We start from the raw sequence: 56,460 nt of genomic DNA, 5'->3' as shown, positions 1-56,460 counted from the left end.
CGACAGCGGGAATCGCGCGGGTGAACGGCCTCAGGGTGGGCCCGAGTCGGCGGCCCGCGAGGGTCTGGCCCACCCCAGGGACCGTTCGACCGCCCGCTGCCAGTTCTCGTACTCCGACTCCCGCAGCGCGGGATCCATGGCGGGCATCCATTGCGCCGCCCGGTGCCAGTTGCGGCGCAGCACTTCGAGGTCCGGCCAGTAGCCGGCAGCGAGGCCGGCCGCGTAGGCGGCACCCAGGGAGACCGTCTCGGCGACCAGGGGCCGTACGACGGGCACGTCGAGGACGTCGGCCACGAACTGCATGAGCAGGTTGTCCGCGGTCATGCCCCCGTCCACCTTGAGCTGCTGGAGGGAGACCGAGGAATCGGCGTTCATGGCGTCGACGACCTCGCGCGTCTGCCACCCGGTGGCCTCCAGGACGGCACGCGCCAGATGCCCCTTGGTGATGTACGAGGTGAGGCCGACGATGACCCCGCGTGCGTCGCTGCGCCAGCGGGGCGCGAAGAGCCCGGAGAAGGCGGGGACGATGTAGCAGCCGCCGTTGTCCTCGACCGTCCGTGCGAGGGTCTCGATCTCCGGGGCGCTGCTGATCAGGCCCAGCCGGTCACGGAACCACTGGACGAGCGCGCCGGTGACGGCTATGGACCCCTCCAGGGCGTAGGCCGGCCGCTGGTCCCCGATCTTGTAGGCGACGGTGGTGAGGAGCCCGTGCCGGGACCGCACGACGTCGCCGCCGGTGTTCAGCAGCAGGAAGCTCCCCGTCCCGTAGGTGCACTTCGCTTCACCGGGGGAGAAGCAGGTCTGGCCGAACAGAGCGGCCTGCTGGTCGCCGAGCGCGGCCGTGATGGCGACGCCGGGGAGCAGCGCGCGGGCGTCGCCGTACCTCTCGGCCGAGGGCCTGATCTCGGGCAGCATCGAGCGGGGGACCCCGAAGAAGGACAGCAGGTCCTCGTCCCAGGTGAGTGTGCGGATGTTCATCAGCATCGTGCGGCTGGCGTTGGTGGCGTCGGTGATGTGCAGGCCGCCGTCGGCGCCCCCGGTGAGGTTCCAGATCAGCCAGGTCTCCATCGTCCCGAAGAGCACCTCGCCGTCGACGGCGCGTTGCCGCAGATCCTTGACGTGGTCGAACAGCCAGCGGATCCGCAGCGCCGAGAAGTACGTCGAGGGCGGCAGCGAACACCGCTGCAGGAAGAACTCCTCGCCCGGGTTGCTTCTGAGGTCCTCGACCAGCGGCGCCGTGCGGGTGTCCTGCCACACGATCGCCCGGCCCAGCGGGGCGCCGGTCCGCCGGTCCCAGAGAACCGTCGTCTCGCGCTGGTTGGCCAGGCCGATGGCGGCGACCTGTCCGATGCCGACCCCGGCGTCGGACAGGGCCTCGGGCACGACCCGTCGGAGGTTCTGCCAGATCTCGACCGCGTCGTGCTCGACCCAACCGGGCCGGGGGAAGTGCTGCTGGTGCTCCTTCTGCGCGACCGAGACCAGCCGCCCGCGGTGGTCGAACAGAATGCATCGGGTCGAGTTGGTGCCCTGATCGATGGACATTACATACCGTTCAGCCATGATCGGGTCTGCCTTCCGACGGGTCGAGGGGCGGCTTCCGGGCCTACCAGCGGGCAGCTCCCAGGTCTCTGGAGATCGCGCGCGCGGCTTCCCGGATCAGAGTGATCAGACTCGGGCGGGGATCGCCGTGGCTGTCGCAGATCCGCTCCACCGGCCCGGACAGCCCGATGGCACCGACGACGAGGCCGCCGTGGCCCCGGATCGGCGCGGCGAGCCCGGCCTCGCCCATGCTCATCTCCTGGATCTCGGCGGCCCAGCCGAGTTCCCGCACCTCGCCGAGCGCCCGGGCGAGCTGCTCGCGGTCGACCAGCGTGTGGCGGGTGTACGCCTCCAGCCCCGGCTGGTCGCTGGGCTCGGGCGTCGCGGTCCCGAAGGCCAGCAGGACCTTGCCGAGCGAGGAGGCGTGCAGGGGCAGCAGCGCACCCACGTCCAGCGTCTGGAAGGTGTCGTCCGGCCGGAACACATGGTGGACGATGAGCACGCTGCCCTCCAGGGGGGTGCCCAGGCGTACGGCCTCCCCGCTGCGGGCGGCGAGGGCGTCGGCCCAGTTCAGGGAGCGCGAGCGGAGCTCGTTGACGTCCAGGTAGCTGGTGCCGAGGTGCAGCAGGGCGGCTCCGAGCTGGTACTTCCCGGTCGCCGCGTCCTGCTCCACGAAGTCCACGTGCTGGAGTGTGCGCAGAATGCCGTGGGCGGTGCCCTTCGCCAGCCCGAGCGAGGCCGCCACCTCGCCGAGGCCGAGTCGGCGGGGCCCGCCGGCGAGCAGACGCAGGATCGCCGCCGCCCGTTCGATCGACTGGACTGGGCCGGCCATGAGGCGAGCCTATTACCGCTGCGGACGCTTCGCCGCGCGGGCTGGACGCTAGGTGGTCGCAGGGGAAGATCGGCGTTCGGTAATGCCGACCGCTGTTCATTGACGCGCCCGGTTTGTCTTCATAGCGTGCTGCAAGGTCGGAACTGCGAGACGCGGCGCCGGACCGGCAGCACACACCATCGGGAGAGACCATGACGGCTCAGCTCAACACGCTCATCCGGGCGGCCTACGAACATGTGTGTCCGGTGCCCCCCGTCGCCGGTGCGGTCTCGGCCGTACGTCGCCGTGTCGCGGCGGTCCTGGCGCAGTGGAGGGTGTCCGCGGACCTGGTCGAGGACTCTCTGCTCGTGGTGTCGGAGCTGGTCACCAACGCGATCATCCATGCCTGTCCGCCGGCCGTACTCCGGTTGTCGTGGCTGCCCGGCGACGGCGCTCGGACGCTGTGCGTCGAGATCACCGACGCGGGACCCGCGCTCCCGATGGGCCGCTCCGTCGCCGGGATCGACCCGGACGAGCACGGCCGGGGCGAGACGATCGTCCACGCCCTGGCGACCCGGCACGGCATACGCGTCCACACCGGCGGGGTCACCCGCTGGGCCGAGCTCGTCGCGCTCTAGAGCGCGGCCTCGGCCCGGGGCGGCAGGGGGGCCTGCTCGTTGTCCGCACCGTGCTTGCGGAGCAGGAGCAGCGCCGCGTCGTCGTGCAGCCGGCCGCCCACATGCGCCAGCAGCTCGTTGTGGAGCGCGGTGAGCGTGCGGGCGGGCTCGTCGGAGACATGCCGGGCCACCCCCTCGGCCAGCGGATAGAACGCGCGCGCGTGGTCGCGGGCCTCGGTGACCCCGTCGGTGTACAGCAGCAGCTGTTCTCCCACCGCGAAGGGCAGACGCTGCAGGTGAGGGGCCTGGCCCGAGAGCGCGCGCAGCCCCAGCGGGGGCGTGGGGTGGGCGGGTTCCACCGCCCTGACGTCTCCGGACGCGGAGATCAGCAGCGGAGGGGCGTGTCCGCAGTTGACGACCTCCAGATGTCCGGATGGGGGGCATCCGGCGACCACGGCGGTGACGAAGTCGTCGGGGCCGAGGTTACGGGCGAGGCTCCGCTCGATCCGGCCGACGACGGCCAGCAGGTCGGGCTCGTCATGGGCGGCCTCGCGGAACACACCGAGCACCAGTGCCGCGGTGCCCACGGCCGGCAGCCCCTTGCCGCGTACGTCGCCGACGATCAGCCGCACCCCGTGCGGGGTGGGCACCAGGGCGTAGAGATCCCCGCCGATCCGGGCCTCGGCCGCCGCGGCGCTGTAACGGACGGCCACCCGGAACGGGCCGACGGTCTCGGGGACGGGCTGAAGCACCGCGTGCTGGGCCGCCTCGGCCACCGAGCGGACGGCCGCGAGGACCCGCTCACGCCGGCCACCCAGCGCGCTGGCCAGCACGCTGGCGGCCGTGACGGCCAGCAGGGCGCACAGTACGGCCGTCAGCTCGCTCGGCGGGACACCGTGCCCGATGCCCAGCGCCGCGCCCAGCGCCGTGGCGAGCAGGCCGGCGCACAGCACGCCGCGCGGCCCGTTGGTCGCGGGGGCCAGTGCGGGCCCGGCCGCCAGCAGCGGCAGCCAGATCAGGCCCGCCCCTCCGGCGAGGTCCACGAGCACGACGACGGCGAGTACCAGTACCGGCAGCACCGGCGTCCTGGGGGCCAGCTGCCGGGCGGCATGCCGGCGCACCGACGCCGCAGCGTAGGCCGCGCGGTTCCTGAACGGCCTCCTCGGCTCCTGCTCGTCGCCATGGTGTCCGGCCTGGCTCATGTCTCGTCCGCAGTCCTTGCCTGTAGGGGGCGCACCCGGAATGTCCCTTTCGTTCAAGGAAACGGGCTGGGCGCGGCTGTCACAAGGAGCGGGTTTTCAGATAGTGAGCGAGAGACTTCTGGTCACACGGCCCGCGATGGGGAGCAGACGTGCCCCGATCTGCTGGAGCTGCGTCCGCCGTTCCACGGGCAGGGAGACGCCGAGCGAGCCCAGCGTGCCGCCGCGGTAGACCGGCACGGCGACGCACACCGTGCCGAGTGTGTACTCCTCCAGGTCCGTGACGACCGGTGCCATCGGGGGTGATGCGATCCTGCGCAGCAGCTCCGGAAGGCTGGTGATCGTCCGTGGCGTGAGGTCGGGGAGGTGATGCCTGGCCAGATAGTCCCGGCGGGCGTCCTCGTCCAGCTCGCGCAGCACGGATTTGCCCAGGGCGGTGGCGTGCCCGGCGTCCTCGAACCCCACCCACAGGTCCACCCGGGGCGTACGGGGCCCGTCGACGATGTCGGCGACCCTGATCTCGCCGTCCTCGTAGAACGTGAGGTAGCAGGCGCTGGACAGCTCGTCGCGCAGGGCGGCGAGCGTCGGGCGGACGCGGCTGAGCAGCGTCTGGGTGTGGCCGGCCGCGTGCAGGGAGTTCAGCCGGTCGCCCAGCACGAAGCCGCCGTCGTCCAGTTTCCGCACGTATCCGTCGTGCACCAGGGTGCGCAGCAGGTGGTAGGCGGTGGCCAGGGGCAGTTCGGTCTCGCGTGCCAGCTGTTTCGCCGGCGCCCCGTTCTCGTGCGCGCTCACCGCCTCCAGCAACCGGAAGGCCCGCTGCACGGAGGTGATGAGCGTGGGGCCGTCCTGAGCGCTCATAGGACCAGCCTGCGCCGGGCGCCCGGCAGCGGCAAGGCAGGCGCTTTGAGGGAGCGGCGCCCGGGGACCGTACGGATTCCGACCGGGTGCCCCGGGTGTACGAGGCGGGCGTCACCTGGGGACCGGCCGCGCGTTGACACGGCGACCCTCGCCTCGGATCGGTGGGGTGTCGTGCCAGGAGAACGGAACGCCTCGAAGGATGGAAATGACCAAGTCTCTGCGTATCGCGGCTGTCACGCTTCTTGCCGTCGGCGGCCTCGGCGTGTGCGCGGCCGACGTGTCGGCGGCCGCCGCTCGTGCCGGCTCCGCGCCGGCCGGTGGCCCGGCTGCCGCGCCTGCGCGCATCCCGGCACCGCTCACCGGCGACAACCCTGACAGGTCGTCCGCGGGCGGGGTCCTGGGCAGCCCCGCCGACCCCATCGGCTTCGGGCCCCTCAACGTCGCCGTCCCCGCGCTGGGCCTGCTGTAGCGGATCGCCGGGCCGGTCCCCCGGCGCTCTTCGGGCGGGGGAGCGATGCTGCGGGTGCTGGGTCATGTCAGCTGCCCCCGGTGCCGAGGGCGGTGAGCAGGACCAGGACCAGCGTGACCACGGCGAACAGGCCGTGTGCCAGCACCACCGCGAAGGGGAAGTGCCGTCCGCGGGGACGGCGCCCCGGTCCCCCGGAACCTCCGCGGTGGCCGGGGCCGTGCGCGGTCGCGGTAGACGGGGATCCGGGGGCCACCGACCTGGTGTGCGGTAGGAACCAGGCCTTCCTCGGCGGCTACCTCCACGGCCTTGAGGTCAACGGAGTCGACGCCGTCCTCGCCCCGGAGCCCGGGGAGTGCTGCGTGCGGCTGGGCCCGAGCGACCCCGATCGTGACGACCGGGCGGCCCAGGACCACTGACACGACACCGGCCGCACGCCCCCGTGGCCCTCGCCGCCCGGCCGCACGCCCCCGCGGGCCCTCGCGCCCGGATGCACGACACCGCCCCCGGCGCAAGGATCGTGGGGAGAGCACGCTCCGCGCCGCTGCGCGGGGACCGCTCGTCACCGGTTGCTCGGCATCCGTCCGAGCTGGGGGAAACGCCCGTCCCGGCGTTCCGACCGGAGCATCGCCATGTTCACCAAGCGCATCCTGAACCGATCCGCTCGTTCCACGGAACCGGTAGCGCATCCCACCACCGCCCCCCTGGCCACGGCCGCCGACGCGGGCCTGCTGCTCATCAGGCTGACCTTCGGTCTGCTGATGGCCGCCCATGGGGCTCAGAAGGTCTTCGGGTTCTTCGGGGGCCCGGGCCTGACCGCGACGGGCAAGGGGTTCGCGGCCCTCGGGTACCACCCGGGAAAGCTCTTCGCCACCATCGGAGGGCTGTCCGAGCTGCTCGGCGGTCTCGGCCTGGCCCTCGGACTGCTGACGCCGCTGGCGGCCGCCGCCCTGATCGGCGTCATGATCAATGCGATGGCCACGGTCACCGGCGCCCACGGCCTGTGGGATGCGGACGGCGGCGTGGAATACAGCGTGTGTATCACCGTCGTCGCCCTGGCCGTCGCCGCCATCGGCCCCGGCCGACTGGCCGCCGACCACTTCTTCCGCTGGGGCGGGGGCGGCTGGAAGGAGGCAGCCGTCGCCCTCGGCCTCGGCGGCGCCGCCGCCGCGGTGACGCTCGCGCTCTGAAGGCCCTGGGCCGTCGAGAGGCACCGGGTCCGCTCGGCGCCCGCGGGGGGAGTGGACCGCCGGCCGTCGGCCACCTCGTCACCGGGCAGCCGCGCGATCGCGGTCTGGGAGGCACGCCGCTTTGACCGCGGTGACTATGAAGGAGGAAGGCGGTAAGGCGCCGACGCGGCGCGCGCTCCCACCACGTGGGAGAGGAGAACGGCCTATGGGCAGGGCGGGCCCCTCACGATCCGGCGCCCCGGGTCGGCCCGTGCCCGGTCCCGGCACGTCGCCCACCGGCCTTCTCGACCTGCTGAGCGTCGCCGCGGTGGTCCTGGACACGCACGGGCGCGTGGTGTTCTGGAGCCCCCAGGCGGAGGAACTGTTCGGCTACAGCGCGCAGGAGGCGCTGGGCCGGTTCGCGGCGCGCCTGCTGGTCCACGAGGAGAACTGGGACCAGGTGATCGCGCTGTTCGCCCAGACCATGGAGTCCGGGGCCGACTGGGCCGGAGCCTTTCCGGTCCGGCACAAGGACGGCAGCACACGGCTGGTGGAGTTCCGCAACATGCGCCTGCTCGACGACGTCGGGGACACCTACGCCCTGGGCCTGGCCGTGGACCAGGCGACGGTGGCACGGGTCGAGCGGGGCGTCGCCCTCTCCGCGCGCCTGGTCTCCCAGTCCCCGATCGGCCTGGCCATCCTCGATCCCGACCTGCGCTACGTGACCGTGAACCCGGCCCTGGAACGCATCCACGGGCGTTCCGCCGCCGAACATCTGGGCCGGCGCGTCCGCGAGGTCCTCACCTTCCTGGACGCCGAGGCCGTCGAAGCCCGGATGCGGGAGGTCCTGAAGACCGGGCAGTCGGTGTCCGACCGGTACGTCGTCGTCCGTACCGATGCCGATCCGGACCACGAGCGCGCCTGGTCCGTGTCGTACCACCGGCTGGACGACGCCACCGGCCGGGTGATCGGCCTGGCCACCTCCGTCATCGACATCACCGAACGCCACGAGGCCACCCAGGCCGTGACCCGCGCCCGCAACCGCCTGGCCCTGATAGCCCACGCCTCCGCCTCCGTCGGCACGACCCTCGACGTGGAGCGGACGGCGCACGAGCTGGCCGGCGTCGTCGTACCGGAGCTGGCCGACGTGACCGCGGTCCACGTGCTCGACAGCGTTCTGCGTGGACGCACCCCCTCGCACACCGGCCCGGCCCGGTTCCTTGTCGCCGCCGTCGCCGCGACACCCGCCAGCGCAGCGGCACGGGCGGCCGCCGACGTGCCCGGAGGACTCGCCACCTACGGCAGCGACCGTCTGATCACCCGGTGCGTGCGGACCCGCCGGCCGGTGCTGGTGGCCGAGACCACCCGCGGGGACCTGCGGCACATCGCCCGCACCAGCGAGGCCGCGTCCCTGCTGGAGGCGACCGGTGTGCACTCCTACCTGGCGGTGCCGCTCCTGGCCCGCGGAGAGGTCCTGGGCGCGCTCAGCCTCGAACGCGTCCACACACCCGCGCCCTTCGACGAGGACGACACGCTCCTCGCCTGCGAGCTGGCCAGCCGCGCCGCCACCTGCATCGACAACGCCCGCTGGTACCAGAGCGTGCGCGACACCGCCCTCACCCTCCAGCGCCGTCTGCTCCCCGAGCTGCCGTCCCGCCTGGCCGGACTGGAGATCGCCTGCCGCTACCAGCCGGCCGGAACGGCCACCGAGATCGGCGGCGACTGGTTCGACGCCATGCGCCTGCCGGGCGGCAAGGCGGCGCTGGTCGTCGGGGACGTGATGGGCAGCGGCATCAACGCCGCCGCCAGCATGGGCCAACTGCGCAGTGCCACCCGTGCCTTCGCCGAGCTGGACCTCGACCCGGCGGAGGTCCTGCGCCACCTCGACCGGCTGACCGAGGACGTCGAGCACACCATCGCCACCTGCGTCTACTGCCGGTACGACCCCGAGCGGGGCGAGTGCCGTATCAGCGTGGCCGGTCATCTGCCGCCCGCCCTGGTACGGTCCGGCCGGCCGGCCGGACTGCTCGACGTCCCCTCCGGCGTGCCCCTGGGCGTCGGCGGATGGGCCTTCGAGACGACCTCCTTCGCCTTCCGCCCCGGTGACCAGCTCGCGCTGTACACCGACGGCCTCGTCGAGACGCGCGGCGACCCGATCGACGCCCGCCTCGGCATCCTCCGCGACGCCCTGACCGCGACGGCCGGCCAGGACCTGACGGAGACGTGCGCCCAGGTGCTGGAGACGCTCCGGCCCCCCGCCGGCGACGACGTCGCCCTGCTCCTGGCCCGCGCCCGGCCTTGAGGGGGACGTGCGAGGCGGCGAGCGCCGCACCATGGCTGCGGCGCGCGGGGCCACGCGGGCTCATGCCCCGGGGTCGTCGAACTGGTCGAGAAGGAAGTCCACCGGTGCGTGGCCCATGGCGGCGGACGCGCCGTCGCCGAGCAGCTGTTCCGCCCAGATGACCTTGCCGCGGGTCGTGTACCGCGTTCCCCATCGCTGGGCGAACTGTGCCACGAGGAACAGCCCCCGCCCGCCCTCGTCCGTGGTCGCCGCCCTCCGCAGCCGCGGCGAGGTGCCGCTGCCGTCCGACACCTCGCAGATCAGACAGCGTCCGTACAGCAGCCGCACCCGGACCGGCGGCAGGCCGTACCGGATGGCGTTCGTGACCAACTCGCTGAGGATCAGTTCCGTGGCGAATGCGGTCTCCTCCAGCCCCCACTCCCGCAGCGTCTCCCTGCAGCGCGCCCGTACCGAGGGAACCAGCGCCGGATCCGACAGCACATCCCACTCGGCCACGTGCGAGGACGGGAACCTCCGGGTGCGTGCCGTGAGCAGGGCGATGTCGTCGCGGGAGGACGACGGCTTCAGCGCGTCGATCACCGCCTGGCACGTCTCCTCCGGAGTGCGGCCGCCGGATCCGCGCAACGCCCGGCGCAGTCCCTCCATCCCGACGTCGATGTCGTGGCTTCCGTTCTCCACGAGGCCGTCGGTGTACAGCACCAGCTGGGAGCCCTCCAGCAGGGACAGCTCGGTGATCTCGAACGGGTAGCCGCCCAGGCCGAGCGGTGCCGAGGCCGGCACGCCGGGACAGGTGACCGTCCCGTCCGGATCCACCACCACCGGTTCCGGGTGTCCCGCCCGGGCCATCGTGCAGGTCCCCGACACCGGGTCGTAGACCGCGTACAGACAGGTCGCTCCCGTCACGCCCTCCCCCTCGTGGCCTTTCGCGACATCACCCGCGTCGTCCTCGTTGTCCATGCGGACGACCAGGTCGTCCAGGTTCCCGAGCACCTCGTCCACGGGCAGGTCCAGGGTGGCGAAGTTGTGCACCGCGGTGCGCAGCCGGCCCATGGTCGCCGCCGCGTGCAGCCCGCGACCGACGACGTCACCCATCACCAGGGCCACCCGAGCGCCCGGAAGCGGGATGATGTCGAACCAGTCCCCGCCCACCCCCGCCTCCGCGGGCAGATACCGCCAGGCCACCTCCAGGGCGTCCTGGTCGGGCTGCCCCCGAGGCAGCAGGCTGCGCTGCAGCGTCACCGCCATCGCGTGCTCGCGGGTGAACCTCCTGGCGTTGTCGATGGCCACCGCCGCCCGCGCGGCCAGTTCCTCCGCGAAGGCGAGATCCTCCGACTCGAACGCCGGGGAGTCCACCGTCCGGTAGAAGTTCACCACGCCAAGCGGTACGTTCCGCGCCCGCAGCGGCACGGTCACCAGCGACTTCAACCCGCACTCCAGGGCCTTCCTGGCGCGCTCCGGGTCCTGTCCCCGCCAGCCGTGCGCCTGCCGCAGGTCCGCCACCAGCATGCCCCGTCGTTCCTGCAGCGTCCGCATCTGCGGGGTGCGCTCCGAGAACGTGATCACTTCGCCCAGCGGATACACCGGCATCATCCGCTGTTCGCCGCCGATCGCCGCCCGGCGCAGCTGCCGCCAGCCCTCCGCCGTGGGCTCCCACCCCCGCAGGACCGCGTCGAGCAGGTCCACCGTCACGAGATCGGCGAACTGGGGCGCCGCCACGTCGGCCAGCTCCTGGGCCGTACGCTCCACGTCCAGCGTGGTGCCGATCGCCACCCCGGCCTGGTACAGCAGCTCCAGCCGCTCCCGTGCGAACGCGGCCCGCCCCGAGACCGCCGCCAGCTCGGTGGTGTCCCGCAGGGTCACCACGCTGCCGCCGCGTTCGGAGTCGGGGTACGTCGGCCGCTTGTTCACCGCCAGCAACCGGTCCCCGGCCAGATGCAGCTCATCGGTGACCGTCTCCGGCGACGACAGCAGCTCCGCCATCGGCTCCGGCAGCCCCAGCTCGCCCACCGGGCGCCCCCGCGCGTCCGCCGGCAGGTCGAGCAGCCGGATCGCCTCGTCGTTGGCCAGCAGCAGTCGTCCGTCGGCCGCGGTGATCAGCACTCCTTCCCGCACCGAGTGCAGCACCGCGTCGTGGTGCTCGTACAGCTGCGCCAGCTCCGCCGGAGCCAGACCGTGCGTCTGCCGGCGCAGCCGCCGGGAGACCAGCGTCGTTCCCGCCACGGCCAGGGCCAGCGCGGCCGCGCCACTGCCGAGGATGATCGGCAGCTGCGGGATCCACAGCGACGCCACGTTCTTGACCGTGATCCCGGCCGAGACCAGGCCTACCACCTTGCCGTGCGCGTCGGTCACCGGGACCACCGCCTGCACGTCGGTCCCCCTGCCCGCGGGCAGGGGCGGCCCACCGGCCTGTTCGATGACGGTACGGCCCTTCAGCGCCGGTTCGATGGTGCCGACGAACTTCTTCCCGATCTCCTGCGGGTAGGGATACGTGTAACGGGTCCCCTTCGTGTCCATGGCGATGACGAAGTCCACGCCCGTACGCTTGCGCGCCGTCTCGGCCTTGGGCTGGAGCACCGCCGTCGGGTCCGCGCTCTGCAGCGCCTCGGCCGTGCCCGGCGCATTCGCGAACGACTGGGCCGCGACGACCGAGTCGCGACGGCCCCGCTCCAGTGCGTCACGCGCCGTCTGGAGCACCGTGGCCGTCACCGAGGCCACGACCAGCAGGACGACGATGACGACCTGGAGAAGGAACACCTGACCGGCCGCACTGCGCAGGTCCAGAAGGGAAGCCTGGCGTCGGCGGGCGCGTCCGTCGGGCGGATGACGTTCCGGGCTCCGAGGTCGCCCGGAAAATACCTCCATACACCCTTGATAACACCGCTGCGGGGAGGTCGTCGCCGCACACGGGAAGAGGAGGGGGCTGGGACCCCGTGCCGTCGGAGGCGGGGTGGCCCACGCCGGCCGCGCGCCGCTGCGATCAGCGGGCGCGGCCGAGTGTCGGGGGCGTCATCGGGGGTCCACCCACAGAGCCGAGGCGACCGCGCACAAGTCGCCCCGCGCGGTGGCCAGTGCCACACCGACCCGGTGCTTGCGCCCTTCCGACGAGCGGACCCACGCGTACGACACCAGTCGCGAGGAGACAGGCACCGGCTGGAGCAGCCGAGCCGTGAGCGAGGCCGTCACCGCCCCCTCCCGCATGGTCCCCCGCAGCCGCCCCGCCGCGCTTCCGGGGCAGTCGAGCGCTCCCCACACGAGCTCCGCCGGCAGCATCCCGTCGGCGTCGGCGAGCGCGGGCCCGGCCGTCCACGCGGCGGCCACCAGATCCCGTCCGGGCACGGCCCCGCAGTGCAGGCGCAGCCCGGTGTCGGGGGCGCGGTCCAGTCCGCACCCGAAGCAGTCCACGGCTCCCGTCGGCGGAGCCGCGCGGTACGCCTCGGCCGCCGCCGACGCCTCGGCCCACGAGGGCGGTTCGAGGGCTTCGAGGTCCAGCTCGTCGGGCACGGCCACCGCGAGCACCCCGTCCGCACCGGTCAGTACGGCCCCGCCGTCGGCGGTCTCCGCGAGCGCCACCGGTACCTCCACCGGGGTCGGCCGGCGGAAGTCCACCCGTACGGTCTTGGCCGCCGCCCGTCCGGCCAGCACGCCCGCCACGTATCCGCCGAACGCCACCCCGGGGTACCCCCGCAGTCGGCTCGGCACCGTGATCGTCTCGATGTCGGTCATGGCGCCCACTCCACCACACCCCCGGTTTCCCGGCGGCCGGAGGGGCGGGGTACGTTCGACGCCCCAGCCCGTCCCGAGAGGAACTCACCATGACTGTCGAACGCATTGGCCCGCCCCTCTTCGGCACGGAGCGCGAGACGCTGCGGGGGTTCCTGGAGTTCCACCGGGCGACACTGGCGATGAAGTGCGAGGGCCTGACGGAGGAACAGCTCAAGGAGCGGTCGAGCCCGCCGTCGACCCTCTCCCTGCTCGCGCTGGTCCGCCATATGGCCGAGGTCGAACGCGCCTGGTTCCGCCGGGTGTTCGACGACAACGCCGCTCCGATGGTCTGGTCGGAGAAGGAGTTCGACTTCCAGGCCGCGTACGACACCACGGACGCGAGCGCCGAGGAGGCGTTCGCGGTGTGGGAGGCCGAGGTCGAGCACTCGCGCCGCATCGAGCGCGAGGCGGAGTCCCTGGACCTCGCCGGGTACCAGCCGCGCTGGGAAGAGGACGTCTCCCTGCGGATGGTGATGCTCCACATGATCCTGGAGTACGGCCGCCACAACGGCCACGCGGACTTCCTCCGCGAGGGCGTGGACGGCACGGTCGGCGCCTGAGCGTACGGCGGCGGTCGGAGGGTGTCTGATGCGGGGATGGAGACCCCCGACCGCGCAGCGTCCCCGGCCGTCGACCCGTGGCCCGGGTACTTCGCGGACCGCGGACATCCCGGAGCCCGCCGCATCGGCGCGGGCGTCGAGGGCGTCGTCTACGCACTGGGCGACGGCCGGGTGGCCAAGGTGTGGGCGGGACGTGGGCCGGCCGAACCCACCCGCCAGGTGTACGCGGACCTCGCACAGCACCGACTGCCCTTCGCCACACCGGAGATCTTCGAGGTCCAGGAACACGAGGGCGTCGTCGTCACCTACGAGCGCGAACTGCCCGGCGTGCCGCTGCGGGGCGACTCCGCCCACGAGGACTTCCCGCGCGAACTGCCCGTCCACCACAAGGACGCGTTGCTCGCCGTCCTGCGCGGTCTCGCCTCGGTCCCGGGCACCGACGCGATGCGCCGGCTCACCGTCCAGGGCGACGACCGTCCACTGTGGCAGGGCCACGACCGCTTCCAGGACGCCCTCGCCGCACTGGTCGCCCGGGCCGTGGCCCGGCACGGCGCCGCTCTGGCCGTGCACGTGCCGGACCTCGACGCGGGCACCGCACGCACGCTGAACGCGCTGACGAAGCTTGCCGACGCTCCGGTCACGGCGATCCACGGTGACCTCGTCCCGCCCAACATCCACACCGACGCGGCCGGCCGGCCCGTCGCCGTACTCGACTTCGGCTTCTGCACGACCGCCGGCGACCCGGCCTTCGAGGCAGCCGTCACCGCGGCCGTCTGGGACATGTACGGCCCGCACGCCGAGGAGCACACGGCGGAACTCACCCGGCTCTTCGCCCGGGAACTCGGCCACCCGCCCGCCGCCCTCGCGGTCTACCAGGCCGTGTACGCCCTCACCACCTACGATCTGTTCGGCCTGGACGACGGCGACGGACACTTCCGGTGGTGCGCCGGACAGCTGCGCCGCAACGCCGTGTTCAACGCCCGGCTCCCCTGACCCGCTCCGGCACGGACAAGGCCGCCGCCGTGTGGTCGGCGAGGCTACGGCCACCCGTCCACCCCTGGGACTCCGCCTTGGACACGTCCAGGACAACGGAGTTGGCCAGCTGGTCGACGGCGTAACGGGTGAGGAAGGGTTCCGTGCCCGGACGCAGTCGGGCCAGCAGCCGAGCGGTGTCCGCCGCGGTCCGGGCGACCTTCGGGGGGATGTGGTGGATCCGCGCCCGTACGCCGTGGGCGCGGAGGACTGCCCCTACGGCCTGGTCCCGGTCGTACGGAACGGGGTCGGCGATGTTGTAGGCGCCCGGCGGCCAGTCGCCGGCGGCCAGGCACGCCTCGGTGAGGTTCTCCACGGCCGTCAGACTGAGACGGACACTCGGACCGGGCAGCAGGAGCAGCCCACCTCGGACACGGGACACCAGCCGTGGCACCAGATGGGGATCGCCGGGGCCGTACACCGCCCGGGGGCGCAGCACCACGGCACCGGCGGCGAGCGCCAGCGCCTCACCGGCGGCCTTGGTGCGCCCGTACGCGTTCAGCTGGCCGCGCACCGGGTGGTCCTCGGTGATCCGGCTCCGGCCGGGGCCGGGCGCGTAGACACTCGCGCTGCTCACCCAGACCACCGGTCGGCCGGCGGCCGCTCCCAGGAGGCGCGCGGTGCCGTCGACGTTGACGGCGGCCATCGCGGCCTCGGCGTGGGAGCCCGGTACCGGGTCGCCGACCGCCGCCGCGCAGTGCACCACGAGGTCCGCGTCGGCGAGGTCCGGCACCTCGCGGGCGGCGTCCCACGGGAGGTGCCGGCCGACCGGGCCGGGTCGGCGCCCCACACACAGCACCTCGGCACCCCGTGCGGCGGCCGTGGCGGCGACATGGGAGCCGCAGAAGCCGCTCGCCCCGGTGACGGCGATCGTGGTCATCGGGCCTCCGCAGGGCTGGTCGTGGAGCGGACGGTGAGGGAACGCCAGCCGGGCAGGGCCGCGGTCCGGTCGACCCGGGCCCGCACGACGCCGGGGCGGTAGGGGGCGAGTGCGGCGAGGGCGTCGTCGAGCTGTGCGCGGGCCAGGCGCGCGCCGGGACAGGCGTGGGCTCCGGCGCCGAAGACGAGCTGGGCCACGTCGGGTGGCGCGGGGGTGCGGGCGTTCGGGGGATCGGTGTGGGCCCGGGCCGCGTGCCGTGCCACCAGGATCAGGCGGTCCCCGGCCCGTACCGGGCACCCGTCGAGAACGGCGTCGGCCGCGGCCGCGCGCGGCAGCAGCGGCGACGGTGCGATCACCCGCAACAGCTCGCCCACCAGGGCCGGCCGCAGCCGGTCGTCGGCCGCCTGGTCCCACCACCCCGCGTCGGCGCACCAGGCGGCGGCACGCGGGAGGGCGGCCACGGTGGTGTTGACGGCGGCCACCGCGAGCATGGCGTGCAAGGCCGGTGTCCCGGCCCCGCCGGATGCGGTGTCCGGCGTGAGCAGGGCCTCCAGCCGCGCCGTCGCCGCGGCCGCCGCCCGGGCCGTGCCGGGCGGCCGGGGACCGGGCAGGTGGTCGCGTACGGCGGCGGCGGCCGCGCGAGCGGCCGCCTCGGCGACGCCCTCCGGGTCCCCGCCGGTGCCGAGCAGCGCACCGACGGTGGCCCCGGCCAGTTCGCGTGCCAGCGGCACGAGGTCCACTCTCCCGCCGGTGGCGAGCGGGGCGAGCCGCCGGGTCAGGACCTCCCGCCACACCGGGCGCAGCCGTTCCACCCCGGCCGCGCCCAGGTCGTCGGCCACCGCGCGGCGGGTGGCGCGGTGACCGGTGCCCTCCTGGTCGAACAGCGTCCCGCCGGCGGACAACTCCCGTGCGGCACCGCCGGTGGTGCCGGCCGCGGTGCGATCCAGCGGCACCCGGGTGAGGGCATGCCGGCAGGCATCGCTGCCGTGCACCAGCACCGCTCCCGCGAGCCGGGTCACGGTCCGGCGGCGGGTGGCGGCGAGCAGGGCGAACAGCACGGGGTGGGAGCGGACGTAGACGCGCCGGTCGCGACGGCGTGCCGCCCGGACACCGGACGGGAGGGACGAGACGGTCATCGGACGTGTACCTCTCTCGGGTCGGCGGGGCGGTAACGCCGGTCCCAGCACCACAGCAGGGTCCGGCGCGCACCCCAGGCCCGCAGGCGGCGCAGGCTGGTGTGGACCACCATCCGCTCGGCCCGCACGATCCGGTCGCTGGACAGGCGCGCCCGGTTGAGCAGGACCACGTCCTCGGGCGGTCCCTCCAGCGGGGTGCGCGGCGCGCCCCCGCAGCGCAGGTACAGAGCGGCCGTGACGGCGAGGTTGTGGCCATGGCACAGCACGTAGGGCGCACGGTAGCGCGGGTGGCGGTGCTCCTTGCGGAACCTGCCGTACAGGGCGGTCGCGCGTATCACCGCCGGCAGCAGGTACCGCTCGGCGGGCGAGGGGTGCTCGTCCCGGCGTGGCACGCTCCGGCCGCAGGCCAGCTCCGCGCCCCGCCCGAACTCCGTACGCACCGCCGCGATCCAGTCCACGGCGGGCAGGCAGTCGGCATCGGTCCGGGCCAGCAGTGCCGCGCCCCGCCCGATGGCGTACCGGAATCCGGTGTCGGCTGCGGCCCCGGTGCCCGGCTCCTCCTCACGGACGAGGTGGACGGGAAAGGGCGCCGTGGCGGCGAAGCGGCGCACGACCTCGGCGGTCCCGTCCGTGGAGGCGTTGTCGACGACGACCAGGCAGAAGCCGGTGTCGGACTGCGCGGCGAGCGCGGCGAGGGTGGCCCCGATCCCCGCCTCCTCGTCGTAGGCCGGGACGACCACCCACAGCGGTGCGCTCATGCCGGGGTCCGTTCCGCGAGGCGGGACGCGGCCAGGCGCGCGGTGGCGGCGCGGTCCGGCTTGCGGGAGCGGCCGGACAGCGGGATGTCGGCCAGCAGTACCGCATCCGGCCTCGCGGAGCCCATGCGTTCCAGCGGACCGGCCAGCGCGGCCCGCAGCGCCTCGCGGTCGGCACCCCGGCCCGGCTGTACGACGGCGACCAGACGCTCGTCGCCGTCACCGGCCGGTACCCCGACCAGCAGGGCCAGTTCGACGCCGGGTACGTGGAGCGCGGGCTCGTACAGGCCGGGGTAGATGTTCTCCGCGTGCCTGAGCACCATGTCCTTCAGGCGGCCCCGCAGCACGATCCGGCCGCTGTCATCGAGGTGGGCGCGGTCACCGGTGGCCACCCATGGATCGGGTTCCTCGCCCAGGTAGCGGTCCCTGGCCGCCGGGCCGGACAGCAGCAGTTCACCGGAGGCGTCCGTTTTGGCCGTCACCCCCGGCAGCGGGACACCCACCAGATCCCCCTCGCCCGTGAAAGCGGCCTTGTCGGCCTCTTCCACCGCGGCGGCGGGAAACAGTTCGGTCAGCGCGTACACGCCCCACGCTTGCTCCGCGCCCGCCTGCTTGACGCGGGTGAGCAGGTCGGCGCTGGCCGGAGCCGACCCCGTCCACACCCGCCCGCCGAAGCGGGCCCCGGCCCCGAGCAGCATCCGGAGCTGCGGTGGCGTCAGATAGGTGGCCTGCGGGTCCAGTCGGCGCAGCTGCCGGGCCAGGACGCGCGGCGAGCGGGCGGGCAGCGCGACGGGCGCGCCGCTCGCCAGGGACGGCACGAGGACGAAGAACGTCCCGCCCAGGACCGGCCGGTCGGCCTCCGCCCGCACCAGGCCGGTCACCGTGGCCATGCCGGCGGCGAGTGAGGAACGGGTGTGCACCACCGCACGGGGCCGTGACGTGGTGCCCGAGGTGAAGACGATGACGGCGTCGCCGTCCTCGTCCACCGGACGAGGAACGGCCGGCGACCGGATGCCGGCGTCCAACGCGGGGGCACAGCCGGGCAGTTGAGGCCCGATCGTGGTGACCGGCCCCAGCGTCGCGAGGTCCGGCAACGCCAGCTGCGCCCGTCGGGCGAGCGGGCGGGCCCACCCGGCGACCGCCTGGGCGGTGGCGTCGGCGAGGACGACGGTGGGCCGGGCGAGCGCCAGCCGGGCGCGCAGCACCTCCGGTCCCGCTCCGGGGTCGAGCACCGCGGCCCGCGCGCCGAGCCGGTGTACGGCGAGCAGCACGGCCAGGGCCCGCGGCCCGGGCCGTACCGCGACGCCGACGGTGCTGCCGCGCGCGATGCCCCGGGCGTGCAGGGCGGCGGCGTAACGGTCGGTGAGGTCGGCCAGCTGTCCGCAGGTGGCCCTGACCCGTACGGCTCCGGTCCGGGTGGTGCCGAGGACGGCGGGCCGATCGGGGCGCTTGCGCAGGGCGTGGGCGAGTGTGTCGAGCATCAGCGTGGGTCCTCCGTGTGGCGGCCCGGGCCCCGGTCGAGGTACCAGCGGGCCGTGCCGACCAGGCCGTAGGCGCGCAGCCGCCGCGTGGAGTTCTCCACGACCATGGCGCGGGCGTGGACGATGGCGGTGGTGCGGCGCCGCACCCGGTTGAGGAAGAGGCGGTCGGTGGGGGAGGGGCGGCGCGGCATGCCCCCGACGGCTTCGTAGAGGGCGGCCGTGACGGCCATGTTGTTGCCGGCGTGCATCCGGTACGGCGTGCGGTAGCCGTGCCGGCGCCAGTGGGCGGGGCGGATCCGGCCGAAGAACGCGGCGACGCGCACCAGGGTGCGGAAGGCGGCACGCCCCAGCGGCCCGTGCTCGTCGTGACGGGCGTCGATACGGCCGCACACCAGGCCCGCACCCTGCCGCAGAGCGGCGCGGGCGGCAGCCGTCCAGCCGGGGCGCGGCAGGCAGTCGGCGTCGGTGCGGGCCAGCATCGTCGCGCCGTTTGCGATGGCGTACCGGAACCCGGTGTCCACCGCACAGCCGACGCCCTTCTCCGGCTCGCTGAGGACGTGGACCGGGAAGGGCGCCCAGCGGGCGAAGTCGTGGGCGACCGACGCCGTGGCGTCGGTCGAGGCGTTGTCCACGACGACGAGTGTGAAGTCACGGTCCTGCTGGACGGCCAGCGCGTCCAGCGTGGCGCCGATCCGCGCGGCCTCCTGGTGCGCGGGCACCACCACCCACAGGGCGCTCACGGCTTCTCCCACACCATCGTCATGATGCTCACGCCCCCGCCCAGGCCCACGAACAGCACCCGGTCGCCGGGAAGCAGCCGCTCGTGGACGAGGTCGAGCTGCACGCCCAGTGTGGCGCTGGCCATGTTGCCGAACTCGGGAACCGTGACGACGAGCCGGTCCCGGGGTATGCCGGTGAGCTCCACGAACCGCTCCAGGTACGGCACCGTGACCTGGTGCACCAGCACGTACCGGAAGTCCGTCCAGGCCAGGCCGGTGCGCAGCCTCATGCGGTCCAGCACCGACGTGCCGATCTTCTCGAAGACCTCGCGCAGTTCGGCCCCGTCACCGCGGAAGTAGGTGTGCTCGTCGCCGCGCGGGTGGCGCGAACCGCCACCGAAGATCCCGCCGACCTGCCAGTGCTCGGAGTGCGTCTCGGTGTCGACGTCGAGGATGCCGCCCCGGTCCACGGCCTCCAGCACGACCGCGGCTCCCGCGTCACCGAAGGTGTAGCCGGCGAAGCCGTCCCGGAGCTGGTCGGGCCCGGACGGGGCGTGCCGCACCGCCCGGCTCGGGGTTTCCCCGGTGACCACCAGGGCCCGGCGGGCCCGGCCGGCCAGGATCATCGCCCGCGCCGCGTCGATCCCGTTGACGAAGCTGTTGCACGCGTTCGTCACGTCCAGCGCGTGCGCCCGGGAGCCGAGCTCGGCCTGGACGACGTGGGCGGTCGCCGGTTCGACCATGTCCCGGGTGGCGGAGGCGAACACCAGCAGATCCACGTCGTACGGGGCCAGCCCGGCCCGGTCCAGTGCGGTGCGCGCCGCCCGCACCGCGAGCGTCGAGGCGTACTCACCCTCCGCCACGGCCCGGCGCGAGACGATCCCGGTGACCCGTTCGAGCATCCGCGCCGGCCACCGCAGCCCGGATGCCGTGGAGATCTGCTCCTGCAAGTGCTGCGACGTCACCTGGAGCTCCGGCAGGCAGGACGCCACTGACGTGATGCCCGCCCGGAGCACTGGACCTGGAGCAGCGTGGTCTGTGTGCATGGGGTGGACGCTATGAGCGGGCACGGCGGGCCTGCCTGAGCACGCGTACTCAATCCGCATGGGTAGCCGGCCCCGACAGCCTCAGGCGCCGACGGGAACGCGCGGGAGGGCGCGCCCGCGGGCGCGCCCTCGATCGCCTGCGACGCCCCCTAGCCGATCACGACCACGACCACGCCGTTGTCGAACCGATTGTCGAATCGGTGACCGAATCGGTGATCGAAGTCGCCGAAACAGGCCCGGGGGTGGTTGAAGCAGAAGTCCCGGTGGTCGAAACGGAACCCGCCGTGGTCGAAACGGAACCCGCCGTGGCCGAAACAGCGCCAGTCGTCATGGCCGAAGCACTGGTCGGTGGCCACCCGGGTGTGTACGGCAGGGGCTGCCGCCGCGGCGGTGCCTGCTGCGCCGATCGCAGCGCCGCCGGCCAGCAGAAGGCCGGCCGCGGACGCCGCGGCGACACGCCTCGCGCCTTGTACTCGCATGATGGATGCACCCTCTTCTTCCCATCGTCTCGCGCGGCTCTCAGGGGCACGAGAGAGATGGCCGCAGCTGGGGTGACGAGACGGCGGGGCGTACCCCGGACCGCGGCCCTACCCTCCATACGTCGGTGGCGCCCTTTTGGATTGCACCTCGGCGGGAACGGATGCGCCGGACCGAGGGCCCGCGGACGGGCGTGCGCGCCCGCGGACGCGGCGATCAACGCGCTGGTTGAGACGGGCGATACGGCCGCTCAGCTCGTCGCGCTGGACGGCGGCTGAGCGGGTCAGCGGGTGGTGTAGCCGCCGTTGACGAAGAGGGTCTGACCGTTGGCCCACCAGCCGTCGGTGAGCAGGTGGCGCACCCACGCGATGATGTCCTCGATCTTGGTCAGGTCGCCGTTCATGGCCGACGACTTGTGGTAGGCGATGGAGTCGTCGTCCTCAGCCGGGTAGAAGAACGAGGTGTCCATCGGTCCGGGAGCGATGTTGTTCACCGAGATGTTCCGGCCGAACAGCTCCTTGGACAGGGCGCGGGTGAAGTGCTCGACCGGAGCCTTGCTGCCGGCGTAACAGGAGTACAGGCCGGTGTAGGCGGCCAGCAACGAGGTGACGATCGTGATGATCTTGCCGCCGTCCGCCATCCTGCGGGCGGCCTCACGCATCACGAAGAACGCGGCCTTGGAGTTGACCGCGAACATCCGGTCGTACTCCTCCTCGGTGATCTGCGTGAGGGGCTTCTTCAGGACCATACCGGCGGTGTTGATGCTGTGGTCGAGCCTTCCGAACCGCTCGACCACCTGGTCGAAGACCCGCTCCACCTCGGCCGGTTTCGTGAGGTCGGCCTGGAGGGCGAACGCCTCGCCGGGGCCGGCGTTGATCTGCGCGACCACGTCCTCGGCCTTGGCCCGGGAGGACTCGCTGTTGTAATGGACGGCCACCTTCGCGCCCTCGGCACCCAGGGTGGTGCTGATCAGTCCACCGAGGTTGCGGGACGCACCGCCGACGAAGGCGACCTTGTCCCTGAGTGTCTTGTCCGGAGCGTCGACCACGAGGCCCTCCTTGATCCGGCGTCAGAAGGAGCGCGTACAGCCGACCGCCGACCAGGGATGACCGACGGCCCGGAGGCGCCCGTACCAACGAATCACCGTCCGGGCGTTCCGGCATCCCGGGCGGTCCGATCGGCTCTGCCGCCGGTGGCGCCTGCGCGGATCTCCGCCCCCTGCGCCCTCACGGCAGATCGGCGCGCCCCAGCCACGCCGGCTTGACCGGCACCCCGTCCGCGTCCCGCGCGACCTGCTCCTCCGGCTCGCCCGGTGCGGCGACGGGCCCGCTCGACACCGGCACGCGTTCCGGGGCGGCCGGCGCGTCGGAGTCCTCCAGCAGCTCCGCCACCGTGAACCGCGTGGCGAACGACTGCCATGCTCCGTCGACGACGAGGAGGAAACCGTCAGCTTCCCGGAGGAGCCTACGGCGCCGGGGGCTTCTGGGGTGTTCGGGTGAGTGGCTCCGGGCCCGCCGCTCCAGCTCCGCGAGTGCCTCGGCACGGGATCCGGAGATGTGCGCGACCACATGGGCCTCCATGTGCTTGCGCTCACTCGCACCCACGGTCGTCTCCACGACCAGTGCCCACGTCGTCGTCATGTCCTGCGCCCCCTGCATGCTCGTATCGCCGTCCAGAGGAGAAGGCGCGGCGGGCTGAGTATCCGGACCGTGCTGTTGAGTACGTGTGCTCTGTGGCGGGGGAAGGCCGGTCGCCACGCTGGAGGCATGCGTGAAGGACGAACCACACCCGTGGCCCACCTGTTGTCGTCGACCCTCGTCCTGGCGGCGGTGTCGATGGCAGCCTGGGCCGCCTGGCTGGGCTGGGACCAGCACCGTGACGTGCATGCCGACGGCTCGACGACCGGCCCGTACCAGGCCTGGCAGGTGATCGGGCTGGTACTGACCCTGCTGGTACCGGTGTGCTGGGCGGCGTACCGGCGCTACGCCGTGGCCGCGGTGTCGGGCACGACGGCCGGTCTGACCGTTGCCGCCTCCTACGACTGGTCGGACGACACCACCGGCCTGTTCGTCGTCGGCGTGGGGCTGGTCATGATCGGCACGCTTGTCTCGACCCTCGCCGTTTCCGCCGTGCTCGCCTCCAGAACACGACGGGCGTGACGCTTGAAACCTTGATGACCTGGTGGAGGCCGGGAAGAAGTCCTACACACCGTTGCGGCGGAACCAGCCGCGCCGGGGTGCGGGCGCGGCGGCCGGACCCGGATAAGGCGGGGGAGCGGGGGCGGGGTGCGTGGGCGGGGTCGGGCCGGCGGAGGGGGACGCAGGTGCGCCGGGCTGGGTCCGCGCCGGCGCCGGACCGGGGAACGGCGGCAGCGCCTTGAACTGGTCGTGGAGGGTGACCGTCGGCGTGATGCGGCGCAGGGCGGCGCGGACCAGGGTGAGCGGGTGGTCGGGGAACCGTGGGTCCCACTGTTCCAGGTCGGCCACGTGGTACGGCAGCCCGCCGAACTGCCCGCCCCCGGCGTACGGGTGGGGCTGGAAGTAGTGGGCCGGCTCGACCTGGGCCATCACCGTGGCCTCCCGCAGGCCGGTCGTCGCGCCCTCCGCGGCCTGCACCTTCACCACGGTGCTGCAGCGGTCCTTGGGCAGCGTCCAGCTGGCTATGAACGCCTGCCCCGTCCTGCTCTGCAGCGGCATCTTGATCAGCTGGTGCAGTGCCGGGACCCCGTCCACGGTTCCCACCCCGGCCTCGATGAGGCCGCCCCCATGGCTCGCCGCGCCCTGCGCGGACCCGAACCGGAGCCGGTCCAGCTCGTGCAGCGGGGCCGGCAGGTCGGGGACGAGGGGAAAGAAGTGGACCGACAGGACGAGTCCCGCCGCGTCGGTCCACAGGCCAGGCTCACGCTCGGTGAACCCCGTGAGGTCCAGGCCGGTGATCGGGGTCTGGGCGATCGAAGTCATGCTGATCATCATGCCGGTTCGGCGCGGTGGCACCGTGACCGGGATCGGATCTGCGGAGGCCCGGCGGTCACCAGGAACCTCTTCGCGCGCCCGTCCGTTCGGCACGGGAGCGGTCCGCTCCTCGCCGGCGGTCGCGCACGAGCGCACTCGGCTCGCTTTTGGCCCCATGGGACGGAGCCGGTACGCCGGTGACACCGCTGCACATGTGTGAAAGTTGGCCCCCGCTGGTCCGCCGCCCCGGGCTTGGCGGACCAGCGCCTTGGAGGACGCCGTCGCGGGGTAAGTGGAACCTACGCCTCCAGTGGCGGCGGCGGAAGACCTGCAGATGTGTGGTCCAGGTCATATCGACCCGGCCGGGTCGTGGACCCGTGCGGCCCCGGCCCGGGTCAGCCGATGAGTGAGCGGAACTGCTCGATCGTGCGGCGTCGCATGGTCAGGAAGGCGAGCCAGGAGCCGTCGGCGTAGTGCACCCGGAAGCGTGCCATCAGCTGGGTCCGCGGTCGGCGTTCGACCCGGATCACCCAGGCCCGCGGCACCTCCCACACCGGCGTGCCGTCCAGGGGCCGGACGAGTCCGACGCGCTGGTCGGTCACACGCAGCAGCAGCGCGCCGGAGGTCCCCGGCATCTGCGCGGCGATGCTGCCGGCGCCGCCGGACTGGGCGCCGACGCTGTTGACCAGGTCGTTCGCGAGGGACTGGGTGATGTTCGGGCCGATGCCTTTGGCGCTCTTGGCGGGGACGACGGTGCCGTAGCCCAAGAGCCGCTCGCCGGGAGCCAGTTGAGTGAGGGCGGAACGCTCGTGGAGGGCGGACATACTCGTGATCATATGCCGTACGAGCGGAAGCCACGGCACCGGTTGCCGCGTCCCGGTCCGCTCGCGGCGGTTCCGGCACGTGTCGACGTGTCAGGTCGTCGAGTCAGCCGCCCTTGCCGGCTGCGGCCGGCAGGTTCAGTTGCCAGGAGACGCCGAACCGGTCGTTGACCCAGCCGAACCTGGCGCTGAACCCGTAGTCTCCCAGCTGCATGAGCGCCGCGCCCCCCTCGCCCAGGGCCGCGTAGAGGCGGTCGATCTCGGGCTCGCTCGCGCACTGCACGAAGAGCGAGACCGCCGGCGTGAAGGTGAAGTCGTGCTTCGCGGGGCTGTCGATGCACATGAACTGCTGGCCGGCGAGTGAGAACGTCGCGTGCTGCACGCTCCCTTCGCGGCCCGGGCCCTCGGCACCGTACCGGGTGACGCTGATGACCTCGGCGTCGTCGAAGAGCGAGACGTAGAAGGTCATCGCCTCCTCGGCCTCCCCCTCGAACATCAGGAACGGGGTGATCTTCTGCGATGTCGTGATCTCCATACCGCTCACTCCTCCAGCGCCCCAGGCAGCCGACACACGGCCACGGTATCCGCACCCGAGAGCGCCGGGCGGGAGCCGCTCGCTCGGATCACCCCGCCTTTCCCGCCGACCCGGCGATGCTGCTCGGCGGGACGGTGATGGTGCACAGTCGCTTCGTGGCCCGCGTGAGGGCGACGTACAGATCGCGTTCGCCCCCGGGGCGGGCGGCGGTGATCCCGTCCGGGTCGAGCACGACGACGGCGTCGAACTCCAGGCCGCGCGCCTGTGAGGCCGGCACCAGCCGGGCATGCTGCTCGATCCCCGCAGCCGCGAGCTGCTCCGCCCTGCCATCGGCACAGACCACCCCGACCAACTCGCCCGGGTACGCGGCGCCTTGCTCCCGCAGCTCCCGCACGAGGGCGGTGACGAGCGACTCCGGGGCCGCGGCGAGGGTTCGAGGCAGCTCGCCGCGCCGGATCGACCGGATCGGTGGCCGGCCCGGGGCGATCCGGGCGAGCAAGTCCTCCGTGGTGGCGAGGATCTCCTGCGTGGTCCGGTAGCTGACGGTCAGGGTGCGCAGGTCGAAGCGCCGTCCGAGATGCGGGCCGAGCGCCTCGTTCCAGTCCCGGGCCACCGTCGCCGGGCCTGCCTGGGCGAAATCCCCGACCAGTGTCATCGACCTGCCCGGGCAACGGCGCACGACCATCCGCCACTGCATGACGGTCAGTTCCTGTGCCTCGTCGACGACGACGTGTCCGAAGACGCGCTCAGGCGGGCCGTCGACCAGGCTCGCCGCCTCGTCGAGGAGCGGCACGTCGGCGTCCGTCCAGGGCGCGCCGGGCGTTCGCCGCAGCAGGGCCCGCTGGTCGTCGGTGAACTGCCGCAGGTACACGGCCGGCGCGTCGGTATCCGTCAGCAGGGTGTCGACCACGTCGCCGGGCGTGAGCCGCGGCCACAGGTCCTCGACGGCCTGATCGAGCGAGGCGTCGTCCAGGAGGTCGGCGCGCACGGCGTCGGCGTCGAATTCGTCGGTACCCGTGGCGGGGGCGTCGTCGAAGCCGAGGCGGCGCAGGTCCGCTGCCGCGGCCTTGTCCAGGTCGAGGCCGGTCAGGTGCGCGACCTGGGCGTCGATACGCTCAAGCGCCTCGCTGCCCGTGCGGACGAGCTCACGGATGAGGGCGTCGACCAGCAGCTCCTTGAACAGCCGACGCGCCCGGTTGTGCGCGAGACCACTGGTCTGCGCCGACTCCCGCGCCTGTGCGACCTCACCGTCCTGCAGACGGATCCACTCCTGCCCGACCCGGACCTCGAAGTCGTCGCCCGGAGCCTGCCGTGAGCGGACCACAGCGGCCAGCGCGTCGGCCAGTGCGGCACTCCCCTTCAGCCGCGCCACCTCGAAGGGGTCCGCGGCGCCCGGCACGACGCCGGCCAGTTCCTCGCACGTCGCGAGGACGACGTCGTTCTCCCCGAGCGAGGGCAGGACCTGGCAGATGTAGTCGAGGAACCGCGCGTTCGGCCCCAGCACGAGCACGCCGCGCTCGGCTGCCTTCGGGAACGCGTACAGCACATAGGCGGCGCGGTGCAGCGCCACCACCGTCTTTCCGGTACCCGGGCCACCCTGCACCACCGTCACCCCGCGGTGCGGCGACCGCACGATCGCGTCCTGCTCGGCCTGGAGCGTGGCGACCGCCGCGCCCATCCGCCCCGTGCGCCTTTCCTGGAGCGTCGCCATCAACGGGCCGTCGCCGACCACGTCCTGTCCGCTGGGTGCGGAGCCGTCGAGCAGTTCATCGCTCACCCCCACCACCGTGCGGCCCGTCAGGCGCAGATGGCGGCGCCGCCGCAGCCCCATGGGGTGAACCGGCGTCGCCTCGTAGAAAGGCCGCGCGGCCTCGGCCCGCCAGTCCACCAGCAGGGGCAGCTCGTCCGAATCCCTGTGCAGCCCCAGCCGTCCGATCCGCAGGACGGTCCCGTCCGCCAGGTCGATCCGGCCGAAGACCAAGCCCTCCTCGGCCCCCCGGAGCCGACGAACCTCCCCTGCCAGCCGACCGGCCACCACCTCCCGCTCGTACGCCTCGCCCGCGCCGTCGGGCGGCGACGCGAGCACGCGCGCCAGCTGCTCCTGCGCCCCGGCCAGCCGCTCGTCGAACAGCTCGCCTATGAAGGAAACCTGAACCCGCTCAAGTTCCACCTCGCGCGCGGCAACCTCGTTGATCTGAGACAAGAAAGGGCCCTCTCGGCTCAACCCGCCAGTATTTCGAGGCGCCACTATGCAGAGGGATTCCGGGAAAGTAAATATTGACCAAACCGCATGGAACGTGTCCTCGGCTCCGGTTGCCGATCGGAGTCCCGGACGCGACGGCTTCCGGGACCCGCCGGAGTTTCCGAGGTGTCAGAGCATCAGCAGGATCCGCGTGTTCGGGACGAGCTTCCGGTTCACGCTGGTGCTCTGCACGAAGATCGTGAAGCCGTCGTTGTGGTCCGGCTTGACGCGGACTTCGACGTCCGGCAGGCCGAGCAGGGCTCGGGCCTCGGGCCCCGTGTACACCCGGTCCGTCTTCTTCTCCAGCACCGCGATCTGCTTCCGGGCCTGGATCTTCTCCGACTTGCTCAGCTGGTAGAACGCGCCGCCGGTGCGGTAGGTGTGCCCGGATTCGACGACCCACTCCCGGATCGCCGCGTCACGGGTCACCGGGATCAGCTGGTACTGCGACGGGTTCACCGGGGTGAGGCCGGCCGCCTTGATGGTGTCCTTGTTGACCGCCTCGGCACCCATGGAGAACACCGCCCGCGAGCCCCGGATGCCCTTGGTGCGGCCCACCATGAACTTCTCGGTCGCCTGCTGGATGACCTGCCCGGCCTCCTCCAGACCCTGGGTGCTCGTCGCGTCCCAGATGGCGATGTTGTCCTTCGGGAAACCGCACTGCATGGCCTCGCGCTTGCCCATCTGGTCCGGCACGAGGACCGCCAGCGTCCAGTTGTCCCCCTGTGTCTCGAACATCTCGGTCACAGCCTCGACCAGTTCACGCGGATTCCTGGCAGGGGAATCCGGGCAGCGATGACTCGCGTTCTCCTGCCCGTCGGTGAGTACGAACGTCAGAAAGCTGTGGTCGCCGTACAGTTGAGCGGTCTGCGCCAGCTCCCGCTGTGACTTCAGCGCGGCCGCCAGCAGGGCCGTCATTCCACCGACCTGGTACAGCTGCTTCAGCGACGGCATCCGCAGCACGTCCTTGTCGTAGATGACGCACTCCACCGTGTCCGCGAAGACGTACAGCGTGACGCGGGTTTCCTGGTCCAGCTCCCTCGATCGGCGGGCCAGATAGGAAATCTGCTGGTCGGCGACTTCGACGACCTTGCGACTCAGATGCGACATGGACGAACTGGCATCCAGCACAAGGGCGACGTGGTTGATGTAGTTCTGGCTTTTGGACATGACAGCTCCCCCTCATCCCGACTTGATGCTCCTACCGTCTCACGCACCACTGACAATCGATCTCGGCTCCCGAGGCGGGAGCGTCACTCCCCGGCCCGGGCCAGTTGCGCGGCGGTGTGTTCCAGCAGCATCTCCAGGGCGGCCGGGTAGGCACTGTGCGGCATGCGCCGGGCGAGGAGCTGTGCCGTGGCGGCGATGTTGGGATGTGAATCGGCCGGCAGGTGGGCGTAGGTGGAGCGCCACATCTCCTCGTCCACGGCCCGGGTCTCGTCCGCCAGCGCGAGGGATCCCGCATCGAGCGCGGCGAAGGCGAGACTCTGGTCGATGAACGCGTGGTACACGCGTACGGCCACCGGGTCGGGCAGCCCGGCACCCCGCAGAATGCCGAGAATCGTCTCGTCCACCGCGATCTCACGAGGCCGGCCCGTGACCCGGCTGGCCGTGAGCACGGCCGCCTGCGGGTGAGCAAGGTAGGCGGCATGGATGGCCCGGCCGAGCGCGCGGAGATCGGCGCGCCACTCCCCGGACGCCGTCCAGCCGGCCAGAGCCCGCCCCATCAGCTCGTCGCCGATGGCCCGGGTCAGCTCGTCCATCCCGGCGAAGTAGCGGTAAAGGGTGCTGGGGTCGGCGCCCAGCGCGGCGCCCAGGCGGCGCGCCGTCAGCCCGGCGCTGCCGTGCTCGCGCAGGACACGCAGGGCGGTGTGGACGATCATCTCCTCGCTCAGCACCGTACCGGCGCGCGTGGGCCGCCGGCGCTGACGTGCCCCCTCCGGCACGACCTGCTTCGCCATGTGTGTCGCCTCTTCCGTCGCCGGCCGTCAGCCGTTCTCCCGGCGCCGAGCCTTATGCCAACAGGGTTGACCTTACACCTCGGCATCCCGTTGCATCGAGCCCTGCCGGAGGCGTCCGCCTCCCGGAGGGAAGGTGTGTGACATGCGGGTACTTCTGGTGGGCGCGGGCGGTGTCGGCACGGCCGTCACCCGAATCGCGGCTCGTCGTGACTTCCTCGACCGCATGGTCGTGGCCGACTACCACCTCGACCGCGCCGAAGCCGCGGTCGCGGCGCTCAAGGAGCACGAGGGCCGGTTCGGCGCGCGGCAGCTGGATGCCTCGGACCAGGAAGCGGTCCGCCGGATCCTCATCGAGGAGCGGTGCGACGTGCTGCTCAACGCCACCGACCCGAGGTTTGTGATGCCGCTCTTCCAGGCGTCCCTGGAGGCCGGTGTGGACTACATCGACATGGCGATGTCACTGTCCGCGCCGCACGCCTCGCGCCCGTACGAGGAATGTGGTGTCAAGCTCGGGGACGAGCAGTTCGCCCTGGCCCGGCGCTGGGCGGACGCTGGACGGCTGGCGCTGGTCGGCATGGGTGTCGAGCCCGGCCTGTCCGACGTCTTCGCCCGGTACGCGGCCGACGAACTCTTCGACGACATCGAGGAGATCGGCATCCGCGACGGTGCCAACCTGACGGTCGAGGGCTATGACTTCGCGCCCTCCTTCAGCATCTGGACGACCATCGAGGAGTGCCTCAACCCGCCGGTCGTGTACGAGGCGGAGCGCGGCTGGTTCACCACCGCGCCGTTCAGCGAGCCCGAGGTCTTCGACTTCCCGGAGGGCATCGGCCCCGTCGAGTGCGTCAACGTCGAACACGAGGAGGTGCTGCTCATCCCGCGCTGGGTGGATGCTCGTCGTGTCACGTTCAAGTACGGGCTCGGCGACGACTTCATCGCCAAGCTGAGGACCCTGCACGCCATGGGGCTGGACTCGACGGCCAAGACGACCGTGCCCGGCAGCGACGGACCCGTGGAGGTCTCCCCGCGGGACGTCGTCGCCGCCTGCCTGCCCGACCCGGCCACCCTGGGGGACCGCATGACGGGCAAGACCTGTGCCGGTACGTGGGTCAAGGGCACCAGGAACGGGGCGCCGCGCGAGGTGTACCTGTACCACGTGGTCGACAACCAGTGGTCGATGCGCGAGTACGGCTCGCAGGCCGTCGTCTGGCAGACAGCGGTCAACCCCGTCGTCGCGCTGGAACTCCTGTCTTCCGGCGTCTGGTCCGGCAGGGGTGTTCTCGGGCCGGAGGCCCTGCCGCCCCGTCCCTTCCTGGACCTGCTCACCGAATACGGCTCTCCCTGGGGTCTGCGCGAGGAGTGCTGAGCCGGGGCCGTCGTAGCGTTCAGTCTCACCACATCGCAACGCCCTCAAGAGCGACGGCCCCGCCGAACTCGACATCCGCGCCACCTCCCACGGCGACATCACCGCCCGCAGCCTCTGACCGTGACGGGCTGTCCCGCACGAGCGCACGGAACGGCAACGCGGCCGCCCGAAGAGGCCGTCGCCACGACTACGCGCCGGGGAAGCCGACTTGGTCGAGGTAGAGCGGCATCTCCTGGTCCGCGTCGGCCCGGTTGTCCGCCGCCGGGCTGATCCTGGCCGGTTTCCCGCCGAACAGGTCGTCCACGGAGCTGTCGAGGGTGCCCTGGAGCGTCATGGAGGAGAAGACGAACGGCAGCCCGTTCGAGGCGAGCGGATCCGGTCCGTTCATCACCTGGAAGTGCAGGTGGGGGGCGTCGCTGTTGCCCGAGTCCCCCAGCTGCCCGAGCTGCGCACCGGCCGGGACCCGCTGACCCGGGTGAACCCTGCCCTTGGTCGAACCCGGCTTCAGATGGGCGTAGAGGACGTACTTTCCGCCGGGCAGCTTCTCGACGACGTGGTTGCCGGCGTAGTCCTTCAGCGGAAGGCGCGCCGGACTCCTGCCCGGCGTCGAGTCGGGCAGGCCGTCGACGACCGAGACGATCTCGCCGGCGGCGGCCGCCCTGACCGGGACGCCGTAGTACGCATAGCTGGTCACCTTGTCCACCGCGCCCGTGTAGAGCCGGTCGGCGGAGTCCAGCCGTACGAAGTCGATGGCGAAACGCTCGGGGAAGTGGTCGGTTCCGTTCAGGGGTGCCCCGGCGGCCCGGTGCGCGGTCACCTGGGCGCAGCAGCCGTTGCCGTCGAGCCAGCCCGAGCCGGCGAGCGGCGAGCGCAGTACCACCGGACGCCGGTCGGGGACCGTCATGGCCGCGACCGGCTCCGTCAGGCTCTTGGGGACGACGCTGACGGGCTTCGGATAGGTCACCGAGACCAGGTGCCGGAGGTTCAGCGGGAAGGACGTGCCGGCCGGGACGATCGCGTCGATCCAGACGTGGCCCTGCCGCCCGGGTGCCAGCTGGTCGCTCGGTGCGGCGCCGGGAGCGGAGCCCGACGGCCGGAAGTGCGCCTTGAGCGAACCCCCGGTCAGCTTCAGCAGGGTGCGGTCGCCGTGGGCGTCCCGCACGCTCACCCCCCTCAGCGTGGCCGGCAGTGTGCTCTCGTTGACGAGAGTGAGCTCGTACGCAAGGTGCGTCCTGCCGTCGGTGCCCCGGACGGGAACGGGGACCGTCGTCGGGGACACGACGACGGGTGTGATCGCCTCGCTGGCGGCATTCTTCGCGGGGGACGGCGAGCCGGGCAGGAGCGGGGCCGCGGCAGCCGGGGTGGTGCCGGCTCCGGCGCTCAGCAGAGCGGTCGCGGCGGCGGCACACAGACGGGCTGTCCTCTGGGTCCTGCGCATGGTCGATTCCCGGTCGGAATGCACCGATCCTATCGAGCGGGTGGCGTCACCGCAGGTCGGAACGGGCCGTGGCCGCACCTCGCCGGGCTGATGCGGCCGGCACGCGGCCGTGCCCTCGTCGGGACGGCCACGCTGGTGGCGGGGCGGTTTCGCACCATGCAGAACTGCTTCGGCCAGGCCGAGCAGGGCGACCGGATCGTGGGACGCGAGGACCCGCTGGGGCCGCTGGTTCCGTGGGGGCCGTACGGGGCCGGGGGCCGGAACACCGGTGAGATCACGGCTGCCACGACCATCGGGCCGACCCTGGTGGTCGGGGGGCGACCGTCTTCTGCGGCGGCCAGCGGCGGCGCGACGGTCAGCGACGATCGGGCCCGGCCCCGGCCGGGGCACGGCCGGCCGGGGCGGCGGACGCGTGGGGGCGGCGCCGTTGTCAGGGGCCGCCCCACCTGCCCGGTTCGGTCAGTGCGTCAGCGACAGCAGCGGGAAGGCGTCCAGACCGGGACGGTGCCCTGCCAGCAGGTCGCGGACCTGTTCGCTCAGCCGCCAGTCGTAACCGAGTGACTCGACGGCGCAGCGCAGGCTCACGTACCGGGCGCCGGGGTGGCCGGCCCGCTGGACGTGGAGCCAGGCGTCCAGCTCGCTCAGGAAGGCGCTGTCGTCGGTGAGGTCGTGCGCGGTGTGCCGTCGGGCGGCCCGCCGGCGCTCGCGTTCGACCTCGTTGAATCCATACAGCTTCAGGCTGACGTCCTCCGCGCCCGCCAGCGTGTCGGGGCGGGTGTCCAGCAGGCCCTGGGCGAGGCGGTTGTGGTCCAGGGCCCGTGCGAGTGGCAGGCCCCAGACGCGGCCGCTGCGGCCGGTGAGCGGGACCGGGCCCGCGCCTTCCCTCGTGAGGCAGGGGCCGCGCAGCCCGGCGGCGGCCGCGGCGAGCAGGGTGCTGGCCTCGGACGGATGCCAGCGGAAGACGTTCGCCGCCCAGTCGGGGATGGTGGGGTCGAGGGCTGTGCCGTCACCGGTGACGCGGGTCAGAAGGGTCGCTTCGGGGACCTCGCCGTCGAGGCCGGGGCCGGCGATGTGCACGGTGGTGCGGACGCCCGCCACCTGGCAGGCCGCGAGCACGAGCGCGTCGGGCAGGGGGCTGGCGAGGGTGGGTTCGTCGCCGTGGGCGAGGATGTCGCCGCCCATGTCCACGACGTCGATGTGGTCGACGCCGAGTGCCCGGGCGGTCCGCCCGATCTGGTCGGCGAGTGCTTCGACGCCCTTGAGGGGGTCGAGGAGCGCGAGCCTCGTCGGCAGGTCGCCGGCCAGCCGCGGCAGGGTGGAGCCGCGCGGAGCGACCGGGTGCGATGCGGCGGTGACGAGTGGCACCGGCAGGGTGTGGTGGTCGAGGCCGGTGAAGTCGTGCGGAGCGACAGGACCGGGGAGCGGATCCACGGTGAGGCGCTCCCAGCCGTAGGTGAGGACGACGGCATCGGGCCCGCCGCCCAGGCTCGCGTGGACGAGGGCGGCACCGATCGGGTCACCGCCGCCTCCCGCCGCGATGAACAGCTCGGTCACGAAGCCGCTCGCGCGGTGCGGATGCCCGAGATGCCGACCGGCGTGCCCATGTGCTTCCGCGCCCGCCTGTTCTGCTCGTGCAGGCGCTCGTAGTACTCGCGGTCCAGCTGGACGACCGTGTCGGAGAAGAACATCCAGGACAGGATGTCGCGGTACTTGAACCCCTCGGGGGTGAGCTGGACACGGCGGCCGAGGCGGCGCAGCAGTCCCGTCTCCTCGGCGGCGTCCAGGATCGGCTCGAACAGGTGGGCCTTGTCCTGGTAGCCGAAGCGGTCCAGCTCGGCGAGGTCCAGGTCGAAGGTGTCCAGGACGAGCCGCTTGCGGATGATCTCCTCGTCGTCGAGGACGAAGCCGGTGACGGGCCGCAGCGTGTGGGCGGTGGCCTTGGTGATGTAGTCGGTGACTTCGGACATGGACGGTTTGACGGAGCCCGCCATGTAGTCGAGGACGCCGGTGTAGGAGCGGGCGCCGACGCCGAGCCCGAGCAGCGGCACACCGTGGAAGGTGAGCACCTTCTGCCTGTAGCCGCCGCGGCCGAGCTTCTTGTAGCGGACGGAGCCCTCCTGGACGTAGCCGTGGTCGGTGAAGACCTGACGGGCGTAGTCGTAGCGCTCGTACAGGTTCGGGGACTGCGCGTACTGGTAGGCGCCGGTCTTGGAGAACCAGGCATCCGGGCGCACGGTGAGGAAGTACGTGCTGATCGTGGCCGGGTTGAGCTTCGCGAGCTCGTCGACGGAGGTCCGCCAGGTGGCGTCGGTCTGGCCGGCGAAGCCCATGATGAGGTCGGTCGACAGATCCGGCAGGCCCTTGTCGTGCACGATCTCGATGGCCTTGCGGATGACGTGCTCGCCCGCCTGGCCGCGTCCGGCTTCGCGGATCTCCTTCGGCACGAGGGACTGGATCCCTATGTTGGCCCGGGTCAGGCCGAGTTGCAGCAGGCCTTCGAGGGTGGCCGGCTCGTTGACGATCGAGTCCGGGGTGGCCTCGATCGCCACTTCCTCCACGGTGGAGCGCCAGTTGGGGTACACCTCGTCCAGCGTGCCGAACAGCTGCTCGAAGTGCCGCAGGGACAGCAGGCTCGGGGTTCCGCCGCCGATGTAGACGGTGCGCAGCCGACGGGCTCGGATGATGTCGGCGTGGTCGCGCAGCTGGGTGCACAGCGCGTTCGTGTACGCCGTGTAGACGTCCACGTCCTCGCTGATGACGGTGTACAGGTTGCAGAAGCCGCACTTGTAGCGACAGAACGGCACGTGCAGGTACAGGTTGAGCTCGGGGACCTGATACAGGCTCAGGTCCTGCTTCCAGGCCTCCTCGGCGGTCCAGGAACCGTCGAGCGGCCGGTAGGTGGAGCGCGACGGATAGGAGTAGTTGTACGGCGGTATGACGCCCTGACGGATGTGGTCGGTGAGCTGTTCGGCGTAGCCGGTCACGCGAAGTCGTCCCTCTCGTGCATGTGTGACGGTTGGGTCGTCGCAGAGTCAATCCGCGATCGGCGGCAGGGACCCAGGTCCGGTACCGACGAAACCCCGGGCCGTTGGGAGCGGGCCCTCCTGTGCGATGGTCCGAAGTCCTGCGGAGTAGTCGCTTCCGCAAAGTCGGACCCCCTAGGATCCGTGCCTCCGCCGACGGCTGGAGCTTGCTACAACCGTTGTCGTGAAATCACCGTCCTGCTCTGGTGGTTATGTTCATGGCTCTGGTCCGCCGGGTGCGGTCTACTGCGCGGCGTGAAGAAGATCCTGCTGATCGAAGCGCTCGCAAACTCGGGCCCCTATGTGCTGGATGCCGCCCGGGCACTCGGTGCGCGCGTCTTCGTCGCGACCCACGAGGACGTCCACGAGAGCTACCCCGCAGCCCTGCGCGACAAGATCCACGGCACGGTGTTCACCGACCTCACCGACCCGGACCGGGCGCTGGCGGACCTGGCCGCGTTCGGCGAGGCCACGGGCATCGACGCGGTCGCCGGCTGCTGGGAGTTCTTCACCCCGCTCGTCGCTCATCTGGCCCGGCGCCTGGGTCTGCCCGGCAACGACCCCCGGCGCGCCCGGGCGTGCCGGAACAAGGCGGAGATGGCCCAGGCCTTCCACGCGGGCCAGGTGCCCGCGCCGAGAACGATCAGCGTGCACACGGCCGGACAGGCGGCGCATGCCCTCGGCCGCGCCGGCATCGGATTCCCGGTCGTCGTCAAACCCGCCGAGCAGGGCGGCTCCTGGGGCGTCAGCGTGGTCGAGAACCCCGAACAGCTCGACACCGCCGTGCAGCACGCCCAGTCCTGGCCGGTCGCCGCCCCGCACGGCCTGCCCATGGACCAGCGTGTCGTCGTCCAGGAGTACGTCCCCGGACCCGAGTTCAGCCTCGACACAGTGGTCTGGCGCGAGGAGTACTTCCACCTGCCCGTGGTCGAGAAGCACACCACCGGCGGCGCCTACCGGGCCGAGACGGGGCACACGTGCCCCGCCGCACTGCCGCCCGCCGACCTCGCCGCCGTGCGGACGGCCGTCGAACGGGCCCTGCGGGCGCTCGGCATCCGCAACGGCGTCGCCCACACCGAACTCAAGATCCCGCCCGGCCGGGGCCCCGTGGTCATCGAGGTGGGTGCCCGCCTGCCGGGAGACCACCTCGTGGACGTCGTACGCCGCGCCTCCGGCATCGACGAGGCCCGGGCCTACCTCCAGGCCGTCCTCGGCGAGAAGCCGGACGTACCCGCGCCCCGGGAAGGGGCGTGCGCGATCCGGTTCCTCACCCCGCCCCGGGCCGGCACCTTCCACGGCGTGACCGTCCTCGGCCGGCACGACGGCCTGGTCGAGCAGGACATCACCACTGCGCCCGGCGCCGCCGTCGGCAGTGCCCACGACAACTCGGCACGCCTCGGCCACCTGGTCTTCACCGCCCGTACCCCCGCACAGGTCAACGCCGACGCCGCCCACGCACTCGCCCACACCCGCATAGAAGTGAGCTGACATGCAGCGCATCGCCTTCCTCCGGTCCGTCGACATCCAGCGCGCCGACCCCTACATCCACGGCATCGCCCCCGCCCTGGCACAACTCGGTGCCGAGGCCCGCCTCTTCCACACCCACGGCGACTGCGGTCCGGAGCTGTTCCCGGGCACGAGCGAGCGGCTCGACCCCGCCGCGACCCCGGACGAGTTCGTCGCGCGGGTGCGTGCCTGGGGCGCGGACGCGGCCGTGGCGATCTCCCTGCCGGACGAGAACGCCCTGCGCGACGCCGTCGTCAAGACCAAGCTCGAAGCCCTCGGCATCCGCACCGTCATGACGCCCCTCGCCGCCACGCGCGTCCTGTGCGACAAGTGGGAGACCAAGCGCGCCCTGGAGGCGCACGGCATCACCACCCCGCCCGCCGTACTGGTCGACAGCGACCTCCTCAACGACCGGGCGCTCCCGGTCCCGGCCTACCCCGACACCGTCCGCCTCGCCGCTCAGGACCTCGGCTATCCCCTCATGGCCAAGCCGTTGTGGGACTCCACCAGCATGGGCATCGAGTTCATCCCGGACCCGGCCGCCCTGGACCGTCACCTGGCCGCACGCCCCGCGGCGCACGCGGTCCTGGAGAAGTGCGTCAGCGGACGCCTCTGCTCGGTCGACATCGTCGGCGCCGGCGGCCACTACACCGTCATGCCGCTCATCTGGACCGGCACCGCGGGCGGCCCTCCCGCCTTCACGTTCGAAGACCTGCGCTACGTCGACCCCACCCGGGACGACGGCTTCCGGCCCACCGCGCGGCGCCTCGTGGACCTGTGTACGGCACTCGGGGTCGAGGGATCCGTCAACGTCGACATGATCCACGCCGACGGCGTCTACCACGTGCTGGAGATCAACCCCCGCATCGGCGGCGCCACCACTCTCTCGATCGCCGCGAGCGGACTCAACACCTACGCCGCGCTGCTCGACATCCTGGGCGGCGCCTGGCCGGCCCGGGCCGGCGCCCCGGCCGAACGCTTCGCGATCGAGTGCCTCACGGCCAACCCCACCCCCGCGCTGCTCGCCGAACTCCGCGCCCGTATCGACCTGGTCACCTGCCACGACCTGATCATCGACGGCCACGACCACGGCGGCATCCTCACGTTCACCGTGAACCCCGGTGACGAACAGCGGGCCGTGAAGGAACTCACCGCGCTGTGCGCCCAGACCGGCTTCATCCCCGCGCCCATGCTCGACAAGATCCGCCGCCTCCTGACCCCCGCGAGCCGGTGAACGTCCCCACCGACGGGCGATCGGCGCGCCGCGGCACCCGGCCGGGGCGCGGCCGGCGCCGCGGTGATCCGCCGGGCCGTGGCCGGCAGGGCGTTCTGGCGGCCCCGGCCGGGCTGCCCGGACTCACCGGAGCGGGCCGCTTCGTCGCCGCTCACACGGTCGACAGCCTCGGCACCGGGCTCGTCTTCGCCTTCACCGTCGTCTACCTCACCCACGCCACCCACCTGTCTCTGGCCGAGATCGGAGCGGCACTCACCCTGGGCAACCTCCTCGCGCTGCCGGCCCCCGCGCTAGGCGGCCCGCTCCTGGACCGCTTCGGCCCGAAGGCGGTCGTCGCGGCCGCCAACCTCGTCTCCGCCGCCGGGTTCGCGGCGTTCCTCGCGGTCCGCTCCGCGTGGCAGATCAGCCTGGCCCACCTCGTCGTCCAGGCCGGTATCAACCTGTACTGGACCGCGGCCCGCAGCCTGGTGCCGCTGGCGTGCGTGCCCGGCGAGGAACGCCTGTGGTTCGGGTTCGTCTCGTCGCTGCGCAACCTCGGAATCGGTGCCGGCGCGGCCGTCTCCGCCGCCGCCCTGGCCTTGTTCGGCCCGAGCAGCCTGTACGTCCTCGTCGCCGCGAACGCGGGTACGTTCCTGTGCGCAGCCGCCCTGTTCACGACCTGGAAGCCCGCCAGAGGCCCGGCCGCGCCGACCCTGGCGGACGCGCCCGGCCGTCCGGGAGACGGCGGCGGTCCGGTCCGGCGGGGGAGCTGGAAGGCGGTCCTCCGGGACGGCCGCTACCTCCTGCTCATCGCGGCCAATCTGGCCTTCGTCCTCGCGCAGACGGTCCCGCCGGTCCTGCTCGCCGTGTACGTCACCGGCACCCTGCACGCGGCCGCATGGATCCCCGGCACCCTCCTGGTCGTCAACACCGCGGCCGTCGCCGTCCTCACCCCGGCCGTCACCCGCCGCTCGGCGCGCCACCGTCCGCAGCGCGCGATCGCCGGCGGGTTCGTGGTCGGCGCCGCCTCCTTCGCCCTCTTCGCCGTCCCCCTCGCCGTCAGGGGCGCTCCCGGCTGGACCGTGGCCACCGTACTGGTCGCGGCGATGCTGCTGTTCACCCTGTCCGAGATCCTCAGCTCTCCCGCGCTCAACGAACTCTCGGTCGCCTGCGCCCCCGCCGAGGGCAACGGCCGCCACCAGGCCGCCTTCCAGCTCTCCTGGTCCCTCGGCGGCGCCGCCGCTCCCGTCGTGCTCACCGCGCTCCTGAGCCGGCAGCCCGTCCTGCCCTGGCTGCTCCTCGCCTTGCTCAGCGTGCTCGCCGTGCCCGCGGCCCACGCCCTCGTCCCGCCCGACCGGGAGGAACCGCTGCCGTGATCCTCACCCTCGCCCACGACATCACGGACGTCCCCATCGCCGCATGGGACGCCCTCGCCGCCCCGGCCGGCCTCTACCTCTCCCACCGGTGGCTCGCCGCCCAGCAGCACGACCCCACCGCCCGTGTCCGCTACGCCCTGGTCCACGACGACGGCCTGCTGATCGCCGCCGCACCGCTGTACGTCGTCGACACCGAACCCAACGCCCTCTACCGCGTGCACGACCTCGTCCCTGGCCGGGAACCGGTCAGGACCCTGCTCGCGGGAGCCCGCCGCGGCTACCTCAACGCCCCCCTCCTCCACCCCAGCCTCACCCCCGAGCGGCGACGCGAGGCACTGAACAGGCTCGTGGCGGCGGCCGGTTCGCTCGCCGACGCCCACCAGGCGCGGCCCTGGTGGCTGTACGTCACCGGCACGGCGGCCGCCGAACTCGCCGACGCCTGCGGCACCGAGCCCGTGCCGCTGGGCCAGGACGCCCGCATCCCGCTGTCCGGCAGTACGTTCGACGACTATCTCGCCGGCCTGCCGTCCAAGCGACGCGTCGCCATCCGCCGCGAACGCCGGGCATTCGCCGAGGCCGGATACGACCTGCGCACCCTGCGGCTGTCCGAGTGCGCCGACAGCGCCGGTGCGCTGCTCGCCCGACTCCAGCAGCGGCACGGCCACGACGCCGACCCTGCCGCCATGGCCCGGCTGCTGCACGACCAGGCCGACGGCATGGCCGACACCGGAGTCGTCCTCGCCGCGTACGCCGACGGCCGTATGGCCGGCTTCAGCCTCTTCTACCGCCACGCGGGCACCGTCTGGCTCCGCGCCACCGGCTACGACTACGCGCGGCTGCGAGGCGCCCACGAGTACTTCAACCTCGTCTACTACCTCCCCGTCGAGCATGCCTACGCCCACGGCGCCACCGCCCTCCATCTCGGCATGGAGTCCCTGCGCGCCAAGACCCTCCGGGGAGCGGTCACGTCGCCGCTCTGGGCGGTCGAAGGGGCTCGCGGCCACCAGGAGTAGCGCGCTCGCTACGGCCCGGAGACCGGGCACGGCCGTCGAAGGGGCCGTTCCCGATCACCGGGACCGTTCCGCGGCTCTCAGGGACCACTGGCCCATTGATCACCTCGCGGCGCGGGACCACGCTTGAACAGGGAGGGAGAACGCTGTCCGTGACCTGACGACATCAGTGGTGGTGAGCGCCATGGCCGTGCCGGACAAGAACGGACCGGTTCCGACCGCACCGCACGCGGATCCCCGAGGAGACCCGTTTCCGCGGACGCAGTTCGCCATGCCGGCTCGCCCCCCGACGTTTCTGCGCCGCGATCGGTTGGCCGAACACCTCGACGAGGCTCTTCTGACACCGTTGACCGTGGTCGGCGGAGCCGCGGGAGCGGGCAAGACGATGCTGGTCGCCGACTGGGCGGCGGCGCTGGACGGGCCCGTGGCCTGGCTCACCGCGCGGGCGGCCGACAAGGGCTGTGGCACCTTCTGGGCGTGTCTTCTCCAGGCCCTGCGCCTGGCCGGCGTGGCACCGCCCATCGAGGTGGATGCCCCCGCCGAGGCCGGCCACGTCGACGACGCGCTGCTCACACGACTCGCGGTCGAGCTGAGCGCTCGGGACGCCCCCGTGGTCGTGGTGATCGACGAGTACGACCGGGCGAGGGACCCGGAGATCGCGGACCAGCTGGAATCCGTCCTCCGGTACGCGGGCCGCGGCATGCGTCTGGTCCTCGTCACGCGCACCGAACCGCTCCTGCCGCTGCACCGCTACCGGGCGGCCGGCGCCGTCACGGAGATCAGGAACGACGAGCTGGCCTTCACGTCCGGCGAGGCGGCCGCACTGCTCACGCTGCACGGGCTGCACCTCCCCGCCGACGACGTCGGTGCGCTGGTGGAGCGCACCCGGGGATGGGCGGCCGGTCTGCGGCTGAGCGCGCTGGCCGCACAGGGAGAGCCGGATCCGCAGACGTACCTGAAGGAGTTCGAGGCCGACCGCACCACCATCGCCGACTTCCTGGTGGCCGAGGTGCTCAAGCGGCAGAGGCCCGAGACACAGGATCTGCTGTTGCGCATCAGCATCCTCGAACGGTGCTGTCCGGACCTGGCCAACGCCCTGACGGAGCGCACCGACGCCGGACTCATCCTGACCGGACTCCACCGCGAGAACGCGTTCGTCGAGTACCTCGGGCACGCCTGGTTCCGGCTCCATCCACTGTTCGGGGAGATCCTCCGGGCCCGTCTGCGGGTGTGCGCTCCCGGGCTGGAAGCCGAGCTCCACCGCCGTGCGGCGCACTGGCTGCGGGGCTGTGGTTCTCTCGACGAGACGCTCGGCCACGCGGCCGCGGCGGGCGACTGGGAGTGCGCCGCCGGCGCCGTGGTCGGCGATCTCGCCATCGGGGAGATCTTCACCGGGCTGCGCTCGGACGACCTGTCCGAGCTGTTCTCCCACATGGGACCCGAGCCCAGGAGCCCGGCGACCGACCTCGTCCGCGCGGCCCGCGAACTGGCCCGGTGCGAGGTCGAGCGGGGCCTGTGCCGCCTGGAACGGGCGGCACAGGGCCTGGCCGGAAAGAACGGACCGGGCGAGGACGACGCCCCCGAGGTGGCGGCGGCCCAGCTGAGCCGTGCTCTGCTGGAAGCCCTGGCCGCCCGGTTGACCGGATCGCCGGCCCGGGCGGAGCTGGCCGCCCGGGCCGCGGAGCGGCTGCGGTGCGAGGTGCCCGGACGGCTTCTGGACGCGCACCCCGAGCTGACCGCCCTCCTGCTCACGCACCTCGGTGCGACCCGGTTGTGGGCCGGGCGCTTCGGGGACGCGCGAGCAGCCCTGACCACGGTGGTCGACTCCCGCAGGGCTGCGTCGACGGCCCAGGCACGCGAGGAGTGCCTGGGCCACCTGGCTCTGATCGACTATCTGCAGGGCTGGCCGGACAGGGCCGAGCGCAAGGCCCGGGCCGCGGTCATGACCGGGGACCGCCGCGGGTGCCCCCTGGAGCCCGGGCCGGGCCTGGGATACCTGGTGCTGGCGGCGGTGGCCGTCGACCGTGACGAGCTGGACCGGGCCCAGGCGTTCCTGGACGCCGCGGCGGACGCGTCGCACCCGATGCCGGATCCGGTGGTGCAGGCGGGGCGGGCCATCGTCACCGGGCGGGTCCTCCTGGCCCGCGGGGAGACGCAGGCCGCGCTCGAAGCGGTGGAGCGGACAGTCGTGGCCGATGTCGCCTCTCCCTGGGCCGAGGCGCACACGGCGTCGGTGGCCGCCGCCGCACACCTCGCCGAGGGCCGGCCGGAGACAGCCGCCAAGCTGCTGGAGGAGGAGCCCGGCCACGAGCCGCTGTGCCTCGTGGGAGCCGCACAGGCGGAGCTGGCCGCGGGCAGGCCCGGCCCCGCGGTCGCACTGCTCGACCGGGTACGGCCACAGGGCCGCCCGGGCCCCGCGGTGACCGTACGGGCCGCACTGGTCAGGGCGCAGGCGGCGGGGGCGTCGGGGGACTTCGCCACCCAGCGCAGACTCGTCGCCCAGGCGCTCCGGGAAGCCCGGCGCGAGCGGCTGCGGCGCCCCTTCCACGAGGCCGGACCGTGGCTGCGGCCGCTGCTCGGCACGGTGCCGCTGAGCGCACTGGCCGAGGGCTGGCTGACGCCTGGCCCGCCGTCACCCGGCTGTCCGGCGAGGCCCGGGGAGCGGTCGCCGTTGCCGGTGGTGGAAGAGCTGAGCGGACGGGAACGGGACGTGCTGCGGCGGCTGGCCGAGATGATGTCGACGGAACAGATCGCGGCCGACCTGTGTGTGTCGGTCAACACGGTCAAGACCCACCTCAAGAGCGCCTACCGGAAACTCGCCGTGAACCGTCGTCACGACGCGGTGCACCGTGCGCGCGAGCTGGGGCTCCTGTGACCTTGGCGCCCGCCGGAACGCCCTGGCCGCCGGGGGCGCGGCGCGGTGCGGCGGTATCACCTCCCACGGGTGAGGCCCCTCGGTGGCCCGAGGACGGAGGATCGCCCGTACAGGGACCGGCACGTCTGGCCGAGGAAGGTGGGGGAGAGCAGCCGTGCGCTACGAGATTCGCGTCGACGGAGAGATGACGGAGATGCTGGGCAAGGCGTTTCCGGAGCTGGACTACGTGGTGATGTCCGGTCAGACCGTCCTGTTCGGCCTGGTCGTCGACGAGGCGCACCTGTTCGGGCTGCTGGCCCGCTGCCAGTCCCTGGGGTTGCGCGTGCTGGAGATGCGCCAAGCGCCGGAGTGACCTTACTCCGGCGGCTGTCGCCCCTGCTGCCGCAGACCGGCCCGTACCGCGGTCCCGAGCACCCGTACGGCCACGCCCGCCAGCAGCAGGCTGCAGACCATCTGGATCATCACCACCACCTTGCCCGCCTGCGACCGCGCGACGATGTCGCCGAACCCCACGGTGGTGAACGTGCTGAGCGTGAAGTACAAGGCGTCCGTTCTGGTCAACGGCTCGTTGAACGAGCCCGGGACAGCACGTTCGAGCAGGTAGTACGCGCTCGCGAAGAGGACCAGATACGAGGCGACCGTGATGGCCATGGCTTCGACGGCCTTCAGCCGCGGATGGGGGGAGCGCATGATGAGCCACACCTCCCACCCGAAGACCAGGGCCACGATCAGCAGGCCGCACGTGAGGAGGACCGAGGTGCCGACCGTGACGGGTCTGTCCAGCGGCAACAGGTAGTACGCGGCGATCAGGGTGACCGCGATGCACCCCGCCCGGGCGACGGACAGGGCCGCGGCCCGTCGCCTCGGCCGGCCGGAGGGCACCTCGTGCCCTCCGGCCGACGTGTGCTTGTCCCGGGCAACCGCCGGATCGTTCATCTCGTGTCTCTTCGTCCGCTCCACAGTGGGCCTGCCACCTGCCCGCGGTACCACCTCACCGCCGCGGCCCGGCGCGCGGATCACCCGCCAAGGGTGACGTCGCCGGCAGCGCGCCGGCGGCACGCTGGCCCGGTGAGGTCTCCCCACACGGCCCCGTCGGCCGTCCGGGAGCGCCCCCTTGATCGCCGTCCTGACGAGTGACCAGCCCGCAAAGGAGGAGCCATGGCATCCGGTACCGCCTCCGGACCGTCCGGCTCCGGCACGCCCGCGCAGAACGTTCAGGCGCTGTCCGCCGAGGAACGCGCGGAGTACGACCGGCTCCGCCGGGCCGCACAGGTACGCCACCGCAACCTGCGCCGCGTGGCCGCCTCCGTCCTCCTGGTGCTGACGCTCGTCTTCGCCCCCCTGGCCGTCGTCGCCGTATGGGTCCACAACACGGTCGCCGACACCGACCGGTACGTGCAGACCGTCGCACCGCTCGCCTCGACGCCGGCCGTGCAGAACGCCCTGGTGAACCGGCTCACCGACCGCGTGGTGGACCAGGTGGACGTCCAGGCGGTGACGAACTCGCTGACGAAGCTGCTCGCGGACAACGGGGCGCCGCCCCGCGTCGTCGACACGTCCAAGGCCCTCACCGGCCCGCTGCGCTCCGCCGTACAGACGGTCGTCCACCGCGTCATCAACCGGGTGGTGACCAGCGACGTCTTCAAGGAGGCGTGGATTGCGGGCAACCGGCGGGCACAGTCGGCGGTGGTGGGCATGCTCACCGGAGAGGGGCAGGGAGCCCTCAAGGCCCAGGGCGACACCGTCCAGCTGGACATCGGAGTGGTGATCGACCAGGTGAAGAAGCGGCTCGTCGACGCCGGTTTCGAGAAGGCCTCCGCCATTCCGCAGGTCGACCGCACGGTCACCCTGTTCCGCGCCGAAAAGCTCGACAAGGCCCAGAACGCGATGCGTCTGCTCGACATCGTCGGCACCTGGCTGCCCGTGCTGACGCTCGCCCTGGCCGCCGCGGCCGTGTGGGCAGCGCCCGGGCACCGGGTGATGCTGATCGCCGTCTCCGTCGGCATCGGCATCATGATGATCGTGCTGCTCGTGGGCCTGGCCGTCGCGCGCCGCGTCTACCTCGACTCGGTGCCCCCGTCCGCGCTGCCCCCCGACGCCGCCGCGGCGATCTACGACACCGTCATCCGCTTCCTGCGCGACAGCGTCCGTATGCTGCTCGTCGTCTCCGTGATCACGGCCCTGGCCGCCTGCCTGTACGGGCCGAGCAGGGCCGCCCGTGCCGTGCGGTCCGGGGCGGAGCGCGGCACCACGGCGGCGGGGCGCGCACTGACCCGCGTCGGCGTGCGCACGGGGCACGCCGGGCAGTGGCTGGCCCGGCACCGGTCCTGGACCAGTGGCGTCACCATCGGGGCCGGCGTCCTGGCCCTCGTGCTGTGGAACCGCCCGACAGTCGGTGTGGTGGTCCTCGTCCTCGTCCTGGTCCTGGCGGTGCTGACCATCACCGCGGTGCTCGCCGCCGCCACGGGGCGGTCCGCCGACGAGCCGCACCCCTCGGTTCCGTGACCGCCGTTCACCCGCCCCGGGTGAGGCCGCACCGTTCCCGCCCCGCGCACGCTGAGGACAGCGCAGAAAGGACTACCGGGCGCAGACCCGGAACGGAGGAAGCGACATGAGCGCGCAGACCTATCTCGCGTACGACTATCCGGCGCTGAGCGTCTTCTGGTCCATGCTGGTGTTCTTCCTGTGGATCATGTGGTTCGTCCTGCTCTTCCGGGTCGTCGTCGACATCTTCCGCGACGACGCCCTCGGCGGCTGGGGCAAGGCCGGCTGGACGGTGTTCGTCGTCGTCCTGCCCTTCCTCGGTGTCTTCGTCTACCTGATCGCCCGCGGCAAGGGCATGGGCCGCCGCGAGATCGAACAGGCTCGCGCGCAGCAGCAGGCCGTGGACGACTACATCCGCCAGACCGCCCAGGCAGGTGCGCCTGCCACCCGGGCCGACGAGCTGGCCAGGCTCGTCGACATGCGGGCCCATGGCGACATCACCGACGACGAGTTCCGGCGGGCGAAGGAACTGGTCCTCACCGGCAGCGGCGCGTCCCCACGCACCGGAGCCGCCCCCTCCACCACAGCGCGCTGAGCCAGCCGCTCAGCAGAGAATCGAGGCAGCACGATGACCGCCGCACACACCGCAACCACGCCCACCACCAGAGATGTATGGGCCAGCGGCCTGACCGCTTTCGGGGCCGTCATGCTGGCGCTCGCCGGGCTTCTGGACATCTTCCGCGGCATCATGGCGATCGCCCATGACGACGTCTTCCTCACGACACGCAACTACGTGTTCCGCTTCGACCTCACGGGCTGGGGCTGGGTGCACCTGGTCCTGGGCGTCGTCGCCGTCGTCGTCGGACTCGGGCTCCTCAAGGTCGCCACGTGGGCCAGGGCCTGCGGAGTGGTCATCGCGTCGCTCATCATCATCGCCAACTTCCTGTCCCTGCCGTACTACCCCATCTGGTCGATCGTGTTGATCGCCTTCTCCGCGCTCATCATCTGGGCGCTGTGCGTGGTGCGGGAGGAGAGCACCTCCAGCCTGCTGGACTGAAGGACGTGCTCAGGAGCTACGGAAGTCCCACCTGGTCGGGGCTGACCGCCAGCAGGCAGCTCTCGATCGGGTTCGTGTCGCGGACGGGTACGGCGAGGGCGCGGTCGGGCAACCGGCCCTGCCCCTGGCGTTCGATGTGCCGGGCGAACCACCGGCACGAACCACCCACGGCCCGTCCGGGGCGAAGGGCGGACGGCACGGGCGGCAGCTGCTCGTCGGGCAGGGCGGGCAGTCGGGTCCGGCAGCCGATCCGCGCGGTGAGGACCTCGGTGGCGGAGTGTGCGATACGGGCGAGGCGCTGTCGGTCCGCTGCGGAGACGTCCTCGTAGTCGGCCCGCGCGCTGACGTGCAGCAGCCTGGGAGCCGTCGCGCGGCTGCCGGGACCGCACTCGGCGCGGACGGTGGTGTAGCCGTTGTCGTACCAGCCCAGGGTGCCGTCGCCTAGGGGAGGTGACTCGGGGCGCCGGTCGGCGACAGCGGTCACGTCGGCCTTCTGGCTGCCGTCACCGCCGGTCATCGTGTAGAACGGTTCGAGCCGGCTGTCGTCACCGATCCGGTTCAGCGGCGCGTACGTGTCACTGCTCTGGACCATCAGTGTGAACAGGCTTGTCGTCCTGCCCGGCCCGGGAACCTTGTACACCGTGCAGGAAGCGGGCAGCTGACGTGCGTCGAGCCTGTCCTGGTCGCCGGCCTCCGCCCGGACCATGCCACCCTGCAGGTCCATCACCGCGGCTCCGGACACGAGCCGGTCGCACGCCGTGCCGATGTCGCGTTCGCTGGAAGCGCGGTCGCGTACGTCGTCGACCGTCAGCCAGCCCGCATACAGACTCAGCCCGATCCCGCCCCACGCCGTCCAGCGCCACAGCCTGTTCCACCCCGCGCGCACGCGTTCTCCCCGTTCGAGCCCGTCGCCACGATCACCGCCGCGCCGGGGACCGAGCGTAGATGCCCGGCCTCGGGGCGGTCGACGCAGGGCGGCCGGGGGCCACGGACCTGCGCCTGGCTTCCACGGAACGAGCACACCACCTCAGCGGGTACGGCCGGGTCCGGCTCTCCTCACCGCCACCGAGGCGACGGAACCTCCGCCGTTTGCCCTGCGGATTGAACAAGCGCTTAGTAACATGCCGACCGGTGTGTTCGCGCGGCAGCAAGGGGGCAGGGGTGTCGACGTCGCAAGCCGAGGCCTTCTACGAACGGGAGGCCGACGACCGGTTCCTGCCCACCGCCTACACCCGGGGGCCCTGGGACGCCGGCTCCCAGCACGCCGGCCCGCCGGCCGCGCTGCTCGCTCTGGCCGTCGGGCAACGGCCGGGCGCACGGTCCGACACGCGGGTCGTGCGGCTCACCTACGAGATCATGCGCCCGGTCCCCGTACGGCCGCTGACCGTGGCCACGCGCGTGCTGCGCGCCGGGCGCAACGTCGAACTCGTGGAGGCCGTGCTGACCCCCGACGGCGGCCGGGAAGCGATGAGGGCGACGGCGCTGCTGATGAAGACCGTGCCGGACTCGGTACCGCAGGTGTCGCCGGGCCGGCAGGTGCCCGGGCCCTCGACCGCGCCGCCGGCGGCGTTCTTCCCGGTGCCGTGGGAGCAGGGCTACCACACGGCCATGGACGTGCGCTTCGCGGCCGGGTCGTTCCTGGAACCCGGTCCGGCCACCGCGTGGATGCGGATGAGGGTCCCCCTCGTGGCGGGGGAGGAGATCACGCCGCTCAGCCGCGCGCTGACGGCTGCCGACTCGGGCAACGGCGTCAGCGCTGAGCTGGACTTCAGCCGCTACGTCTTCGTCAACGCCGACCTCACGGTCGGCCTGCACCGCCATCCCGTGGGGGAGTGGGTGTGCCTGGACGCCCGGACGATGGTGGACGGTGCGGGCGTCGGTCTGGCCGAGGCGGCCCTGCACGACGAGAAGGGACCGCTCGGCCGCAGCACCCAGAGCCTCTACGTGGCCGCGCGCCGCTGAGGCCGCGGGGGCGGCCTTGTGCGGGTGCGGAACGGGGCACCGGCGGTGATGCACCCCACGAGACCGACGTCACGTCCTATCGGCGATCGTAGAGCCGCCCCGCCCCCAACAGGCGAACAAAGCGCCCGAACGCCTAATTTTGGACATTTCTCCGTAGTCGGGTAGTACGTCACATTCTTGCCACGGCTTTCGTGCGGCGCTAACCATGTTTCTCGTTGCCGGGAGCCGCGGGACGCACCGGGCCTGGATCTCCAAGGCCCGCCCACGGCGCCCTGCAGCACGGGGCCTCGCCCCGACGCCCTACAGGCCGCGACCGACATCCGGCCGGCGCCTCTACGACGTCCCCACAGGAGAGACCCCTTCATGACCGCGATCACCGCCACCCGCCGCCTTGCCCGCCTCCGCACCCTCGCCCTGACCGGCATCGCCACGACCGGCGCCGCGACCGTTGCGCTCACCCTGATGCCGGCCTCCGCGCAGGCCGCCGAGGCGCCGCAGGCGCACACCGTCAACAAGGTGGCGGCCACCTCCAGCGACACCCACGCGGACCCCAGGGGTACCACCGGTACCGCGGGGACCCTCGACGGCTGGATCAAGCAGTCCCTGGCCATCATGAAGGCCAAGGGCATCCCCGGCAGCTACGAAGGCCTCAAGCGCAACATCATGCGTGAGTCCGGCGGCAACCCCAACGCCCAGAACAACTGGGACGTCAACGCGCGGCAGGGCACCCCGTCCAAGGGCCTGCTCCAGGTGATCGACCCCACCTTCAACGCGTACCACGTCAACGGCACCGCTCACAGCGTCACCGACCCGGTGGCGAACATCACCGCGGCCGCCAACTACGCCGCACACCGCTACGGTTCCATCGACAACGTCAACTCCGCGTACTGACGCGCAGCCCGCACGACCGGGCGGCAGCGCCCCTCCACCACCCTGTCGTGGGCGGGGCGCCGCCCGCCGCCACCCGCGCCGCGTTCGCATCCGACGAAGACGACCACGAGCCTCGGTGTGGGAATCCCCGACCGGGGCACCGGACATGCTGAGGCGTTCCGCTGACCTGCGGACTCGCACCCGAGGGTGTGGGAGGGCACATGGATGTGCTGGCCCGGCTGGACCGATACCAGAGACGGCACCGGTGGGCGGGGATGCCGCTCGCGGTCGTGTACAAGTTCTTCGACGACCAGGCCACCTACCTGGCCGCGCTGATGGCCTACTACGGCTTCGTCTCCCTCTTCCCGCTGCTGCTGTTCCTGGTCGCGATCCTCAGCGCCGCCCTGCACGGCAATCCGCAGCTCCAGCACTCGGTGCTCCACTCGGCGCTGAGTCAGTTCCCGGTGATCGGTGACCAGCTCGGCCACAACATCCACTCGTTCCGCGGCAGCGGAGCCGCCATCCTCGTGGGCATCACCGGCAGCGTCTACGGCGCCCTCGGGATCGCCCAGGCGGTCCAGCACGCGCTGAACAAGATCTTCGCAGTGCCGCGGCACGCCCGTCCCGACCCGCTGCGCTCTCGGGCGAGGGGCCTGTACTTCCTGCTCCTGCTCGCTGCGGGCCTCTGTCTGACGACGGCACTGGCCACCGCCTACTCCGCTGCCACCCTCTTCGGGACACGCCAGGCCACCGGCGTCAGGGTCGCCCTAGGGGTCGTGGGAGTCGTCCTCAACGCCGCTCTCCTCCTGCTGAGTTACCGGCTCATGACCAGACGGAAACTTCCGCTGCGCGTGACGTACGGGCCGGCCCTGGGAGCCGCGTGCGCCTGGCAGGCACTGCAGTGGGGCGGCTCCTACTACGTCGGGCATGTGCTGCGGGGCGCCACCGCGACCTACGGGATGTTCGGCATCGTGCTCGGCCTGCTCGCCTGGATCTACCTCGCCGCCACGGTGTACCTCGGCGCGGCGGAGATCATCGCCGTGCGCTGCCTGCGGCTGTGGCCGCGCAGCCTGCTGACACCCTTCACCGACCACGTCCACCTCGCCACGGGCGACGTGCGGGCCTACCGCTCCTACGCCGCTACCGAGTCCTTCAAGGGCTTCGAGAAGATCTCCGTCCGCTTCGGCGACCCGCCACCGCCGGCCGTCGGTGACAAGGGAGCCCCCTGACCGGCAGGCGCGCCGAGAGCGGCCGCCTTCTCCCGGGCGTTCCCACGGTCCCGGGCTACAGCGGTGCCGGGGAGGAAGCACCCGGGACCAGCAGGCGGGGGGTGCCCGTGCCGTCCGCGGGCACGCTCCACAGGTCGCTGCTGCCGACCGTGCCGTCGGCGGGGAGCGCGTAGGCGACGGTGCGGTCGTCCAGCCAGGTGGCCTGGTCGTCCACGCTGTGGCGCTCCGCGAGCGCCGTCTCGTGCAGGGTGCGCAGGTCGAGGACGTACTCGTGCCAGAGGGCGGCACCGGACAGGACCCGCTTCTTGTAGGCGACCCGGGTCCCGTCGGGGGACAGCGAGGGACACTCCACGTTCTGGGCCAGGGTGGTGACCGTACGGCGGGAGAGGGAACCCCGGACCAGGTAGGTGCGCTTGGCGGTGTTGAGGGTGGCGTAGAAGGTGTCGTCGTCGGAGGCGAAGGTGACGCCCCAGAAGTTGATGTCCGAGGCGTGGTAGGGCTTGCCGTCCTTGACGACGGAGAACGTCTCCAGGCTGGGAGTCAGCCGCATGGTGCGGGTGTCGAGGATCGAGGTCCGGGTGGAGAAGAAGGCGGACGAGTAGGACTCGCCGGAGACGAAGACGGTCCAGGCGACGAAGCGGCCGCTGGGCGAGACCCGGGCCCGGCTGGGGGTGCCCGCGAGCGGGAACGTGCGCCGGGTGCGCAGGCCGGCGTCCAGCAGCAGGGCGCGGTTGCTCTGCCTGAGGACACCGGGGTTGGACTGGAGACAGACGCCGGTGCCGGCCGCCGCGTAGAAGCGCGCGCACGTCAGGCCCGCGGCGGTCCGCCCGGCTTTCGGGTCGCGGGACGGTACCGAGGCGACCGCGGTGCGGTGCGGGCCGGGGGCCGCGTTGACGAACAGCAGGCGGCTCTTCTGGTCCAGTGTCAGCTTGCCCGCGCTGACGGCGGGGCCGCCCGTCTGCGGTCGGTTCGCCCGGTCCGCGCGGGCCGCGGCGTGCAGGACCACGCCGGTGGCCAGTCCCGCGAGGAGCAGGACCGCCGCGAGGAGCAGGAGCAGGCGGCGGCGCATCGAGGTCATCCGGATCCCTGTGTTTCGTGGAGTTGTGGTGGTCATCGGGCCCTGCCCGTCGGCCGCAGCACCAGGCCCGCGACGGCGGCGCAGCCCAACAGGCCGGCCGCCGAGCCGGCCAGTGCCGGGCCGTCTCCCCACACCGTCCAGGCGGCGCCGAAGGCCAGCGAGCAGCAGAACCGAGCCAGCGCCTGGCTGGTGCCGACCAGGGCGAGACCGCTCGCGCGCAGCCGCTCGGGCACGATGCCGCAGAGCGCGGCCGGGAGCACCCCGTCGGTGCACGCGTAGAACGTGCCGTGCAGGGCGAGGACGAGAGGAGGCAGGACCGGTGCGGCCGGGGCCCACAGCAGGAGCGCGTAGGCGGCGAGCAGGCCCGCGTGTCCGGCGAGGAACACGGTGCGCCGCCCGACCCGGTCGGCCAGCGCGCCGACGGGCACGGCCAGCAGCAGGAACACCACGGCGGTGCCCAGCGGCAGCAGCGTGAACCACTCCTCGCCGACCCCCGCCCGCCGCTGCAGGAGCAGGTAGACGAAGGCGTCGCTGACGGTGGTCAGGCCGAGCAGCGCGGCACAGCAGGCGAGCGCCCGCAGCCGCGGCAGCCGCAGCAGTGCCAGCGCCTCGCGTACGCGGACGGGCTGCTCGCCCTCCACCACCCCCGGCGCACCGTGCCCCCTGCCCGGTACGAACAGCACCAGCACGAGCACGCCGAGCGCGGCGACGCACGTGCTCACGCCGAACACCGCGTCGTAGCCGTCGGCCGCCGCACGCAGGATGAGGAAGGCCGCGAGCGGGCCGAGCATCGCGCCGGTGGTGTCCATCGCCCGGTGCACGCCGAAGGCCCGGCCCTGCTTCCCGGCCGGTGTCGACAGGGAGATCATCGCGTCGCGCGGGGCGGTGCGCAGGCCCTTGCCGGTCCGTTCCAGGGCGAGGACGCATCCGAGCGTGCCGAGGCTGCCGGCGAGCAGGAGCAGCGGCTTGCACAGCGCGGACAGCCCGTAGCCGATCCCGGCCGTCAGCTTGTGGTTGCGTAACCGGTCGGCGAGGTGACCGCCGGTGAGCTGGACCAGGGCGCTGACGCCGTTGTAGACACCGTCGAGGGTGCCGAACCCCAGCGGGCTGAACCCGAGCGTGGTGACGAGGTAGAGCGGCAGGACGGCCGTGACCATCTCGGAGGAGACGTCGGTGATCAGGCTGACCGCGCCCAGCACGAGCACGACCGGAGCGACCTTGGGCCCCGGGCCGCGTCCTCGGCCCTGCTCGGCGTCCGCCCCCTGCGGCGTGGAGCGGTCGGTGAGATACATGGTCAAGGACTCCCGGTGCGATGCGGTCAGGTCTGCCTGCTGCTCTCGTCCCGGAGCCAGGTGCCGAAGTCCTGTGCCCGGATGGCCTTTCGGGCTCCCCGCCGGGCGACGGCCGCGGCCGCCACGAAGACCACGACACCCGTGAACAGCCTCGGCTCTCCGCGCAGCACGGCCAGCAGATCCGCCTTGCTCGTGCGCGCCGAAGGTTCCTCGGGTCTTCGCTGCTGTTCGGCTCCTGGCCGTTGTTCGGCTCGTCGGTGTTGTTCCACCTGGGCGGTGGACACCGCGGCGCGGATCCGCCGCTTGATCAAGTCCCGCCAGGTGCGCGGCGGTTGGACCACGACCCTGGCCGTGCCGACCACGAGCCGCTCCCGGGGGGTGAAGGCCAGGGACGCGGCCAGGTCGTCCGCCATCAGCGGCGGCAGTGAGGCGATCCGGGCGTGCCCGGCCCTGGAGACCGCTATGACGCCTCGGCCGAACAGCCCCTCGCGCACGGCGGGCAGCCGCTGCCACACCCGGTAGTAGGCACGCACCCGCCACGCGCAGGCGGTCAGCGGGATCTGCCGTGCGGGGGCGGTGGCGAGAACACCCGAGGCGTCGTCCCGCAGCGGCTCGGTCAGCGCTCGTACGTCAGCGCCTGTGATCACGACATCGGCGTCCACATACAGGCGGGGGAAGCCGCGCGCGTGATCGTCGCCGGTCCGCAGGGCGACATGCTTGGAGGGGACGGGAATCTCGACGACCCGGACGCGGGGGCCGCGTGCGGCCGCGATCCGCGCGGTGTCGTCCGTGCAGCCGTTGCACACGACCACGATGTCGGTCTCGGTCTCGGAGGGATCGGCCAGCAGCGCGTCGAGGAGCCGGCCGATGACCCGTGCCTCGTTGTGAGCCGGGATCACGATGCTCGTCACGGGGGCAGTATGCAGCCAATATCGCACAGGCGATGTGTGTTTCGTCCAACTGTTCCCGCGACTGCGGCTGGTGGTCTAGATTGAGGATCGCCGGACCGGTTTGGGTGGGGAACGTGACCGCATGTCACGGTCCGGCGTGATGAACGGTTTTTGCACTGTCAGTACCAGCATGCTGGGGGCACGAAGGCGGTTGGGGAACCGCCGAAGCCCTCTCGCTTTCCAGTGCCGCTGTGTCGAGGGCACTTCGGTCAGGGTAGCCGTGCATGTGGGGGGAGGCATGACCATTGAGGTCACGCATGAGCAAGTGGTTGTGGAACACAGACGTCCACAAGGTCGCCGAAGACGCTGGGAGCACAGATACCGGATCGTCCTGCTGGTCGCGGACGGATTAGCGGCCGCCGCCGCGGCCTTCCTGATCCACGCGGCCTACGGCCGCTGGGCGGTGGCTCTGATGCTGCCCCCGATGTGGATCGTCGCCATGCTCGCCCATCGCACCTACGACCGCAGCACTCTGGGCCTGGGGGCCGAGGAGTACCGGCGGGTGCTGCGCGGCGCAGTCGCCCTGCCGGCGCTGGCCGTGGTCGTCTACTGGCTGTTCATGCACGATTCGGACTTCCTTCATGACATGACCATGGCTGCGGTGCCGGTCACCGCGATCGCCCTGCCGGTCCGCTACACACTGCGCCGTCGCCTGCACAGACGATGGGCGCGGGGCCGGGACCGCAGTGCCACGCTCCTGGTCGGTCCGGCGCGCGGCGTCGTGGAGCTGGTCGCGGTGCTGCGGCGCGGCGGAGTACAGGAACTCCAGGTCGCCGGAGTGTGTCTGAGCGATCCCGAAAACGCCGGGGAGACACGCAAGTTGGGCATCCCCTTCCTCGGCGGTCTCGGCGACATGAACGACGTGGTCCGGGCCCTCGGCATCAGCACCGTGGTGGCACTGCCGGTAGCCGCATCCGATGCCACCGCGCTGCGCCGGATGTCCTGGACGGCCGCCGTGCAGGGCGTCGAGTTCCTGCTGGCCCCCGTGCTGAGCGATGTGTCCGCCGCCCGGCTCGCGGTACGGCCCACCAACGGGGTGCCGCTGATGCGGATACAGGCACCGAACCTATCCCGGACCTCCCGGCTGCCCAAGGAACTGCTGGACCGGACACTCGCGGCGGCCCTCCTGGCGGTCCTCGCATTACCCATGCTGCTGGTCGCCCTGATCGTCCGGCTGGACAGCTCCGGGCCGGCGTTGTTCCGGCAGCAGCGGGTGGGCCGGTACGGCGACCACTTCACCATGCTCAAGTTCCGTACGATGCGGCCGGATTCGGAGGCTCTCAGGGCGGAACTGGAGCACCTCAACCAGAACAGCGACGGGCTGCTGTTCAAGGTACGGGAAGACCCACGGATCACCCGGGTCGGATCGATTCTGCGCCGCAGCTCGCTCGACGAACTGCCACAGCTCATCAACGTGGTCAAGGGCCACATGTCGCTGGTCGGTCCCCGCCCACCGCTGCCCGAAGAGGTGGAGGGGTACACGCCGGACATCAAGCGCCGGTTGCTCGTCAAGCCCGGCCTCACCGGACTGTGGCAGGTCAGCGGCCGATCCGACCTGCCCTGGGAGGAAGCGGTCCGGCTCGATCTCGGATACGTGGACAACTGGTCGATGGGCCTCGACCTGTCGATCTTGGTGCGCACCGGGTCCGCAGTGGTGCGAGGAACAGGGGCGTACTGATGGATCGAGAAGAGAGGACCACAGTGGAGCAGGAGCCGTGGGGTGTCGCGGTCGTCGGGGCCGGCTACTGGGGCCCCAACCTCGTCCGCAACTTCCAGGCCAGCGAGCGGTTCCGGCTGCGCTGGCTGTGCGACCTCGACGTCGAGCGGGCCCAGCGGGTCCTCGGCGGCTACTCGACGGTGCAGGCCACCGCGGACTACGCGGCCGTCCTCGCCGACCCTTCGGTGGCCGCCGTGGCCGTGGCCACGCCCGCGGGCACCCACCTCGACATCGCCCTGGCCGCCCTGCGCGCCGGCAAGCACGTCGTGGTGGAGAAGCCGCTCGCGGCGACGTACGCCGACGGGATGCGCCTGGTGACCGAGGCGGAAGAGCGTGGGCTCACCCTGATGTGCGATCACACCTACTGCTACACGCCCGCCGTGGGCCGCATCCGGGAACTGGTCCGCTCCGGCGAGCTCGGCGAGATCCACTTCGTCGACTCGGTCCGGATCAACCTCGGACTCGTCCAGAAGGACATCGACGTCCTGTGGGACCTGGCCCCGCACGATCTCTCCATCCTGGACTTCATCCTCCCCGACCACGTCGAGCCGGTCGCCGTCGCGGCCCACGGGGCCGACCCGATCGGCGCGGGGCAGGCCTGCGTGGCCTATCTGACGCTCCAGCTCAACACCGGCGCCATCGCCCACGTGCACGTCAACTGGCTGTCGCCGACCAAGGTGCGGACCACCATGGTG

53 protein-coding genes (1 of these 53 only partly in view) are annotated in these 56,460 nt (G+C 72.3%); 23 read left to right on the top strand and 30 right to left on the bottom strand.

Annotated features, from left to right (window positions below):
• Positions 1-30: 30 nt before the first annotated feature.
• Positions 31-1,560 (bottom strand): glycerol kinase GlpK, encoded by a 1,530-nt coding sequence (gene glpK / locus IE244_RS27535; RefSeq protein ID WP_191876265.1) that lies wholly within the window; start codon positions 1,558-1,560, stop codon positions 31-33.
• A 43-nt stretch (positions 1,561-1,603) separates the two neighbouring features.
• Positions 1,604-2,371, bottom strand: a complete 768-nt coding sequence (locus IE244_RS27530; protein WP_191876264.1) for an IclR family transcriptional regulator — start codon at positions 2,369-2,371, stop codon at positions 1,604-1,606.
• A gap of 191 nt (positions 2,372-2,562) precedes the next feature.
• Here IE244_RS27530 and IE244_RS27525 point away from each other — a divergent pair, with 191 nt between their 5' ends.
• Positions 2,563-2,988, top strand: coding sequence for an ATP-binding protein (locus IE244_RS27525; RefSeq protein WP_191876263.1), 426 nt, complete (start codon positions 2,563-2,565; stop codon positions 2,986-2,988).
• On the opposite strand, the gene IE244_RS27520 is transcribed toward IE244_RS27525, so the two are convergent.
• Positions 2,985-4,169: a PP2C family protein-serine/threonine phosphatase gene (locus IE244_RS27520; RefSeq protein WP_191876262.1), complete on the bottom strand. Its 1,185-nt coding sequence runs from the start codon at positions 4,167-4,169 to the stop codon at positions 2,985-2,987. The genes IE244_RS27525 and IE244_RS27520 overlap by 4 nt on opposite strands.
• 96 nt (positions 4,170-4,265) lie before the next feature.
• Positions 4,266-5,024, bottom strand: a complete 759-nt coding sequence (locus IE244_RS27515) for an IclR family transcriptional regulator (RefSeq protein WP_191876261.1) — start codon at positions 5,022-5,024, stop codon at positions 4,266-4,268.
• Positions 5,025-5,229: 205 nt separating this feature from the next.
• On the opposite strand from IE244_RS27515, the gene IE244_RS27510 reads away from it, so the two are divergent.
• A complete protein-coding gene (locus IE244_RS27510; protein ID WP_191876260.1) occupies positions 5,230-5,493 on the top strand; it encodes a hypothetical protein in 264 nt (87 codons plus the stop codon).
• Between the two features lie 67 nt (positions 5,494-5,560).
• On the opposite strand, the gene IE244_RS27505 is transcribed toward IE244_RS27510, so the two are convergent.
• Complete coding sequence (locus tag IE244_RS27505; protein WP_191876304.1) at positions 5,561-5,746, bottom strand: hypothetical protein; 186 nt, start codon at positions 5,744-5,746, stop codon at positions 5,561-5,563.
• Positions 5,747-5,753: 7 nt separating this feature from the next.
• On the opposite strand from IE244_RS27505, the gene IE244_RS27500 reads away from it, so the two are divergent.
• The 3 genes from IE244_RS27500 (at position 5,754) to IE244_RS27490 (ending at position 8,961) form a co-directional block, all read left to right on the top strand.
• Positions 5,754-5,909 carry a hypothetical protein gene (locus IE244_RS27500; protein ID WP_229854362.1) on the top strand — a complete coding sequence of 52 codons (156 nt, stop codon included), beginning with the start codon at positions 5,754-5,756 and terminating at the stop codon, positions 5,907-5,909.
• A gap of 213 nt (positions 5,910-6,122) precedes the next feature.
• Entirely contained in the window at positions 6,123-6,680 is a 558-nt protein-coding gene (locus tag IE244_RS27495; RefSeq protein ID WP_191876259.1) for a DoxX family protein, read from the top strand.
• 205 nt (positions 6,681-6,885) lie between these two features.
• The gene (locus IE244_RS27490) at positions 6,886-8,961 is read left to right on the top strand and encodes a SpoIIE family protein phosphatase (RefSeq protein ID WP_191876258.1); all 2,076 of its coding nucleotides are present in this window, start codon (positions 6,886-6,888) and stop codon (positions 8,959-8,961) included.
• A 60-nt stretch (positions 8,962-9,021) separates the two neighbouring features.
• Here the strand turns inward: IE244_RS27490 and IE244_RS27485 are convergent, their stop codons facing one another.
• Entirely contained in the window at positions 9,022-11,823 is a 2,802-nt protein-coding gene (locus IE244_RS27485) for a SpoIIE family protein phosphatase (protein ID WP_191876257.1), read from the bottom strand.
• A 144-nt stretch (positions 11,824-11,967) separates the two neighbouring features.
• The gene (locus tag IE244_RS27480) at positions 11,968-12,684 is read right to left on the bottom strand and encodes a hotdog fold domain-containing protein (RefSeq protein ID WP_191876256.1); all 717 of its coding nucleotides are present in this window, start codon (positions 12,682-12,684) and stop codon (positions 11,968-11,970) included.
• An 89-nt stretch (positions 12,685-12,773) separates the two neighbouring features.
• Between IE244_RS27480 and IE244_RS27475 the strand changes: the two genes are divergently transcribed.
• Together IE244_RS27475 and IE244_RS27470 are read left to right on the top strand one after the other, a co-directional pair.
• Positions 12,774-13,283, top strand: coding sequence for a DinB family protein (locus tag IE244_RS27475; RefSeq protein ID WP_031165520.1), 510 nt, complete (start codon positions 12,774-12,776; stop codon positions 13,281-13,283).
• Between the two features lie 36 nt (positions 13,284-13,319).
• A complete protein-coding gene (locus IE244_RS27470; RefSeq protein WP_191876255.1) occupies positions 13,320-14,276 on the top strand; it encodes an aminoglycoside phosphotransferase family protein in 957 nt (318 codons plus the stop codon).
• Here IE244_RS27470 and IE244_RS27465 read toward each other — a convergent pair.
• The 9 genes from IE244_RS27465 to IE244_RS27425 all read right to left on the bottom strand — a co-directional run bounded on the left by IE244_RS27465 (position 14,257) and on the right by IE244_RS27425 (position 22,449).
• Positions 14,257-15,195, bottom strand: a complete 939-nt coding sequence (locus IE244_RS27465; protein WP_191876254.1) for an NAD-dependent epimerase/dehydratase family protein — start codon at positions 15,193-15,195, stop codon at positions 14,257-14,259. The two genes, IE244_RS27470 and IE244_RS27465, sit on opposite strands and share 20 nt — an antisense overlap.
• Positions 15,192-16,331, bottom strand: coding sequence for a cytochrome P450 (locus IE244_RS27460; RefSeq protein WP_191876253.1), 1,140 nt, complete (start codon positions 16,329-16,331; stop codon positions 15,192-15,194). The genes IE244_RS27465 and IE244_RS27460 overlap by 4 nt, the downstream gene beginning before the upstream one ends.
• A complete protein-coding gene (locus IE244_RS27455; protein ID WP_191876252.1) occupies positions 16,328-17,089 on the bottom strand; it encodes a glycosyltransferase family 2 protein in 762 nt (253 codons plus the stop codon). Before IE244_RS27455 ends, IE244_RS27460 begins: the two co-directional genes overlap by 4 nt.
• The gene (locus IE244_RS27450; RefSeq protein ID WP_191876251.1) at positions 17,086-18,567 is read right to left on the bottom strand and encodes a class I adenylate-forming enzyme family protein; all 1,482 of its coding nucleotides are present in this window, start codon (positions 18,565-18,567) and stop codon (positions 17,086-17,088) included. The genes IE244_RS27455 and IE244_RS27450 overlap by 4 nt, the downstream gene beginning before the upstream one ends.
• Positions 18,567-19,307 (bottom strand): glycosyltransferase family A protein, encoded by a 741-nt coding sequence (locus IE244_RS27445; RefSeq protein WP_229854361.1) that lies wholly within the window; start codon positions 19,305-19,307, stop codon positions 18,567-18,569. Before IE244_RS27445 ends, IE244_RS27450 begins: the two co-directional genes overlap by 1 nt.
• Positions 19,304-20,251 carry a 3-oxoacyl-ACP synthase III family protein gene (locus IE244_RS27440; protein ID WP_229854360.1) on the bottom strand — a complete coding sequence of 316 codons (948 nt, stop codon included), beginning with the start codon at positions 20,249-20,251 and terminating at the stop codon, positions 19,304-19,306. Before IE244_RS27440 ends, IE244_RS27445 begins: the two co-directional genes overlap by 4 nt.
• Before the next feature lie 230 nt (positions 20,252-20,481).
• Positions 20,482-20,811, bottom strand: a complete 330-nt coding sequence (locus IE244_RS27435; protein ID WP_191876249.1) for a hypothetical protein — start codon at positions 20,809-20,811, stop codon at positions 20,482-20,484.
• Between the two features lie 281 nt (positions 20,812-21,092).
• Positions 21,093-21,857 carry an SDR family oxidoreductase gene (locus tag IE244_RS27430; RefSeq protein ID WP_191876248.1) on the bottom strand — a complete coding sequence of 255 codons (765 nt, stop codon included), beginning with the start codon at positions 21,855-21,857 and terminating at the stop codon, positions 21,093-21,095.
• A 178-nt stretch (positions 21,858-22,035) separates the two neighbouring features.
• Entirely contained in the window at positions 22,036-22,449 is a 414-nt protein-coding gene (locus tag IE244_RS27425) for a hypothetical protein (protein ID WP_191876247.1), read from the bottom strand.
• Positions 22,450-22,575: 126 nt separating this feature from the next.
• Between IE244_RS27425 and IE244_RS27420 the strand changes: the two genes are divergently transcribed.
• Entirely contained in the window at positions 22,576-22,968 is a 393-nt protein-coding gene (locus IE244_RS27420) for a hypothetical protein (protein ID WP_191876246.1), read from the top strand.
• A 42-nt stretch (positions 22,969-23,010) separates the two neighbouring features.
• On the opposite strand, the gene IE244_RS27415 is transcribed toward IE244_RS27420, so the two are convergent.
• From IE244_RS27415 to IE244_RS27390, 6 genes are all read right to left on the bottom strand, one after another.
• Entirely contained in the window at positions 23,011-23,769 is a 759-nt protein-coding gene (locus tag IE244_RS27415) for a hypothetical protein (RefSeq protein ID WP_229854359.1), read from the bottom strand.
• Between the two features lie 386 nt (positions 23,770-24,155).
• Complete coding sequence (locus tag IE244_RS27410; protein WP_191876245.1) at positions 24,156-24,584, bottom strand: hypothetical protein; 429 nt, start codon at positions 24,582-24,584, stop codon at positions 24,156-24,158.
• A gap of 103 nt (positions 24,585-24,687) precedes the next feature.
• On the bottom strand, positions 24,688-25,116 hold the full coding sequence (locus IE244_RS27405; RefSeq protein ID WP_191876244.1) for a VOC family protein: 429 nt from the start codon (positions 25,114-25,116) through the stop codon (positions 24,688-24,690).
• An 88-nt stretch (positions 25,117-25,204) separates the two neighbouring features.
• A complete protein-coding gene (locus IE244_RS27400; RefSeq protein WP_191876243.1) occupies positions 25,205-27,319 on the bottom strand; it encodes a HelD family protein in 2,115 nt (704 codons plus the stop codon).
• A 168-nt stretch (positions 27,320-27,487) separates the two neighbouring features.
• Positions 27,488-28,528, bottom strand: a complete 1,041-nt coding sequence (locus IE244_RS27395; protein WP_191876242.1) for a vWA domain-containing protein — start codon at positions 28,526-28,528, stop codon at positions 27,488-27,490.
• 83 nt (positions 28,529-28,611) lie between these two features.
• Entirely contained in the window at positions 28,612-29,319 is a 708-nt protein-coding gene (locus tag IE244_RS27390) for a TetR/AcrR family transcriptional regulator (RefSeq protein WP_191876241.1), read from the bottom strand.
• A 142-nt stretch (positions 29,320-29,461) separates the two neighbouring features.
• On the opposite strand from IE244_RS27390, the gene IE244_RS27385 reads away from it, so the two are divergent.
• Entirely contained in the window at positions 29,462-30,685 is a 1,224-nt protein-coding gene (locus IE244_RS27385; RefSeq protein ID WP_191876240.1) for a saccharopine dehydrogenase family protein, read from the top strand.
• 187 nt (positions 30,686-30,872) lie between these two features.
• On the opposite strand, the gene IE244_RS27380 is transcribed toward IE244_RS27385, so the two are convergent.
• The 3 genes from IE244_RS27380 to IE244_RS27370 all read right to left on the bottom strand — a co-directional run bounded on the left by IE244_RS27380 (position 30,873) and on the right by IE244_RS27370 (position 35,107).
• Positions 30,873-32,123 (bottom strand): M23 family metallopeptidase, encoded by a 1,251-nt coding sequence (locus IE244_RS27380; protein WP_191876239.1) that lies wholly within the window; start codon positions 32,121-32,123, stop codon positions 30,873-30,875.
• 459 nt (positions 32,124-32,582) lie between these two features.
• On the bottom strand, positions 32,583-33,677 hold the full coding sequence (locus IE244_RS27375; protein ID WP_191876238.1) for a DUF1152 domain-containing protein: 1,095 nt from the start codon (positions 33,675-33,677) through the stop codon (positions 32,583-32,585).
• Entirely contained in the window at positions 33,674-35,107 is a 1,434-nt protein-coding gene (locus IE244_RS27370; RefSeq protein WP_191876237.1) for a coproporphyrinogen-III oxidase family protein, read from the bottom strand. Before IE244_RS27370 ends, IE244_RS27375 begins: the two co-directional genes overlap by 4 nt.
• A 294-nt stretch (positions 35,108-35,401) precedes the next feature.
• Here IE244_RS27370 and IE244_RS27365 point away from each other — a divergent pair, with 294 nt between their 5' ends.
• From IE244_RS27365 to IE244_RS27340, 6 genes are all read left to right on the top strand, one after another.
• A complete protein-coding gene (locus IE244_RS27365; RefSeq protein ID WP_229854358.1) occupies positions 35,402-36,634 on the top strand; it encodes an ATP-grasp domain-containing protein in 1,233 nt (410 codons plus the stop codon).
• Between the two features lies 1 nt (position 36,635).
• Complete coding sequence (locus tag IE244_RS27360) at positions 36,636-37,886, top strand: ATP-grasp domain-containing protein (RefSeq protein WP_191876236.1); 1,251 nt, start codon at positions 36,636-36,638, stop codon at positions 37,884-37,886.
• Complete coding sequence (locus tag IE244_RS27355; protein WP_229854357.1) at positions 37,883-39,241, top strand: MFS transporter; 1,359 nt, start codon at positions 37,883-37,885, stop codon at positions 39,239-39,241. Before IE244_RS27360 ends, IE244_RS27355 begins: the two co-directional genes overlap by 4 nt.
• A complete protein-coding gene (locus IE244_RS27350; protein WP_191876235.1) occupies positions 39,238-40,254 on the top strand; it encodes a GNAT family N-acetyltransferase in 1,017 nt (338 codons plus the stop codon). The genes IE244_RS27355 and IE244_RS27350 overlap by 4 nt, the downstream gene beginning before the upstream one ends.
• 181 nt (positions 40,255-40,435) lie before the next feature.
• Positions 40,436-43,126, top strand: coding sequence for a winged helix-turn-helix domain-containing protein (locus tag IE244_RS27345; RefSeq protein ID WP_191876234.1), 2,691 nt, complete (start codon positions 40,436-40,438; stop codon positions 43,124-43,126).
• Between the two features lie 154 nt (positions 43,127-43,280).
• Positions 43,281-43,478 (top strand): DUF8691 family protein, encoded by a 198-nt coding sequence (locus IE244_RS27340; RefSeq protein WP_031165471.1) that lies wholly within the window; start codon positions 43,281-43,283, stop codon positions 43,476-43,478.
• A gap of 2 nt (positions 43,479-43,480) precedes the next feature.
• Here IE244_RS27340 and IE244_RS27335 read toward each other — a convergent pair whose 3' ends face one another.
• Positions 43,481-44,062, bottom strand: coding sequence for a potassium channel family protein (locus IE244_RS27335; RefSeq protein ID WP_191876233.1), 582 nt, complete (start codon positions 44,060-44,062; stop codon positions 43,481-43,483).
• A gap of 222 nt (positions 44,063-44,284) precedes the next feature.
• Between IE244_RS27335 and IE244_RS27330 the strand changes: the two genes are divergently transcribed.
• The 3 genes from IE244_RS27330 to IE244_RS27320 all read left to right on the top strand — a co-directional run bounded on the left by IE244_RS27330 (position 44,285) and on the right by IE244_RS27320 (position 46,667).
• Positions 44,285-45,631 carry a hypothetical protein gene (locus IE244_RS27330; RefSeq protein WP_191876232.1) on the top strand — a complete coding sequence of 449 codons (1,347 nt, stop codon included), beginning with the start codon at positions 44,285-44,287 and terminating at the stop codon, positions 45,629-45,631.
• Positions 45,632-45,737: 106 nt separating this feature from the next.
• A complete protein-coding gene (locus IE244_RS27325; protein WP_191876231.1) occupies positions 45,738-46,205 on the top strand; it encodes an SHOCT domain-containing protein in 468 nt (155 codons plus the stop codon).
• Between the two features lie 33 nt (positions 46,206-46,238).
• On the top strand, positions 46,239-46,667 hold the full coding sequence (locus tag IE244_RS27320; protein ID WP_191876230.1) for a DUF7144 family membrane protein: 429 nt from the start codon (positions 46,239-46,241) through the stop codon (positions 46,665-46,667).
• A gap of 16 nt (positions 46,668-46,683) precedes the next feature.
• Here the strand turns inward: IE244_RS27320 and IE244_RS27315 are convergent, their stop codons facing one another.
• Positions 46,684-47,553, bottom strand: coding sequence for a hypothetical protein (locus IE244_RS27315; RefSeq protein ID WP_191876229.1), 870 nt, complete (start codon positions 47,551-47,553; stop codon positions 46,684-46,686).
• A 275-nt stretch (positions 47,554-47,828) separates the two neighbouring features.
• Here IE244_RS27315 and IE244_RS27310 point away from each other — a divergent pair, with 275 nt between their 5' ends.
• The 3 genes from IE244_RS27310 (at position 47,829) to IE244_RS27300 (ending at position 50,728) form a co-directional block, all read left to right on the top strand.
• Entirely contained in the window at positions 47,829-48,629 is an 801-nt protein-coding gene (locus IE244_RS27310; RefSeq protein WP_229854355.1) for a thioesterase family protein, read from the top strand.
• 363 nt (positions 48,630-48,992) lie between these two features.
• On the top strand, positions 48,993-49,520 hold the full coding sequence (locus IE244_RS27305) for a transglycosylase SLT domain-containing protein (RefSeq protein WP_191876227.1): 528 nt from the start codon (positions 48,993-48,995) through the stop codon (positions 49,518-49,520).
• Positions 49,521-49,720: 200 nt separating this feature from the next.
• The gene (locus IE244_RS27300) at positions 49,721-50,728 is read left to right on the top strand and encodes a YihY/virulence factor BrkB family protein (protein ID WP_191876226.1); all 1,008 of its coding nucleotides are present in this window, start codon (positions 49,721-49,723) and stop codon (positions 50,726-50,728) included.
• A 55-nt stretch (positions 50,729-50,783) separates the two neighbouring features.
• Here the strand turns inward: IE244_RS27300 and IE244_RS27295 are convergent, their stop codons facing one another.
• The 3 genes from IE244_RS27295 to IE244_RS27285 are packed head-to-tail and all read right to left on the bottom strand — an operon-like array spanning position 50,784 to position 54,009.
• Positions 50,784-51,806 (bottom strand): TolB family protein, encoded by a 1,023-nt coding sequence (locus IE244_RS27295; protein ID WP_191876225.1) that lies wholly within the window; start codon positions 51,804-51,806, stop codon positions 50,784-50,786.
• 32 nt (positions 51,807-51,838) lie between these two features.
• Entirely contained in the window at positions 51,839-53,098 is a 1,260-nt protein-coding gene (locus tag IE244_RS27290; RefSeq protein WP_191876224.1) for an MFS transporter, read from the bottom strand.
• Between the two features lie 26 nt (positions 53,099-53,124).
• Positions 53,125-54,009, bottom strand: coding sequence for a glycosyltransferase family 2 protein (locus IE244_RS27285; RefSeq protein ID WP_191876223.1), 885 nt, complete (start codon positions 54,007-54,009; stop codon positions 53,125-53,127).
• A 310-nt stretch (positions 54,010-54,319) separates the two neighbouring features.
• Between IE244_RS27285 and IE244_RS27280 the strand changes: the two genes are divergently transcribed.
• Both IE244_RS27280 and IE244_RS27275 read left to right on the top strand, forming a co-directional pair.
• Positions 54,320-55,726: a sugar transferase gene (locus IE244_RS27280; protein WP_229854354.1), complete on the top strand. Its 1,407-nt coding sequence runs from the start codon at positions 54,320-54,322 to the stop codon at positions 55,724-55,726.
• Positions 55,726-56,460 carry the 5' portion of a Gfo/Idh/MocA family protein gene (locus IE244_RS27275; protein ID WP_191876221.1) on the top strand. The gene runs 339 nt beyond the window's last position, so 735 of the gene's 1,074 nt are visible here — the first part of the coding sequence; its start codon is at positions 55,726-55,728; the stop codon falls past the right edge of the window. The genes IE244_RS27280 and IE244_RS27275 overlap by 1 nt, the downstream gene beginning before the upstream one ends.

The sequence above is a fragment of the Streptomyces filipinensis genome, assembly GCF_014649495.1.
Taxonomy (GTDB): domain Bacteria; phylum Actinomycetota; class Actinomycetes; order Streptomycetales; family Streptomycetaceae; genus Streptomyces; species Streptomyces filipinensis.
This window is presented reverse-complemented; position numbering and strand designations above follow the sequence as displayed.

What these genes read in the sequence shown, in the direction of transcription:
- glpK (WP_191876265.1), bottom strand. Translation starts at nt 1,560, where the DNA reads ATGGCTGAACGGTATGTAATGTCCATCGATCAGGGCACCAACTCGACC.
- IE244_RS27530 (WP_191876264.1), bottom strand. Translation starts at nt 2,371, where the DNA reads ATGGCCGGCCCAGTCCAGTCGATCGAACGGGCGGCGGCGATCCTGCGT.
- IE244_RS27525 (WP_191876263.1), top strand. Translation starts at nt 2,563, where the DNA reads ATGACGGCTCAGCTCAACACGCTCATCCGGGCGGCCTACGAACATGTG.
- IE244_RS27520 (WP_191876262.1), bottom strand. Translation starts at nt 4,169, where the DNA reads ATGAGCCAGGCCGGACACCATGGCGACGAGCAGGAGCCGAGGAGGCCG.
- IE244_RS27515 (WP_191876261.1), bottom strand. Translation starts at nt 5,024, where the DNA reads ATGAGCGCTCAGGACGGCCCCACGCTCATCACCTCCGTGCAGCGGGCC.
- IE244_RS27510 (WP_191876260.1), top strand. Translation starts at nt 5,230, where the DNA reads ATGACCAAGTCTCTGCGTATCGCGGCTGTCACGCTTCTTGCCGTCGGC.
- IE244_RS27495 (WP_191876259.1), top strand. Translation starts at nt 6,123, where the DNA reads ATGTTCACCAAGCGCATCCTGAACCGATCCGCTCGTTCCACGGAACCG.
- IE244_RS27490 (WP_191876258.1), top strand. Translation starts at nt 6,886, where the DNA reads ATGGGCAGGGCGGGCCCCTCACGATCCGGCGCCCCGGGTCGGCCCGTG.
- IE244_RS27485 (WP_191876257.1), bottom strand. Translation starts at nt 11,823, where the DNA reads ATGGAGGTATTTTCCGGGCGACCTCGGAGCCCGGAACGTCATCCGCCC.
- IE244_RS27480 (WP_191876256.1), bottom strand. Translation starts at nt 12,684, where the DNA reads ATGACCGACATCGAGACGATCACGGTGCCGAGCCGACTGCGGGGGTAC.
- IE244_RS27475 (WP_031165520.1), top strand. Translation starts at nt 12,774, where the DNA reads ATGACTGTCGAACGCATTGGCCCGCCCCTCTTCGGCACGGAGCGCGAG.
- IE244_RS27470 (WP_191876255.1), top strand. Translation starts at nt 13,320, where the DNA reads ATGGAGACCCCCGACCGCGCAGCGTCCCCGGCCGTCGACCCGTGGCCC.
- IE244_RS27465 (WP_191876254.1), bottom strand. Translation starts at nt 15,195, where the DNA reads ATGACCACGATCGCCGTCACCGGGGCGAGCGGCTTCTGCGGCTCCCAT.
- IE244_RS27460 (WP_191876253.1), bottom strand. Translation starts at nt 16,331, where the DNA reads ATGACCGTCTCGTCCCTCCCGTCCGGTGTCCGGGCGGCACGCCGTCGC.
- IE244_RS27455 (WP_191876252.1), bottom strand. Translation starts at nt 17,089, where the DNA reads ATGAGCGCACCGCTGTGGGTGGTCGTCCCGGCCTACGACGAGGAGGCG.
- IE244_RS27450 (WP_191876251.1), bottom strand. Translation starts at nt 18,567, where the DNA reads ATGCTCGACACACTCGCCCACGCCCTGCGCAAGCGCCCCGATCGGCCC.
- IE244_RS27435 (WP_191876249.1), bottom strand. Translation starts at nt 20,811, where the DNA reads ATGCGAGTACAAGGCGCGAGGCGTGTCGCCGCGGCGTCCGCGGCCGGC.
- IE244_RS27425 (WP_191876247.1), bottom strand. Translation starts at nt 22,449, where the DNA reads ATGACGACGACGTGGGCACTGGTCGTGGAGACGACCGTGGGTGCGAGT.
- IE244_RS27420 (WP_191876246.1), top strand. Translation starts at nt 22,576, where the DNA reads ATGCGTGAAGGACGAACCACACCCGTGGCCCACCTGTTGTCGTCGACC.
- IE244_RS27415 (WP_229854359.1), bottom strand. Translation starts at nt 23,769, where the DNA reads ATGACTTCGATCGCCCAGACCCCGATCACCGGCCTGGACCTCACGGGG.
- IE244_RS27410 (WP_191876245.1), bottom strand. Translation starts at nt 24,584, where the DNA reads ATGTCCGCCCTCCACGAGCGTTCCGCCCTCACTCAACTGGCTCCCGGC.
- IE244_RS27405 (WP_191876244.1), bottom strand. Translation starts at nt 25,116, where the DNA reads ATGGAGATCACGACATCGCAGAAGATCACCCCGTTCCTGATGTTCGAG.
- IE244_RS27395 (WP_191876242.1), bottom strand. Translation starts at nt 28,528, where the DNA reads ATGTCCAAAAGCCAGAACTACATCAACCACGTCGCCCTTGTGCTGGAT.
- IE244_RS27390 (WP_191876241.1), bottom strand. Translation starts at nt 29,319, where the DNA reads ATGGCGAAGCAGGTCGTGCCGGAGGGGGCACGTCAGCGCCGGCGGCCC.
- IE244_RS27385 (WP_191876240.1), top strand. Translation starts at nt 29,462, where the DNA reads ATGCGGGTACTTCTGGTGGGCGCGGGCGGTGTCGGCACGGCCGTCACC.
- IE244_RS27380 (WP_191876239.1), bottom strand. Translation starts at nt 32,123, where the DNA reads ATGCGCAGGACCCAGAGGACAGCCCGTCTGTGTGCCGCCGCCGCGACC.
- IE244_RS27360 (WP_191876236.1), top strand. Translation starts at nt 36,636, where the DNA reads ATGCAGCGCATCGCCTTCCTCCGGTCCGTCGACATCCAGCGCGCCGAC.
- IE244_RS27345 (WP_191876234.1), top strand. Translation starts at nt 40,436, where the DNA reads ATGGCCGTGCCGGACAAGAACGGACCGGTTCCGACCGCACCGCACGCG.
- IE244_RS27335 (WP_191876233.1), bottom strand. Translation starts at nt 44,062, where the DNA reads ATGAACGATCCGGCGGTTGCCCGGGACAAGCACACGTCGGCCGGAGGG.
- IE244_RS27330 (WP_191876232.1), top strand. Translation starts at nt 44,285, where the DNA reads ATGGCATCCGGTACCGCCTCCGGACCGTCCGGCTCCGGCACGCCCGCG.
- IE244_RS27325 (WP_191876231.1), top strand. Translation starts at nt 45,738, where the DNA reads ATGAGCGCGCAGACCTATCTCGCGTACGACTATCCGGCGCTGAGCGTC.
- IE244_RS27320 (WP_191876230.1), top strand. Translation starts at nt 46,239, where the DNA reads ATGACCGCCGCACACACCGCAACCACGCCCACCACCAGAGATGTATGG.
- IE244_RS27305 (WP_191876227.1), top strand. Translation starts at nt 48,993, where the DNA reads ATGACCGCGATCACCGCCACCCGCCGCCTTGCCCGCCTCCGCACCCTC.
- IE244_RS27300 (WP_191876226.1), top strand. Translation starts at nt 49,721, where the DNA reads ATGGATGTGCTGGCCCGGCTGGACCGATACCAGAGACGGCACCGGTGG.
- IE244_RS27295 (WP_191876225.1), bottom strand. Translation starts at nt 51,806, where the DNA reads ATGACCTCGATGCGCCGCCGCCTGCTCCTGCTCCTCGCGGCGGTCCTG.
- IE244_RS27290 (WP_191876224.1), bottom strand. Translation starts at nt 53,098, where the DNA reads ATGTATCTCACCGACCGCTCCACGCCGCAGGGGGCGGACGCCGAGCAG.